Origin of the sequence: Streptomyces sp. NPDC058401 (assembly GCF_042722885.1) — a bacterium.
Classification (GTDB): Bacteria; Actinomycetota; Actinomycetes; order Streptomycetales; family Streptomycetaceae; genus Streptomyces.
In genome coordinates this window covers 79,082-136,752 of the sequence record NZ_JBHXKA010000002.1, presented here as the reverse complement: position 1 = coordinate 136,752, position 57,671 = coordinate 79,082, and the positions used below count along the sequence as shown (strand labels likewise).

Annotated in this window: 45 protein-coding genes and 1 pseudogene (2 of these 46 running past the window's edge); 26 read left to right on the top strand and 20 right to left on the bottom strand. The window is 70.6% G+C overall.

The features are described from left to right. The 8 genes from ACFWNV_RS01425 to ACFWNV_RS01390 form a co-directional block, all read right to left on the bottom strand. On the bottom strand, nt 1-804 hold the 5' portion of the coding sequence (locus tag ACFWNV_RS01425; protein WP_383938699.1) for a thioesterase domain-containing protein. The gene continues 309 nt to the left of window position 1, outside the view; 804 of the gene's 1,113 nt are visible here — the first part of the coding sequence; it begins with the start codon at nt 802-804; its stop codon lies beyond the left edge, outside the window. Continuing rightward, nucleotides 801-2,378 carry an amino acid adenylation domain-containing protein gene (locus ACFWNV_RS01420; protein ID WP_383938696.1) on the bottom strand — a complete coding sequence of 526 codons (1,578 nt, stop codon included), beginning with the start codon at nt 2,376-2,378 and terminating at the stop codon, nt 801-803. The genes ACFWNV_RS01425 and ACFWNV_RS01420 overlap by 4 nt, the downstream gene beginning before the upstream one ends. A gap of 14 nt (nt 2,379-2,392) precedes the next feature. Further along, on the bottom strand, nt 2,393-3,640 hold the full coding sequence (locus tag ACFWNV_RS01415; protein WP_383938693.1) for an MFS transporter: 1,248 nt from the start codon (nt 3,638-3,640) through the stop codon (nt 2,393-2,395). A 32-nt stretch (nt 3,641-3,672) separates the two neighbouring features. Continuing rightward, nucleotides 3,673-4,884, bottom strand: a complete 1,212-nt coding sequence (locus ACFWNV_RS01410) for an acetyl-CoA carboxylase biotin carboxylase subunit family protein (protein ID WP_383938690.1) — start codon at nt 4,882-4,884, stop codon at nt 3,673-3,675. 160 nt (nt 4,885-5,044) lie between these two features. Next, entirely contained in the window at nt 5,045-5,365 is a 321-nt protein-coding gene (locus ACFWNV_RS01405) for an NIPSNAP family protein (RefSeq protein WP_383938686.1), read from the bottom strand. 10 nt (nt 5,366-5,375) lie between these two features. Continuing rightward, nucleotides 5,376-6,638 (bottom strand): cation:proton antiporter, encoded by a 1,263-nt coding sequence (locus ACFWNV_RS01400; protein ID WP_383938684.1) that lies wholly within the window; start codon nt 6,636-6,638, stop codon nt 5,376-5,378. 27 nt (nt 6,639-6,665) lie between these two features. Further along, nucleotides 6,666-7,544, bottom strand: a complete 879-nt coding sequence (locus ACFWNV_RS01395) for a hypothetical protein (RefSeq protein ID WP_383938681.1) — start codon at nt 7,542-7,544, stop codon at nt 6,666-6,668. Next, a complete protein-coding gene (locus ACFWNV_RS01390; protein WP_383938679.1) occupies nt 7,541-8,248 on the bottom strand; it encodes a thymidylate kinase in 708 nt (235 codons plus the stop codon). The genes ACFWNV_RS01395 and ACFWNV_RS01390 overlap by 4 nt, the downstream gene beginning before the upstream one ends. A gap of 610 nt (nt 8,249-8,858) precedes the next feature. Here ACFWNV_RS01390 and ACFWNV_RS01385 point away from each other — a divergent pair. The 3 genes from ACFWNV_RS01385 (at nt 8,859) to ACFWNV_RS01375 (ending at nt 12,240) form a co-directional block, all read left to right on the top strand. Next, nucleotides 8,859-10,277, top strand: a complete 1,419-nt coding sequence (locus ACFWNV_RS01385; protein WP_383938676.1) for an NAD(P)/FAD-dependent oxidoreductase — start codon at nt 8,859-8,861, stop codon at nt 10,275-10,277. Continuing rightward, the gene (locus ACFWNV_RS01380) at nt 10,274-11,341 is read left to right on the top strand and encodes a nucleotidyltransferase family protein (protein ID WP_383938673.1); all 1,068 of its coding nucleotides are present in this window, start codon (nt 10,274-10,276) and stop codon (nt 11,339-11,341) included. Before ACFWNV_RS01385 ends, ACFWNV_RS01380 begins: the two co-directional genes overlap by 4 nt. An 86-nt stretch (nt 11,342-11,427) precedes the next feature. Further along, nucleotides 11,428-12,240: an MBL fold metallo-hydrolase gene (locus ACFWNV_RS01375; RefSeq protein WP_383938670.1), complete on the top strand. Its 813-nt coding sequence runs from the start codon at nt 11,428-11,430 to the stop codon at nt 12,238-12,240. Here the strand turns inward: ACFWNV_RS01375 and ACFWNV_RS01370 are convergent. Both ACFWNV_RS01370 and trxA read right to left on the bottom strand, forming a co-directional pair. Beyond that, complete coding sequence (locus ACFWNV_RS01370; protein WP_383938667.1) at nt 12,231-13,064, bottom strand: sulfite exporter TauE/SafE family protein; 834 nt, start codon at nt 13,062-13,064, stop codon at nt 12,231-12,233. The genes ACFWNV_RS01375 and ACFWNV_RS01370 overlap by 10 nt on opposite strands. A 545-nt stretch (nt 13,065-13,609) precedes the next feature. Beyond that, a complete protein-coding gene (trxA, locus tag ACFWNV_RS01365; protein ID WP_383938664.1) occupies nt 13,610-13,936 on the bottom strand; it encodes a thioredoxin in 327 nt (108 codons plus the stop codon). Nucleotides 13,937-14,066: 130 nt separating this feature from the next. On the opposite strand from trxA, the gene ACFWNV_RS01360 reads away from it, so the two are divergent. After that, nucleotides 14,067-14,606, top strand: coding sequence for a cupin domain-containing protein (locus ACFWNV_RS01360; RefSeq protein WP_383938661.1), 540 nt, complete (start codon nt 14,067-14,069; stop codon nt 14,604-14,606). Nucleotides 14,607-14,632: 26 nt separating this feature from the next. On the opposite strand, the pseudogene ACFWNV_RS01355 reads toward ACFWNV_RS01360, so the two are convergent. The 5 genes and pseudogenes from ACFWNV_RS01355 to ACFWNV_RS01335 form a co-directional block, all read right to left on the bottom strand. After that, nucleotides 14,633-14,854, bottom strand: a pseudogene (locus ACFWNV_RS01355) (isochorismatase family protein); the annotation flags it as partial. Nucleotides 14,855-14,881: 27 nt separating this feature from the next. Continuing rightward, nucleotides 14,882-16,093, bottom strand: a complete 1,212-nt coding sequence (locus tag ACFWNV_RS01350) for a helix-turn-helix domain-containing protein (protein ID WP_383938657.1) — start codon at nt 16,091-16,093, stop codon at nt 14,882-14,884. 214 nt (nt 16,094-16,307) lie between these two features. Then, complete coding sequence (locus tag ACFWNV_RS01345) at nt 16,308-17,252, bottom strand: hypothetical protein (RefSeq protein WP_383938654.1); 945 nt, start codon at nt 17,250-17,252, stop codon at nt 16,308-16,310. A 90-nt stretch (nt 17,253-17,342) separates the two neighbouring features. Beyond that, complete coding sequence (locus ACFWNV_RS01340; protein WP_383938651.1) at nt 17,343-18,986, bottom strand: DUF6801 domain-containing protein; 1,644 nt, start codon at nt 18,984-18,986, stop codon at nt 17,343-17,345. 146 nt (nt 18,987-19,132) lie between these two features. Continuing rightward, nucleotides 19,133-19,768, bottom strand: a complete 636-nt coding sequence (locus ACFWNV_RS01335; protein ID WP_383938648.1) for a hypothetical protein — start codon at nt 19,766-19,768, stop codon at nt 19,133-19,135. Nucleotides 19,769-20,411: 643 nt separating this feature from the next. Between ACFWNV_RS01335 and ACFWNV_RS01330 the strand changes: the two genes are divergently transcribed. The 13 genes from ACFWNV_RS01330 (at nt 20,412) to ACFWNV_RS01270 (ending at nt 32,598) form a co-directional block, all read left to right on the top strand. Continuing rightward, nucleotides 20,412-21,431 carry an ABC transporter ATP-binding protein gene (locus tag ACFWNV_RS01330; RefSeq protein WP_383938645.1) on the top strand — a complete coding sequence of 340 codons (1,020 nt, stop codon included), beginning with the start codon at nt 20,412-20,414 and terminating at the stop codon, nt 21,429-21,431. Beyond that, nucleotides 21,428-22,192: an MlaE family ABC transporter permease gene (locus ACFWNV_RS01325; RefSeq protein WP_383938642.1), complete on the top strand. Its 765-nt coding sequence runs from the start codon at nt 21,428-21,430 to the stop codon at nt 22,190-22,192. The genes ACFWNV_RS01330 and ACFWNV_RS01325 overlap by 4 nt, the downstream gene beginning before the upstream one ends. Nucleotides 22,193-22,197: 5 nt before the next feature. Then, the gene (locus ACFWNV_RS01320) at nt 22,198-23,004 is read left to right on the top strand and encodes an MlaE family ABC transporter permease (RefSeq protein ID WP_383938639.1); all 807 of its coding nucleotides are present in this window, start codon (nt 22,198-22,200) and stop codon (nt 23,002-23,004) included. Nucleotide 23,005: 1 nt separating this feature from the next. Beyond that, on the top strand, nt 23,006-24,259 hold the full coding sequence (locus ACFWNV_RS01315) for an MCE family protein (protein ID WP_383938636.1): 1,254 nt from the start codon (nt 23,006-23,008) through the stop codon (nt 24,257-24,259). Further along, nucleotides 24,256-25,311: an MCE family protein gene (locus tag ACFWNV_RS01310; RefSeq protein WP_383938634.1), complete on the top strand. Its 1,056-nt coding sequence runs from the start codon at nt 24,256-24,258 to the stop codon at nt 25,309-25,311. Before ACFWNV_RS01315 ends, ACFWNV_RS01310 begins: the two co-directional genes overlap by 4 nt. After that, entirely contained in the window at nt 25,308-26,360 is a 1,053-nt protein-coding gene (locus ACFWNV_RS01305) for an MCE family protein (protein ID WP_383938631.1), read from the top strand. The genes ACFWNV_RS01310 and ACFWNV_RS01305 overlap by 4 nt, the downstream gene beginning before the upstream one ends. Then, nucleotides 26,357-27,397 carry an MCE family protein gene (locus tag ACFWNV_RS01300; RefSeq protein ID WP_383938628.1) on the top strand — a complete coding sequence of 347 codons (1,041 nt, stop codon included), beginning with the start codon at nt 26,357-26,359 and terminating at the stop codon, nt 27,395-27,397. The genes ACFWNV_RS01305 and ACFWNV_RS01300 overlap by 4 nt, the downstream gene beginning before the upstream one ends. Beyond that, entirely contained in the window at nt 27,394-28,659 is a 1,266-nt protein-coding gene (locus ACFWNV_RS01295) for an MCE family protein (RefSeq protein WP_383938625.1), read from the top strand. Before ACFWNV_RS01300 ends, ACFWNV_RS01295 begins: the two co-directional genes overlap by 4 nt. Continuing rightward, nucleotides 28,656-29,951, top strand: coding sequence for an MCE family protein (locus ACFWNV_RS01290; RefSeq protein ID WP_383938622.1), 1,296 nt, complete (start codon nt 28,656-28,658; stop codon nt 29,949-29,951). Before ACFWNV_RS01295 ends, ACFWNV_RS01290 begins: the two co-directional genes overlap by 4 nt. Beyond that, nucleotides 29,948-30,490: a hypothetical protein gene (locus ACFWNV_RS01285; RefSeq protein ID WP_383938619.1), complete on the top strand. Its 543-nt coding sequence runs from the start codon at nt 29,948-29,950 to the stop codon at nt 30,488-30,490. The genes ACFWNV_RS01290 and ACFWNV_RS01285 overlap by 4 nt, the downstream gene beginning before the upstream one ends. A gap of 128 nt (nt 30,491-30,618) precedes the next feature. Then, the gene (locus tag ACFWNV_RS01280; protein ID WP_383938616.1) at nt 30,619-31,194 is read left to right on the top strand and encodes a hypothetical protein; all 576 of its coding nucleotides are present in this window, start codon (nt 30,619-30,621) and stop codon (nt 31,192-31,194) included. 27 nt (nt 31,195-31,221) lie between these two features. After that, the gene (locus tag ACFWNV_RS01275) at nt 31,222-31,764 is read left to right on the top strand and encodes a hypothetical protein (RefSeq protein ID WP_383938613.1); all 543 of its coding nucleotides are present in this window, start codon (nt 31,222-31,224) and stop codon (nt 31,762-31,764) included. 81 nt (nt 31,765-31,845) lie between these two features. Beyond that, on the top strand, nt 31,846-32,598 hold the full coding sequence (locus tag ACFWNV_RS01270) for a hypothetical protein (protein ID WP_383938610.1): 753 nt from the start codon (nt 31,846-31,848) through the stop codon (nt 32,596-32,598). An 89-nt stretch (nt 32,599-32,687) separates the two neighbouring features. On the opposite strand, the gene ACFWNV_RS01265 is transcribed toward ACFWNV_RS01270, so the two are convergent. After that, nucleotides 32,688-33,023 carry a VOC family protein gene (locus ACFWNV_RS01265; RefSeq protein ID WP_383938607.1) on the bottom strand — a complete coding sequence of 112 codons (336 nt, stop codon included), beginning with the start codon at nt 33,021-33,023 and terminating at the stop codon, nt 32,688-32,690. Nucleotides 33,024-33,231: 208 nt separating this feature from the next. Here ACFWNV_RS01265 and ACFWNV_RS01260 point away from each other — a divergent pair, with 208 nt between their 5' ends. The 9 genes from ACFWNV_RS01260 (at nt 33,232) to ACFWNV_RS01220 (ending at nt 54,448) form a co-directional block, all read left to right on the top strand. Further along, nucleotides 33,232-42,057: a SpvB/TcaC N-terminal domain-containing protein gene (locus ACFWNV_RS01260; protein ID WP_383938604.1), complete on the top strand. Its 8,826-nt coding sequence runs from the start codon at nt 33,232-33,234 to the stop codon at nt 42,055-42,057. A gap of 1,017 nt (nt 42,058-43,074) precedes the next feature. Further along, nucleotides 43,075-44,328 carry an ROK family protein gene (locus ACFWNV_RS01255; protein ID WP_383938601.1) on the top strand — a complete coding sequence of 418 codons (1,254 nt, stop codon included), beginning with the start codon at nt 43,075-43,077 and terminating at the stop codon, nt 44,326-44,328. A gap of 389 nt (nt 44,329-44,717) precedes the next feature. Further along, nucleotides 44,718-45,212 carry a flavin reductase family protein gene (locus ACFWNV_RS01250; protein WP_383938598.1) on the top strand — a complete coding sequence of 165 codons (495 nt, stop codon included), beginning with the start codon at nt 44,718-44,720 and terminating at the stop codon, nt 45,210-45,212. Nucleotides 45,213-45,256: 44 nt separating this feature from the next. Continuing rightward, the gene (locus tag ACFWNV_RS01245) at nt 45,257-46,321 is read left to right on the top strand and encodes an ABC transporter substrate-binding protein (protein ID WP_383938595.1); all 1,065 of its coding nucleotides are present in this window, start codon (nt 45,257-45,259) and stop codon (nt 46,319-46,321) included. Continuing rightward, nucleotides 46,318-47,310 carry an ABC transporter permease gene (locus ACFWNV_RS01240; RefSeq protein ID WP_383938592.1) on the top strand — a complete coding sequence of 331 codons (993 nt, stop codon included), beginning with the start codon at nt 46,318-46,320 and terminating at the stop codon, nt 47,308-47,310. The genes ACFWNV_RS01245 and ACFWNV_RS01240 overlap by 4 nt, the downstream gene beginning before the upstream one ends. After that, nucleotides 47,286-48,125 (top strand): ABC transporter ATP-binding protein, encoded by an 840-nt coding sequence (locus tag ACFWNV_RS01235; protein ID WP_383938590.1) that lies wholly within the window; start codon nt 47,286-47,288, stop codon nt 48,123-48,125. Before ACFWNV_RS01240 ends, ACFWNV_RS01235 begins: the two co-directional genes overlap by 25 nt. Beyond that, nucleotides 48,109-49,494 carry an LLM class flavin-dependent oxidoreductase gene (locus ACFWNV_RS01230; RefSeq protein WP_383938587.1) on the top strand — a complete coding sequence of 462 codons (1,386 nt, stop codon included), beginning with the start codon at nt 48,109-48,111 and terminating at the stop codon, nt 49,492-49,494. The genes ACFWNV_RS01235 and ACFWNV_RS01230 overlap by 17 nt, the downstream gene beginning before the upstream one ends. Continuing rightward, complete coding sequence (locus ACFWNV_RS01225; RefSeq protein ID WP_383938584.1) at nt 49,491-53,414, top strand: ABC transporter ATP-binding protein; 3,924 nt, start codon at nt 49,491-49,493, stop codon at nt 53,412-53,414. The genes ACFWNV_RS01230 and ACFWNV_RS01225 overlap by 4 nt, the downstream gene beginning before the upstream one ends. Then, nucleotides 53,411-54,448: an aldo/keto reductase gene (locus tag ACFWNV_RS01220; protein WP_383938582.1), complete on the top strand. Its 1,038-nt coding sequence runs from the start codon at nt 53,411-53,413 to the stop codon at nt 54,446-54,448. The genes ACFWNV_RS01225 and ACFWNV_RS01220 overlap by 4 nt, the downstream gene beginning before the upstream one ends. A gap of 59 nt (nt 54,449-54,507) precedes the next feature. Here the strand turns inward: ACFWNV_RS01220 and ACFWNV_RS01215 are convergent, their stop codons facing one another. The 4 genes from ACFWNV_RS01215 to ACFWNV_RS01200 form a co-directional block, all read right to left on the bottom strand. Beyond that, complete coding sequence (locus tag ACFWNV_RS01215) at nt 54,508-55,170, bottom strand: methionine ABC transporter permease (protein ID WP_383938579.1); 663 nt, start codon at nt 55,168-55,170, stop codon at nt 54,508-54,510. Beyond that, nucleotides 55,167-56,183 carry a methionine ABC transporter ATP-binding protein gene (locus ACFWNV_RS01210; RefSeq protein WP_383938576.1) on the bottom strand — a complete coding sequence of 339 codons (1,017 nt, stop codon included), beginning with the start codon at nt 56,181-56,183 and terminating at the stop codon, nt 55,167-55,169. Before ACFWNV_RS01210 ends, ACFWNV_RS01215 begins: the two co-directional genes overlap by 4 nt. After that, a complete protein-coding gene (locus tag ACFWNV_RS01205; RefSeq protein WP_383938573.1) occupies nt 56,180-57,058 on the bottom strand; it encodes a MetQ/NlpA family ABC transporter substrate-binding protein in 879 nt (292 codons plus the stop codon). The genes ACFWNV_RS01210 and ACFWNV_RS01205 overlap by 4 nt, the downstream gene beginning before the upstream one ends. A 183-nt stretch (nt 57,059-57,241) precedes the next feature. Next, nucleotides 57,242-57,671, bottom strand: the 3' portion of a protein-coding gene (locus ACFWNV_RS01200) for a hypothetical protein (protein WP_383938570.1). The gene runs 239 nt beyond the window's last position; the window shows 430 of its 669 coding nt (coding positions 240-669); the start codon falls outside the window, past its right edge; the stop codon is at nt 57,242-57,244.

Here is a 57,671-nt window from a genome sequence, read left to right as displayed (position 1 = left end):
CGCGGGACCGTCGATTCCCCATTCCGACTTGAGGGAGGCGAGCCGGAAGCGCAGTAGTTCGTCCAGTCCCCAGCCCGGGTTCACCAGGGAGACCTGGGACGGCGGGTTCACGAGGACGACCGCCCGGACCTCTTCGCCGGCCGCCCGGAGCCTGCGTGCCATCTCGAAGGCGACCAGGCCGCCCTGGCAGAGCCCGCCCAGGAAGTACGGTCCGTGAGGTTGCAGGGCCCGCAGCTCCACCAGGTAGCGCTCGGCCATGGCACTGATCGACGTCAGGGGCCGGACCTGGTCCCGGTAACCGGGGGCCTCGAATCCGTAGAAGGGCCGGCCGGCCCGCCAGGCATCGACCACCGACTCGACGATCCGTATGTTCCCGGTGCCCACGTGGACACAGAAGAAGGGCTCTCCCTCGCCATCGGGCGCCAAGGGCACCAGGCACCGGGACGCTTCGCCGTCCCAGGGGCTCGCCGCGGTGCGCCAGACCTCTTCCGTGGTCAGGACGCCTTGTCCGTCACCTGCCGGTGCCCCGGCACCGGCCTCGGGGGCAGGGGCTCCGGACAGCAGGGCCGAGGCAAGCGCCGCCACCGTCCGGTGCTCGAAGATGTCCTCGGCCCGCAAGGCCAGTCCGGCCTTGCGAGCGGCACCGACCACGTTGACGACCAGCAGGGAGTACCCGCCCAGGTCGAAGAAGTCGTCGTCCGGACCGACCTCCGTCTCCAGCAGATCCTCCCAGATCGCCTGGAGGGTCAGTTCGATCTCACGGACGGCTCCCGCCCGGTCCGCCTCGCTGTCGTATTGCGTCATGCCTTTCCTTTCGTCATGCCGGAGCGTGACTGGGCACCCGTGCCGAAAGCGACAAGGGCCTGCCGGTCGGTCTTGCCCGACGGGGTGAGGGGAAGCGCGTCCATGAGCCGGTAGCGGTCGGGCACCATGTGAGAGGGAAGTCCGGCGGAGGCGTGCCCGCGCAGGTCCGCCTGGATCGTGTCGCCGCTGCCGGGGGCCGGGACGACGCAGGCCAGCAGGAAGCTGCTGCCCGCCCGGGTGGTGGCCACCGTGACGGCCACGTCCGACAGCAGGCCGGAGCCGCGCAGCACGGCTTCGACCTCCCCCGGTTCGATCCGGAACCCGCGCAGCTTCAGCTGCTGGTCGGCACGTCCGGCGTACTCCAGCTCACCGTCCGGCAGTACGCGGGCCAGGTCCCCGGTGCGGTAGTGGGGGACCTGGCCGGAGGGCGACTCCATCACGACGAACCGCTCGCGGGTGAGTTCCGGCCGGTTGAGGTATCCGGACGACACGCCATCGCCCGACACCCACATCTCACCGATCGTGCCCGGTGGGACGGGCCGGCGGTCCTCGTCGAGCACCTTCACCGAGAGGTGCGGAAGCGGCCGCCCGATGGGGGACCGGACCTCCCCGGTGAGTACCTCGTCGTCCAACTGCTTGTAGGTGACGTGCACGGTCGTCTCCGTGATGCCGTACATGTTGACCACCGACGGCCGGGGCCCGGGGAGCTTGCCCAGGAAGTCGCGGAGCACGGAGAGCTCCACGCTCTCGCCGCCGAAGACGAGGTGGCGCAGCCGCAGCGGCGGGTAATCCGCCTCGCCGTGCGCGATGGCGGTGTACCGGAAGACGGAGGGGACCTGGTTCAGGACCGTGACTCCTTGCGAGACGAGGAGGGCGATCAGTTTCTCGGGTGAGCGCGCTGCCTCGGCGGGAACGACGACCACCGTCCCGCCCGTGGCGAACGCGCCCCACATCTCCCACACGGAGAAGTCGAAGCTGAGGGAGTGGAAGAGGGACCACCGATCGTGCGGTCCGAAGTCGAACAACGGCACGGCGGCACGCAGCAGGGCCAGCACGTTCCGGTGGGTGACCAGGCAGCCCTTCGGGTGCCCGGTGGACCCGGACGTGTAGATGACGTAGGCCGTGGCGTCGGCCGCGAGGGGCAGGTCCGGGCCGGCGGGGCCGGGCGGCGGAACAGCCGGCCCCGCCCCCGGATCCAGGACGGTCACGCCGGGACCGAGATCCACCTCACGGGCCGCGGGCCCCGTGACGAGCTCGATGCCCGCGTCCCGGACGATGTAGCGCAGTCGCTCCAACGGGTAGGCCGGATCGAGCGGCACGTAGGCGGCACCGGCCTTCAGCACGGCCAGGATCGCCACGACGGAGGCCGACGACCGGTCGACCAACACCCCGACGAGGTCGCCCGTGCGGACCCCGTGCGCGGTCAGCGAGCCGGCCAGCCGGTCGGAGCGTACGTCCAACTCCGCGTACGTCAGCTGCTCCGGGCCGTCCAGGACGGCGACCGCCCCGGGCGTACGCCGCGAGGCCTCCCGGAACAGTGCCGGCAACGATCCGGCCTGCATGGATGGTGACATGCGAATTCTCCTTGTCAGTCGGGCTGGGGTACCGGGTGCCGGGCGGGGTTCACGACGAGGAACCTCGAGGCCAGTCCTGCCGACAGGAACACCACGGCCAGCACCACCCAGCCCGTCACGCCGAGACCGACGACGAGGGAGGTGACGGCTGCCGGGCCGAGGAACTGCTGTACGCCGCGGCCGAGGGCGAAGACCCCCTGGTACTCGCCCATGCGCTCCTTCGGCGGCAGGCCGAACGAGATGCCCCAGCTCCCGGCTGCCTGGTACAGCTCGCCGAAGCAGAGCACGACGACGCCGGCGACGAGCGTCACAGCCGACACCGCTGTCGGTCCGTAGGCGCTCAGTGCGAACACCGGGCAGGCCAGGGCCAGGAGGTATCCCGCGCGTCTCTGTGCCGCCGCGGCACCGGGAAGCGTGTCGGAACCACGGCTGACCGCGACCTGGAAGAGGACGATCAGTACCGTGTTGGTCAGTGCGAGCACGGAGTTCAGAGCCGTTGGCACCGTGGTGTGGGTGACGATCCACAGCGGCAGCCCGATGGTCAGGAGCGGCTGGTACAGCTCCAGGACCCCGCTCGTGAAGGTCACGAGGACGAAGCGGCCGTCCCTGAGGGCGGAACGGGAGGCGGTCGCGCTGCCCCGGCGGGCCGGATCGGTGGCCGGCAGCCGGCTGCCGATGACCGCACAGCCGAGCTGTGCGCACGCGTTGACGAGTGCGACCACGATGAAGGCCCGCCGTCCTCCCACGGCAAGCGCGGGGGCGGCCGTGGCGGCCCCCAGGGCCAGGCCGAGGTTGAACAGTCCTCGGCTCTGCGCCCGAACCCGGGTGGCCTTCTCCCCGCCGAACAGTACGTAGGTGAGCGCGCCCCGCAGGGGGCTGCCCGCCGTCTCGCACACGGATATCAGGCAGGCGACCACGACGAACGACGCGTAGTCGTCCACGAAGCAGTACAGCACGAAGAACACCGACAGGAGGGTGTACGTCGCGAGCAGGGGCTTCTTGGGCCCGATCCGGTCGGCCAGCATGCCCGCGGGGACGGCGCTGAGGAACCCGCACAGTCCTGCCACCGACAGACCGATACCGACACCCGTCGGGCTGAATCCGAAGACGGTGGTGAAGAAGATCGCGCTCGATGTGAGGAAGAACCCGGTGCCCGCCGACTGTACGAGGGTCAGAACGGCGAGACGGCTCGCGTCCCCCTTCTCCGGGATCAGTTCGCCGAGCCATCGAAGGCGCTTCTTCTCGGTGTGACTTTGCGACACTTCTCCCCCTGTGGAATCGGCCGGTGTGCGGGTCAACGGCTCATGAGGCCGGCCGCGCTCAGCGAGAACCGTCGGCCGTCGGTCGTACTGAACTCGTAGGCGAGGGTCTTCTTCACCTCTTCGACCGTGGCCACCATGCCGGTGTGATCGGCGGCGTGGCCGCCCACGATGTCGAGGAACGAGGTGCTCACCCCACCCGGCAGTTCGGTGCCCCTCCGGACCAACGGGAGGTAACCGGTGATCCCGGGGATGCGGCGGAGTTCGGCGACTCCCCGGGGACGGTCGAGACGGCAGGGTTCCCGCGGTGCGGGTGTGCTGAACTGGAAGTAGACCCGATCGGGATTCACCGGGGTCGGGGTCACAGGCCGGCCGAGAGCGATGCGTCCGGCGACCTCGATCAGGTTCAGGCCTGTCGCGCGCAGGGTGAGATCCGCCAGCCCGCCCCCCAGCCGGCCGTTGACCTCGATGATCCGCGGCCCGTCGGCGGTGAGCTTGATCTCCGTGTGGGTGATTCCGGTGCTCACCCCGAGGGCACGAACCGCCGCCACGGCCATCTCCTCGACACCGGAGGCCTCGGATCCGCCGAGGTGAGAGGGCCAGAACTGACCCACCTCGCGGAACGGGGGCAGGAGCGGGAACTTGCCCGTCACGGCCAGCACCGTCACCTTGCCGAACAGGACGAGGCACTCCACCGAGACGTAGTCCCCGAGCGGCGCCTCGTCGCGGCCTTCGAGGAACTCCTCCAGGACCAAGGCGTTCTCCTCGCGGTCCCCGCCGAGGAGGGACTCGGCCAGTCTCCTCCCCGACTCCGGGTCGTCCACGCGGAAGACGTTCCGGCTGCCTTCGCCGCGTGCCGGTTTGAGCACCCCGGGCAGTCCCACCCGCGCGAGCGCCTCGTCCCAGTCCCCGGCGCGGCGGAGCAGGTGGCTGCGTACCGGCGCCATCCCCGAGGCGTGCAATCGCTCGCGCTGGGCGTACTTGTCGGTGAGCAGCCGAACGGTCCCGGGGAGGTGGTACGGCAAGTCCAGTTCGAGGGCGAGTCGTGCCGTGGGCTCCTGCATCCGCTCGCTGAAGGTGGTGATGCCCTGGGCATTCGCCGCGCGGAGGGCGGCGACCACGGAGCCGAATCCGTGGCGCAGGGGCAGAACGGGACCGAACTCCTCCAGGAGCGGGCGCATCGTCTCGGCGTGGCCGGAGTCGCCCAGAACCGTCAGGACCGGCACCCCGATGCGGCGCAGTGCCACGCCGATCTCCCCCGGAGACGCCGCACCGCGGTCATACACGACAACTACCGGACCGTTGACTTCCGTCACGCGTCCCCTCCCTCATCGCAGGCCGGCGTTCCGCCGTTCGTACGGCGCCGGCCGGTTGGCTCGGTGTACAGAAGTGCTGCCGGTCCGGCCGTCAGCGGAGGCCCGACGAGGGGGTCGGTACCGCCCGGGTGATCACGGAGTGCTCCCTGAGGAGCAGTTCTCCGACAGCCGGGTCGATCTCGTCGCGCCATCGGGTGCTTCCGTAGACGGCTTCGTACAGCTGTGCGCGGTGCGCTTCGTCCTCGAACCGCCGGATCCAGAGGTACCCGTCGGGGTCCTCCTCGTCGATGAAGGAGGCGATGACCTGCATGCCCTTGGATACCTGGAAGGGGAGGACAACCGTTTCCATGTACCGGACCCAGTCGTCCCGGCGGCCTGGGCGGGTCTGGTAGCGGCGGACTTCGTAGAACATGACATCTCCCTCACAACTCTTTGGACGGCCCCGCTGGGGCGGCGGCTCGTGCGGCGTCCTGCGTCCCTCCGGGCTCGGGTGCCGCGGGAGGCGACGACGGATCCTTCCGTGTCAGCAGCGCGAGGACGGGGCCGGTCATGTACGTGGTGACCAGGGCCATGACCACCATCAGCGAGAACAACTGGTTGTTCAGCAGGCCTAGTTGGAGGCCCACGGTGAGGACGACCAGCTCGGTGAGGCCGCGGGTGTTCATCAGGGTCGCCAGGATCCAGGTGTCGCGGCCGCGCAGACCGCCCAGCCGAGCCCCTCCCCACGCGCCGATCACCTTGCCCGTCACGGCCACGAGCAGGATCAGCGCAAGATCCGTGAGGGCTTCTCCGTCGAGCTCGGACAGATCGACCTTCAGACCGGCCATGACGAAGAAGACCGGGAGCAGGAACGGAGTACTGAACTGGCTCAGCTGCTGCACGGACCGTGCGGCCTTGTCGCTCAGGTCCCTCGGCATCACCGCTCCGAAGGCGAACGCCCCGAATATGAAGTGCAGGCCGATCCACTGGGCCGCACAGCACGAGAGGAGGAGGCCGACGACCACCGGTGTCGCCGTGGCCGGGCCGGCCCGCAGCAGAGCCTTGCGCAGCAGGGGCCGGACGGCCGACCACATCAGCAGGAGGTAGACCGGGATCAGAAGGGCGTGCCACTGTCCGGCGCCGATCACCGCGAGCACCATGGCGAGCGTGGACCAGGCGATCAGATCGGCGAGCATGGCCGCGCTGAGCGCGATCCCGCCGATCCGAGTTGTCAGAAGGCCGCGGTCGGAGAGGATGCGTGCCAGGACGGGGAAGGCGGTCACGGAAGTGGCCGCACCCAGGAAGAGGACGAATCCCACGGAGTGGTCGGTCGGGGTTCTCCTCAGGAGATAGAGGCCCAGCGCGCATCCCAGTATGAAAGGGAAGACGACGGAGACGGCGCCGGTGGTCATTGCCGCCCGGCCCTCGGAGCGTAGCAACGTGCGTTCGAGTTCGGCTCCCGTGGCGAACATGAAGATCGCGAGACCGATGGTGCCGAGTCCGCTTAGGTACGGTCGTACATCCATGGGAAGAAGTGCTTCGGCGATTTCCCCGTTCAGCAGGGTCGGGCCGATCAGGATTCCGGCGAGAATCTCGCCGAGTACGGCTGGCTGGCCAATCTTTCGAGCTGCAGTTCCCAGGACTCTGGCGAGGACGAGGACTGCAATGAAGGCGAGAAAGAAGGACGCCGTCACATGTTCGGGCATGACGCAACTCCAGTGGTCGGCCCACGGTCAGAGGGCGGACCCGAGCGGGGCCGGCTGAATGGGTCGACTGCGGGATATGAGAGTGTGCGGAACGTCCGTAGGCCACTTCGCCATCGGGCTGAAGAGATGGTGCAGGCTCGCGGCCTTCCGGTCCCCCTCGGCGATGACGCATTCCGCACCACGCCGGGCGTGCGAGATCAGCGCGTCCAGCTTTCCGTGCATCGCGCCGCTCGTATCCCATGACGCGCTCGGCCAGAGGAACTCGCGCATCGAAGCGGAGTCGTCGGGGTGCAGATACGGCAGCACGGGGCTGTCGTGCGTGGGGCCGGTGAGGATTCCCGGCACGTCGGTGAGCGTGACGACCCGGACGGGTGCCAGGCCGGGCTCCTGGACGAGGATGCCCGGTACGTGATCGCTGCCCAGGATTCTGAGGGAGCCGTCCGCGGAGAGGATGCAGTCTCCCGACAGGACGGGCAGCACGTGCCGGTTCAACAGGCCGGACACCACGGCGGTCTGGGCGTTCAGGCCCGTTCCGTCCTCGGTGCACATCGCCGCCACCTGAAGCGGCAGCGCCCGCAGGCCGGCCTGCTGGAAGGCCTGGGTCCAGGCCCACTTGACAGCGAAGGTGGCCCGGGTGAGCGGCAGCACCGCGTCCGGGTTCCCGGCCTGGGGGTCCCTCACCGCTCCGTGTCCCAGCGCCCCGCCTCCGGCCACGAAGACCACGCGGCCCGGGTAGGTCCGCGCCAGGTCCGTGACGAGCGCCGCGTAGTCCCGGACGGCCGCCTCGTCGAGGTCGCTGTCGGACCGCTTGTCCGAGACCAGACTCCCGCCGATCTTCACCACGACGGTCCGCGGCTCGTCCGGCGCGGGCCCCGACTTCGAGGCGGCCCCGATCGGCTCGCTCATCGGGCCGCCGCTGTGGGGGTGCCGCCGAAGGCATCGGCCACGGCCTTCGCCACGTGGAGCCCGACGCGGGAAGCGAGTTCGTCGAGCGGTTGTGAGGCGTCGACCTCCAGCCAGCCGAATCGTGCCGACCATTCGTCGAGCAGGTCCAGGATGCCTTGCTGGTGGGCCAGGAAGCGCTCGCGCGAGCAGGAGGGATCCATGCCGCACTCGTAGGGCAGCAGGTCCTTCCCGGCCTTGCGCTCCCAGGCCTGCTCGGGGCTGAGCCGGAGATAGGTCACGGATTGGGAGGGAGGGAGCCCGGACACGACCGATTCCACCCACGGCCGGTCGAGGCCGTACACGATCTCTCCGGCCGCGTGCTTCATCCAATAGCCGTCGAGCAGGGTCACGGTGCCCGGTCCGGCCGGAGCCGGCACGCGTCCCTCCAGGGCCATGCCCATCGACCACATCAGGAAGAGGAAGCGGGACGTGTTCGGCATCTCGGCAACGCAGAGCCTGGCGTCCTGGGTGTCGGGCCGCATGAAGCGGGTTGCGGGATACGCCGGGTTGTCGACGATGTCCCATCGTTCCACCCGGTCCACCATCAGGCCCTGGGCGGTGAGGCGTTCCGCGGCGAGACGGGAGACGGTGGACTTGCCGGCTCCGTCGCCCCCGACGAGGGAGACGATCACCAGGTGCCCCCTGCGCGGGTGCCCGGGGGACATGGGGGGCCGGCTTTCCGCTCCGGCCCCCTGATATCCAGGTGCGGACACGGAAAAGCATAGTCAGGGATTCCGGTTATTGGTCTGCCGAATCGCGGGCAATGGGACCTGGACGTTAAGTGGTTCCTCGATGACATGAATCCCCCGTCACTCCATCGTCTGTTGGCGTGCCGTCAGCAACCGTAGTCCAGGGGTCGATTGGGCTCAAGTACGAATTTCGGCGGTGATGAGACTGCTGGTCGAGATGGATCATCCCGGTACACGCCCCTATGCCCGTTTTCCCGGTTGTTCATATTCTGGACCGCTCCGGATAGGTGTTTTGCGGTGCGGCGGAGTTCATGTAGCGTTCCGGGGGTCTGAGGGCCTAAGGGCTCTCACCTTGCGACGAACAGCCCAGTTGGCTGTAGCTCCCGATGATGCGTCTCGAATGAATGGCGCATTCCGGTTGAGAGTACGGCTCGGTACATAGTCTCTGCAGATCAGGTCCGCCGGGTTCCCGGTGGACAGGCCCCCCGAGGTCGATGGGGTTGGTGTGATCTGATCGAGGTCCGCTCACAACTCTGATTTACGGCGACACATCTCATGTCCGGTTGATCGAGGAAGGTTGGCAGTCATGACCAGGAGCGATGCGGGAGAAATCAAGGATTGCCAGGTACTCGTCATCGGAGGGGGGCCGGCGGGTTCGACGGTCTCCACCCTCTTGAGCAAGCGTGGGTTCAAGGTCACGCTGCTGGAGCGAGAGCACTTTCCGCGCTACCACATCGGGGAATCCCTTTCCATATCCTGCTTTCGGGCCATGGAGGTGCTGGGGGTCAAGGACAAGGTCGAGAGCCACGGGTTCCAGCGTAAGAACGGTTCCTACTACGCCTGGGGCGAGGAGGAGTGGGACCTTCCCTTCAGCCATCTGCCGGGCGAGGACAACCACAGCTGGCAGGTCATCCGCTCCGAGTTCGACGAGATCCTCCTCAACCACGCCCGCTCCGAGGGCGTCGAGGTACACGAAGGCGTCAGCGTCAAGGAGGTCCACTTCGAGGACGGCCGCGCCGCTGCGGCGTCCTGGGTGAGGGGCGGGGACGATCCCGCCTCAGGTGTCGTCCGCTTCGACATCGTCGTGGACGCGTCCGGCCGTAACGGTGTGCTCGCCGCGCGCCAGCTGAACACGCGGCGCTTCCATGACGTCTTCAGGAACCTTGCCGTCTGGGGCTACTGGGAAGACACCCCCGATCTCGATCTGGGCCCCGAGGGCGCGATCGCCGTCTTCAGCCGGGAGGCCGGCTGGCTCTGGGCGATTCCGCTTCACGACGGCACCGTCAGCATCGGCCTGGTCACCGGCAAGGAGGAGTACCGGGCGGCGTACGACCGGCTCGGCAGCCGGGAGGCGGTCTACCACGAGGCCATCGAAGCCTGCCCGCAGCTCGCGGCCCTGACCAAGCCGGGCCGGCTCACCTCCCAGGTCAAGAGCGAGACCGACTACTCCTACGTCTCCGATGCCTTCACGGGACCCGGATACTTCCTCATCGGTGACGCGGCGGCGTTCCTCGACCCCCTGCTCTCCACCGGGGTTCACCTGGCGACGTTCAGCGGGATGCTGGCGGCGGCGACGATCTCCTCGATCCTGCGCGGGGACATCCCGGAGGACGAATGCCGGGCCTTCTTCCAGACGTCCTACCGCCAGGCGTACGAACGTCTGCTGCTCCTGGTGTCCGTCTTCTACGAGAGCTCCCGCGGCAGTGCCAGCCACTTCTACCAGGCACAGTTGCTGACCCGGAAGGAACGCCAGGGGCTGCGGCTGCACGACGCGTTCCTCAACATCGTCGCCGGGACGGAGGACTTGGTCGACGTGACCACGGAGGGCGCCTACCAGGCCCTCTCCGCCAAGATCCGCGGCGAGGACGGTGGATCGCCGGCACCGATCTCGAACCACAACACCCACAAGGAAAGGCTGCCCGAGTCACCCGAACTGGCCATCGACGGTCTCTACCTGACGCTGGAGCCGGAACTCGGCCTGCGGCGCGCCGCCCCCGGCCGGTGAGCGGCCGGGACACGGTTCCCCCTCACGCCAGTCTCCTTCTGGCGCTGGCCCGCCCGACGCTGGACCCCGACCGGCTGCTCGCCATCCGTGCGCTCGCGGCGCGCGAGGACTTGGACTGGGGCGCCTTCCTCCACGCCGCGGCCCGGCACAAGGTGTTGCCCCTGATCGGGCGACACGTGGACCGGTACCGGCTGGACCGCGGACCAGGGGAGGAGAAGGGTTTCCCGCACCCCTGGGCCTTCACGAGCTCGTACCTGGGAAACCGGAGCCGGAATCAGGCTCTGTCCGACGAATTCGGCCGTCTGCTCACTGAGTTGACGTCAGCCGGGGTCCGGCACGCGGTCCGCAAGGGATTCCACATCGCCGAGACCGTGTACCACGACATCGGTGTACGCCGGATCGGTGATCTGGACCTGCTCGTCGACCCGGCCGGCGCGCCCGAGGCGCACCAGGTCTTCCTGAGGCTCGGCTACGTCCGGGGCCGGCTGGCGTTCGACGGAGAGCGCATCGTGCCCGCGCTCGATGGGGAGGAGAGCGACCAGCTGCCGTATCTGAAGGCGGGCAACCGTCCCGATGTGCCGGAGTTCCATGTGGATGTGTGCCAGGGCATCCAGCTGAAGGCCGGTTGCACCGTCACCGCTTCCGAGCTCCTCGAACGGAGCGTACCGGTGCACGTGTGCGGAACCGGAACCCGGGCAGCCGACCCGGCCGACCGGCTTCTCGACCTCGCCTCCCTCATCCACGCGGAGACGATCGGCCTCCGCTCCATCGACGACCGCGTCGACCTCCAGGTGAGCAAGTTCATGGACCTGGCCCTGGTGGCGGCCCAGTTCGAAGAGGCCGACTGGCAGGACCTCGGCGCACGGGTTCGCGAGTACGACGTCGCAGCCACCGCCTACTACGCGCTGCACTTCACCGACGTGCTCCACCCAGGAGTGATCCCCGGTGGCGTGCTCGACCTGCTCCGCCCCCGGGACACCGGCTACCTGGAGGAGTACGGGTCGCTCGACGGGCGGACGGCCCGCTGGACGATCCCGTTCCCGCAGCGCTTGTTCGTCGCCTGAGGGCCGAGGATGCCGGATGGAGAGGCCGCGCGCCGGGGTGTTCCCCAAGGAAACCCGGGCGCGCGGCGTCATAGGAAGGGAGACGCATGGAACCGGAGAGCGCCGCGCTGTCGTTGACCGTTCTCGGCTCGGGGGCGCCCTATCCGCAGCCTGGCCGGGCCTGTTCCGGCTATCTGGTGCGCGGCGGGCCGGGCCGGGTCTGGGTGGACGCCGGCCCAGGCACCCTGGCGTCGCTGCAGAACTTCACCCGTCTCGAAACCTTGTCGGGGGTGTGGCTCTCGCATCTGCACGCCGACCATGCCGCCGACCTACTGGGCACCTATTACGCGCTGGCACTGTGCGGAGTGACCCGACCGGCTCCCCTTCCGGTCTATGCCCCCCGGGGATGCGCGGAGCGCCTCGCGGGCTACTTCGCCGAACCGGCAACGGGGTTCCTGGGGAAGGCGTTCGCCTTCCATGATCTCCACGACGGCCATGTGGCGGAGGTCGACGGGCTCCGGCTGGTGAGCCGGGCCGTCGACCACGACGTCGAGGCCTTTGGTCTGCGTGTCGAGTACGCGGGAGCCTCCCTGGCCTATTCGGGCGACAGCGCGCCGTGCGGCGCGCTGGAGGAACTCGCGGCGGATGCCGACCTGCTGCTCTGCGAGGCCGGGGACGACCGTGACCGGCCGGGAGCGGCCAAGCGGCACCACACCCCGGAAGAGGCAGGTGAGCTCGCGCGGCGGGCGCATGTCCGTGAGGTGGTCATCACGCACATCGCACCTGCTCTGACCGAGGAGGAGGCGGTGCTGCGGGCGGCGCGCACGTTCCCCGGACGGATCCGCGCGGCCAGGGAAGGCGCTACGTTCCCGATCACCGCTGCCGCCCGCCCCGGGGAGGCTCGGCGGAGTCAGGTGTGACGGGCGAGCTTGACCGACGAGACGAGCAGGATCGCGGCCAGCGCGGGGATGAGGATCACGTCGGGGAACGCCCCGAGCAGCAGCCCGCCCAGAACCGCGCCGGCGATCGAGCCGGCGGCCATGAGCATCACGAAGTGGCGGTTCGCACCGAGCACGGCGAAGCTTCCGTCGCGGCTGTAGCGGGCGAACGCCACCAGCATCGTGGGCAGGGACACCAGCAGGGAGAGGCTTCCGGCGGTCTTGATGTCTTCGCCGAACAGCAGCACGATCGTCGGGATCAGCAGCTCGCCGCCGGCCACGCCCATGATCGCCGCGACCACACCGATGCCGAACCCGGCCATGACTCCGGCCGGCACCTGCGCCCACAGCGGCAGGTCGAGCGTGCCCAAGGCGGTGGTGTGCGTGACCACCAGGGCGGCCGCCATGAGCACCATCAGGACGGCCAGCACCTTGTAGAGGGTCGAGGAGCGCATCCGCACCGCCCACGACGCTCCGGCCCAGGCACCCAGAAGGCTGCCGGCCAGCAGGTTGGCCGCGACGGGCCAGCGTGCGGCCACTTCGGCGGCCGGCACCGCCGCCAGCCGGGCGGGCAGTGCGACCAGAACCACGACCAGGCTCATCGCCTTGTTCAGGATGACGGCCGAGAGCGCCGCGAATCCGAAGAGGCCGATCAGCAGCGGCAGGCGGAACTCCGCACCGCCCAGCCCGATCATCCCGCCCAGAACACCGATGGCCGCTCCCGCACCGAACACCAGGGGTGCCGTGCGCGCCGATCGGAGGGAGATGGTCGAACGGAAGGAGATGGAGGAGTGGCCCGTACGCATGATGTGAATCTTGGCTGGTCACGGGCTCGCCTTCCATGGCTCGACCCCACCTTCAGGGAAAGCCACCGGATAACGGCCCCGGACTTGTCAGGACCTCCGAGCGCCGGATTCGACCCGCCCTCGCTCTCGCCGGCAGGCCTTGAGGCCCGCCCAGATCTCGGTGCCGTCGGCGTTTGCGCGGCGCGTCATTTCTTCGTCGTAGTCCTCGAAGAGGTCAACGGCCCGCATCCGCACCTCTTCCCGGCGCTTGCGCTGCTCGGTGGTCAGCCCGCCCCATCCGGATACCGCATGTCTCCGGGTAGAAGGTGCCCATGTCGTGGGCGCACGCAAGGACTGGAGGGAAGGTTCCCGGGTACGGCGAAGTGAAGGGCTACGAGGGTCCTCCGATCCCTGGGGCGCAGCTCCCGATCCCGAAGGCTCGCTTCGGGTGGTCGGTGTGGCCCGGGTGGGACCAGCTGGGGTCGGCTTTTGCCCGGGCCCGTGCCGAAGCGGCCCCCGTGCTCATGGTTCTGCAGTTCGCGATGGCTGACGGGCCAGGAGCCGGGTCAGCGGGAGATGAACTCGCGCAGCTCGCGCTGGAGGGCTGCCTTGGGCTTGGCGCCGACGATGGTCTTGGCGACCCGGCCGCCGACGAAGACGTTCATCGTCGGGATGGACATGACCCCGTAGGCGGCGGCCGTCTCCGGGTTCTCGTCGATGTTCAGCTTCACGATCTTGATTTTGCCGCCGTGCTCGGCGGCGATGGCTTCCAGCGACGGGGCGAGCTTGCGGCAGGGGCCGCACCAAGGGGCCCAGAAGTCGACGAGCACCGGCTTGTCGCTCTGCAGGACGTCCTTGAGGAAGGACTTGTCGGTGACGTTCCTGAGGGCCACGGTGCGGCCTCCTCCCGTGTGAGCAGCCGGTGCCGGCCGCGGTGAGGGCCTGGCGGTAAGTATGGTCCATGACTTCGCCCGCGGCTGACCGGCGAGCGGGTCGGCGGGGGCCCGGGCCGGGGCCGCCACCGTGGACGATGACTTCATCGCCGCCGGTGGCCATCCCCGGCACGTCCACGTTTTCCATCAGTTCCTCTACGTGCCGGTGGGGCGGATCGTGGTGACCATCGAAGGGGTCGACCACCGGCTCGACCCCTCCGTCGCCCTGTGGATACCGGCCGGGGTGTGGCACGGTGCCCGCTTCGACCCCGACTCGCTGGTCGTCGCCGAGTCCTTCGACGCCGGAGCGCACCACCTGCCCCACCCCGGTCCGGCGGTCATCAACGTCACCGGCCCCCAGCGCACCCTGCTGCTCGCCCGGATGCGCTGCTCGGACCCCGCGCAGGAGGCCCCGGCCGTCTTCGCGGTGCTCAGTGGCGGCCACCCGGACTCGCTGCCGTTGCCCCGGCCCGTCAGCAGGGCCGCCGCGGCCGTGGCGGGTGAACTGACCCGCCGCCCCCACGACACACGCACCGCGACCGAATGGGCCCAGGGCTTCTACACCGGCTCGACCAGCCTGCGCCGCTACTTCGGGGAGACGCCGGGCTCCTACACCCGGCAGTCCTCCTGACGCGCGAGCCGGTCGCTCCGCGCGGCTCACCAGGCGGCGGCCACCGCGTCGGCCTTGGTGACGGACGCGCAGCGGCCGGCGGCCCACTCCAGCGCCATCCGGTGCTCCCGCGCGGAGAAGTCGGCGACGGCGTCGGCGACCGCGAACGCCTGGACGTCGCTCATCCACGCGTCGCAGGCCGTCATCATGACGCCGATGTGCGCGTACACCCCGGTGATCACCAGCTGGTCCCGGCCGAGGGAGCGCATCGGCCGGGGGCGGCCCGCGGCGCCGGGCTATTCCGCGTAGTCGTTGCCCTGGAGGTGGAGTGAGCGCAGGGCCGCCTCCAGGGTGAAGCGGTGGTCCGGGTCCGTGATGCGGTCGCCCAGGTGGGCGTCCAGGTTGCGCAGGCGGTAGCGGACGGTCTGCGCGTGGACGCCGAGCACCTCGCCGACCTGGTCGGCGGGGGCGCGCGTGGAGATGTGGACGCGCAGCGTCTCGACCAGGCGCCCGCGCCGGGAGCCGGTGAGCCCGCTGAGCGGGGCCAGTTCGCGGGCGGCGATGTGGGTGACGAGCGCGGGGTCGGACAGGAGCCACAACGTTGTCAGATGGTCCTCGCAGCGCACGACCGGCCGGTTGGGCACGATCCCGTCGTCGATGAGCTGCAGCACCCTCCTGGCCCACCGGATGGAGTCGGCGGCCTGCGGCGGCGGCACGGTCAGGCCGATGACGGCCGAGGCGCCCTCCAGGGCGGATTCGAGCATCGCCATGCGTTCGGGGGTGAGGGGGCCGGGGATCAGCAGGTGCGGCTGCGGGATGCCGAGGTCGGCGAGGACGTCGCGGTCGAGGCAGGTCCGTATGTGGTCGGGGGCCGGAGCCCGTAAGGCCACCAGGGTGCACTGCTCGGGGAGTTCCCACGCCGCCTGCTCGCACAGCTCGGCGATGGTCGCCTGCGGGAGGGGCGAGCCGACGAGGATGAGGTGGAGCAGTTGCCTGCGTAACGCGGACACCTCGGAGGCCGCACGCGCCCGTACCTCCGCGTACCCCTCGCGCGCGAGGGCCTCCAGTTCGTCGACGTACGCGAAGAGCGCGTCCGCGAAGGCGAGGATGAGGGAGGGGGACAGTTTGTACCGGCGGCCGAGGGTCTTGGCCCGGCGGAGCGCGATGCGCGCGCCGAGCCGGTAGGCCCCCTGGAGGGTGTCGAGGTCGCGGCCCTCGTAGGCCTCCACCCGGCCGAACTTGCGCAGGAGTTCGTCGCGCAGGACCGAGCTCGCGCCGGGGTCGGCGACGCGGTCCACGAACGTGCCCAGCGCCTGTTCCACGCCCTGGCGGATGGCGTCCGCGTTGGGGCCGTTGAGGAGCCGGGTGTACACCGGGTAGGCGCGCTGGACTTCGACTCTGATCTCCTTGATGAGGCCCGGGACCTCGGGCCTCATCAGGGCTGCGAACTCTTTGGGGAGCGGATCGAGCGGTTCACCGATGTCCGGCGTCTGTGCGATTGAGGGCATGACCGGTCCCTTGCTCTCCTGCGCGCCCGATGGGGAGCGGCGTGGCAGCACCCGGACCGACTGGAGGGCATGGGCGCGGCCTGTCAGGTCCATACCTGTTTGTGGTGCTGACGCTAAATCAACTTGGCTGAGCTGTACACCACATGAACACGAGCGGCGCCGCAGGAAGAGGCGGGGTCGGCCAGATCGGCCGGGAATCAGCCCTCGATGGCGGTTACTTGACCGCGGAGTGCCAGTTGCGGGAGAGCTGCTTGCCCGCGTCGGGGGCCACCGTGCCCGGGGCGTAGAGCCCGCCCAGGTAGGTCTGGGTGTTGTTCAGGGTCAGGCTGTTCTTGCCGGCCGCCGACGGCAGACCGGTCTTGAGGTTGACCGCCGCGTCGATCAGGCCGAAGATCCCCAGGCCGCAGCCGCTCGCGCCGGGGACCGCGAAGGACGTGTCGTACTGGGTGGAGCCGAGGAGGTTGAGGCGGCTCATCTCGCCCTCCTCGTTCGCGCTGCCGTCACCGTTGAACCGGTCCACCCCGAATTCCGGGTAGTTGAGGTTCTTCGGCTGCAGGACGATCGGGTTGGCCTTGGTGCCGATGTAGCAGTTGCTGCCCAGGAACGGGTTCTCCAGGTGGATGCGGACGGGGATGTTGACGATCGTCTGGTCGGTGACGACGCCCGCTATCTGGTCGAAGTTCGAGGGGGTGCCCACCGACTCCAGGGTCGCGGTGATCTTGTTGAGCTTGCCGTCCGCGAGCTGCTGGCAGATGGCCGTGATGCCCGGGATGTTGCTCGGACACATCAGCCCCAGGAGGCCGCCGGGCACCGTCGCGGAGTCGGCGATGATCGACCCGGAAGCGGGCGCGACGACGATGCTGGTGCCGTCGGCGTTCTGGATGACGCCCATCTGGAGGTTGCTGTTGCCGGTGAGGACCGTCGTCTTGCCGAGTTTGATGGACCCGCTGGTGGAGTACGAGACGACGCACTGGGGGGCCTTGTCCAGACCGTCCGCCCCGAGCATCGTCGGCGAGTCGACGGGGCAGCGGGTGAACGGACCCCATCCCCCGTTGAGCGCCGGCGTGGCGGCGGTCGCCGTACCGAGGGAGGCGAACGCGCCGAACGCGGTCAGCGCCGAGAGGGTGGCGAGCCGGGTGCGTGCGGAGGCGAGTGGCATGGAGGTGCCTTTCGGTGACGGGGAACGGTCAGGTCAGGTGCGGAATTCGGGGGTACGGGGGTACGGGGGTACGGGGTACGGGGGTTCGGGTCAGCGCTCCGGTACGGGGACCACGAACGGCTGGTGGTCCTCGGTGCACTGGCCCTCGGTCGGGAGCTCGACGGCCACCGCACACGTCTGGCCCTGGATCTGCTTGACGTAGTTGCCGGGGCCCGAGATGGACGCGGTCAGCAGCCGGTCCAGATCCTCGCCACCCGCGCCGCAACCCGTGAAGGCGGGGATGGTCACCTCGCCGGTCAGCGGGCCGCCGGAGGTCAGGAGGTATCCGGTGGCGTCCGAGCCGTTGATGAGCTGGCCCTTCCCGAGCATCACCAGGTGCGGGCCCGGGTACGTGGCCGGATCGGGCTCGGGGGAGCTGAGCGGGGTCTGCGTGCGACAGGACGGACCGACGTCCAGGCGCGTGCCGTTGACCTCGACGTCCAGGACGCGCAGGACCAGCGGGGCGCGTACGTACGTCTCCGCGATGTTGTCGGGGAGGACGAGCAGCACATCCGAGGCGACGGTCATGGGCCCGGCCTGCTCCAGGACCATGGTTGCCGTCGTCGGGGTGAAACCGAAGGTCAGGAAGGTGGACTTGAAGGGCGGGGTCTGCTTGCGTCCCTGGTAATCGAGGTAGGCCTCGGACTTCTGGAGCATGTGGATGTTGCCGTCGGGCGGGAAGGCGATCTGCGGGTCGCCCTGCTCGATCTGCACGCACGACACCGGGATCAGGGAGGCGCCGCCCAGTTTGCGGACGTTCGAGTAGCCCGTGATGTACGCGGTGAGCGATTTGCTGGTCGGGTTCTGCTTGAGGCAGGTGGGCGCCGGCGGCCTGGCGGCCGATGAGCCGGTGCGGGACTCGCCGACCTTCGGCGCCTTGTCCTTGTCCTTGCCTCCGCCCGCCTCCTGCGCGGGAGCCCCCGGCCTCGTCGGCCCCTTCGGGGTGCCGGGTCCCGCCGGGGACACGGAGTCCGTCGGGGACGCGGGGGCCGTCGGCCGCCCGGACGCCGGGGCCGTGGGGCCCGACGGGGAGGGCGAGCGGCCCGGGGCCGGGGTGGAGGTGGCCGGGCCGACCGGCACGGTGGCCAGCAGGCCGTGGCCGGCCGCGTCCTTCGCGAGGGTGCAGTCCAGGGAGAGGGAAGCGGGAGCGGTGGGTGCGCCGCCGGCCGCGGCGAGGGCGAGGTCGATGCCGAGGTCCGTGGCCGTGACGGTGAGGTCCCCGTCGGCGGCGGCCGTCAGGGTCGGGGCGTCGCCGGTGGTGGTGAGGGTCAACGGGCCCTTGGCGGGTACGGCGACGGGCGGGGCGGCGCCGGTGCCCCGCCAGAGGGCCTGAGCCTTCGCCCCGTGCTGGGCGACGTCGAGGGACAGCCTGGTCTCGGGCACCACCGTGGTGGCCTTGAGGGCCGCGAGGTCGGCGACGGCCGGGGCCGGGAGCTCGACCGTCGTGGAGACCGCGGTGGGGCGGATCGCCTCACCGGTGGTGGCCCGGCCGGGGAAGGTGGCCTGGACCCGTACCGCGACGCGTTGCTGCCCCGAGGGCAGCGCGCAGTCGTAGGGCAGCTTCGCGCTGACCACCTGCGTCCCCACCGCGGCGGCAGCCGAGGAGATCAGGGGGGCGAGCGCCACGAAGGCGGCGATCGCCGCACCGCGTGCGCGCACGCGGGGCGTCCGCAGGGCGGGACGGTGGCCTCTCATCACTTGCTCCGCTCGGGGATCGTCCGGGGCACGACGGCCGGCGGGGCCGGTCGGCGTGCCTGGTCGGCGTGGGTCGGCGAACGCCCGGCCGGTCCTGCCGGTCGGGCGTACGGACCCGCAGGAGTGCCGGGGCACTCCCGCACGCCTTACGGGTTGGTGCCGACGATGGTGGGGATGACCGCGGTGCCGGTCTTCTTGACCAGGTAGGCGCCCTTGAAGATCGGCTTGGCGCCGACCGGCACGGCGCTGCCGCAGTTGGTCGAGGAGACGACGTTGAGTTCGCCGGTGGTGCTGGCGACCGCGAGCTTGCCCGTCGAGTTGGTGTACGTGCCGGACGCCTTGCCCGTCACGCGGAAGACGCAGGCACCGACGGTGACCTTGGCGTCGACGTTGCCGATGTAGCCCTTGGTGACGCCGGTCGCGGCGGTGTAGTCCTGTGCCACCACGGTCCACGGGGTGGTGGCGACGGTGGTCACGTTGCCCAGGACGCTGGTGCAGGGCGAGCCGGTGGCGCCGAAGGTGATGGCGCTGATCGAGGCGACGGTGGCCGGGTTGCCGGTCGCGCTGGCCATGGTGCCGGACCCGCCGGAGGTCGTACAGGTCATGGCGATGCCGTTGACGCTGAGGACGATGTTCCCGCTGTTCGTCGCCGTGAAGGCCGCGGGGGACGGGTTGACGGTCCAGGTGGTGGACGGCACGGCCGATGCCGGGCCCGCGGTCAGGGCGAGTGCGGCGGCAGCGGCGCCGGTGACGACGGCGAGGTTTCTGATGGTCTTCTTCATGGCTGTGGGACTCCTTGGGGATTGACCGGCAGAGGTGGGCCGCCGCTGTGCGGTGGGGGAGACAGAGACGGCCCGCGGCTCGGTGTTCCTCGGCCGCGACGCTGACGTTACTTGCGGGAAACTTGGCTGAACAATGGCGTAGTTCAAGATTCTTTGAAGAGCCCGCATTAACTGTTCACGGGGTGAGCGGTCCTCGGCAGCGCATTAGCCGCCGGGTGCGCAAAATCGATAATTCCGGTCGTCCGGACGCTGCTCCGGCCCGTTTTTCCCCCGTGCCGGGCGTATGCATCTCGACGGGAAGCGCGGAGTGCTCTCCGTGGTGACAAGCGGCGGCGCGCATGTGTAATCCGCGTGACAAGGAGCGCGGGGCGCGGGGCGTCCCGCGAAAAACTCGTCACCCGCTTATTGCCGTCGGATGTTACTCGACCGTAGCGTTCCGAGTGCGACGCCCGATCCCTGGTCCGGTGGCCCCTGACCACGGGACTCCTGACGGGGGAGACAAGTGGCGCACCCGAATTTGTCCACGCGGTGACAAGTTCATCGGCGCCGGGCCGAATTGGTGTCACACCTATTGTCCGGTGATCGCGAACGACCTAACGTGCGGCCCGCGACGCACACGTGGCACGCGACTGCTGGAGGTGAAGTGGGAATCGAAGTGGCTGTTGAAGGCCTGACCATGTCCTTCGGCAAGCAGAACATCTGGCAGGACGTGACCCTGACGTTGCCCGCAGGGGAAGTGAGCGTCATGCTCGGCCCTTCCGGAACGGGGAAGACCGTCTTCCTCAAATCGCTCATCGGCCTGCTGAAACCGGAACGGGGACGCGTCCTCGTGGCCGGCGTCGATATGGTGAACAGTCCCGAGCGCGATATCTACGAGGCCCGCAAACTCTTCGGTCTCATGTTCCAGGACGGCGCCCTCTTCGGGTCCATGTCCCTCTTCGACAACATCGCCTTCCCCCTGCGCGAGCACACGCGGAAGAAGGAGTCGGAGATCCGCCGGATCGTCATGGAGCGCATCGACGTCGTCGGGCTCCTCGGCTCGGAGGGCAAGCTCCCCGGCGAGATCAGCGGCGGCATGCGCAAGCGGGCGGGACTGGCCCGCGCACTCGTGCTCGATCCGCAGATCGTGCTGTGCGACGAGCCGGACTCCGGGCTCGACCCCGTCCGCACCGCCAACCTCTCGCAGCTGCTGATCGACCTCAACGCGCAGATCGACGCGACGATGCTCATCGTCACCCACAACCTCGACATCGCCGCGACCGTCCCCGACAACATGGGGATGCTCTTCCGGCGCAACCTCGTCACCTTCGGCCCCCGCGAACTGCTGCTCACCAGCGAAGAGCCGGTCGTTGCGCAGTTCCTCGCGGGGCGGCGCGAAGGACCCATCGGGATGTCCGAGGAGAAGGACGAGGCCACCCTCGCCGCGGAGGCCAACCTCGCCGCCGTGCCCGGCGCCGTACCCGCCGCACCCCGGGTCATCGTCCCGCAACTGGAGCCCTCGCCCGGACTCCCGCCGCGCCAGGCCGTCCTCAGGCGCCGCGAGCGCGTCCTCGCCATGCTCGACACGCTGCCGCCCGCCGCCCGCGCCGCCATCGAGGACACCTACGCCCGCGGGGCGCAGGCGCCGACCCTGCGGCTTCCGGCCACCGGGAGCGGCTCGTGATCACCGGTGCGCTGCGGCAGACCGGACGGCTCTTCGCCCTCGCGGCGGAGGTGGGCCGTTCCATCTTCCGACGGCCCTTCCAGTTCCGGGAGTTCGTCGAACAGTTCTGGTTCATCGCCAGCATCACGATCCTGCCGGCCGCGCTCGTCTCCATCCCGTTCGGCGCGGTGATCGCCCTCCAGGTCGGCTCGCTCACCCAGCAGTTGGGCGCCCAGTCGTTCACCGGAGGCGCCAGCGTCCTCGCCGTCATCCAGCAGGCGAGCCCGCTCATCGTCGCCCTGCTCATCGCCGGCGCGGGCGGCTCCGCGATCTGCGCCGACCTCGGCTCCCGCAAGATCCGCGAGGAGCTCGACGCGATGGAGGTCATGGGAGTCTCCCCGGTCCAACGCCTGGTCGTGCCGCGGGTGCTGGCGACGATGGGCGTGGCCGTGCTCCTCAACGGCCTGGTCTCCGTGGTCGGAACGCTCGGCGGCTACTTCTTCAACGTCATCCTCCAGGGCGGCACCCCGGGCGCCTACCTGTCCAGCTTCTCCGCGCTCGCCCAGCTGCCCGACCTGTACATCAGTGAACTCAAGGCCCTGATCTTCGGGTTCATCGCGGGCATCGTCGCCGCCTACCGCGGCCTCAACCCGCGCGGCGGCCCCAAGGGGGTCGGCGACGCCGTCAACCAGTCCGTCGTCATCACCTTCATGCTGCTGTTCTTCGTGAACATGGTGCTGACGGGCATCTACCTGCAAATCGTCCCGCCGAAGGGAGGCTGAGGCCGATGGCCTCCCCGTTCGTCTGGCTCGACCGGTCCGGTGACCAGCTCCTGTTCTACGTCAAGGCGCTGGCCTGGATCCCGCGCACCCTGCGCCGCTACCTCAAGGAGGTCCAACGGCTGCTCGCCGAGGTGGCCTTCGGCTCCGGCGGGCTCGGAGTCATCGGCGGCACCATCGGTGTGATGATCGCGATGACCCTGTTCACCGGCACCGTCGTCGGGCTCCAGGGGTACGCGGCCCTCGACCAGATCGGCACCGCCGCGTTCACCGGGTTCGTCTCCGCGTACTTCAACACCCGCGAGATCGCTCCCCTGGTCGCCGGGCTCGCCCTCTCCGCGACCGTCGGCGCGGGCTTCACCGCCCAGCTCGGCGCGATGCGGATCAACGAGGAGGTCGACGCCCTCGAAGGCATGGGCATCCGCTCCATCCCGTACCTGGTCACCACCCGCATCATCGCGGGCGTCGCGGCGATCATCCCGCTCTACGCGATCGGCCTCCTCTCCTCGTACCTCGCCTCCCGTTACGTGACCGTCCTGTTCAACGGCCAGTCCCAGGGAACGTACGACCACTACTTCAACCTGTTCCTCTCCCCGACGGACGTCCTGCTGTCGGTCCTCAAGGTGCTGATCTTCAGCGTCATGGTGATCCTCGCCCACTGCTACTACGGGTTCCGGGCCTCCGGCGGCCCCGCCGGGGTCGGCGTCGCGGTGGGCCGGTCCGTGCGCAACGCGATCGTGCTCATCAGCGTCACGGACTTCTTCCTGTCGCTGGCCCTGTGGGGCGCCACCACGACCGTGAAGGTGGCGGGGTGAGATGAGCAGCCCACGCGCCACGACCCTGCGCCTGCGGTCCGCCGGCCTCGTCTTCCTGCTCGTCCCCGCCCTCCTGGTCTGGCTGGCGATCGCCGTCTACGACAAGCAGTTCACCGACAGCGCCCCGATCACCATCGAGACGAGCAGCGTCGGCAACGAGATGCACCCGGGCGCCGAGGTGAAGATGCGCGGCGTCGTCATCGGCGAGGTCCGCTCCATCGCCGCCACCGACACGGGAGCCCGGCTCACCCTCGCCATGGATCCCGACACCCTCCACCGCGTCCCCGCCGACGTACGCGCCCAGATGCTGCCGACGACCCTGTTCGGCGAACGGTTCGTGGCCCTCGTACCGCCGGCGTCGCCCTCGCCGGAGCCGATCGGCGCCGGCGCCGTCATCCCCGAGGACCGCTCCAGCAACGCCGTGGAACTCCAGCAGGTCCTGGACAACGTGCTCCCCATGCTCTCCGCCGTCCAGCCGCAAAAGCTCTCCGCCACCCTGTCCGCCGTCTCCCGGGCGCTCGAAGGACGCGGCGACAAGCTCGGCGACACCCTCACCCAACTGGACGCGCACCTGGCGAAGTTCAACCCCGAACTGCCCGCGCTCAACCGGGACCTCCGGGAACTCGTGAAGGTCAGCAACGTGTACGCGGACGCGGCCCCGGACATCGTCACGGCCCTCACCGACTTCACCACCACCAGCGGCACCCTCGCCGAGAAGGAGAGCGAGCTGGCCGGCACCTTCGGGGCCACCACCCGCACCGCCCAGGACATCACCAGCTTCCTGCGCCAGAACAAGGACAACATCATCCGGCTCGCCGCCACCGGAAGGCCGACCCTGGAGCTGCTCTCCGAGTACTCCTCGTCGTTCCCCTGCACCCTGCGCACCCTCGCCGAGTTCGTGCCGGCCATGGACAAGGCCCTCGGCAAGGGCACCGACCAGCCCGGACTGCACGTCAACGTGGTCACCGTGCCCTCGCGCGGGGCCTACGCACCCGGCCGCGACACCCCCGCGTACACCTCGGGCGGCGGTCCGCACTGCTACCCCGTGCCCTACCTCGGTGTCCCGGTGGCACCCGCCGCGCGGGCCACGGCGGCGGCCGAGCAGAACCTCGGGCCCGCCAACTCCGCGCAGGAGAACGACCTCCTGAACGAACTCCTCGCGCCCGCCGCAGGCAAGGCGCCCGGCGACCTGCCCGACTGGAGCGGCCTGCTGGCCGGACCCGCGTACCGCGGAGCGGAGGTGGTCCTCAAGTGAGGGACGATCTCGCCCACACCCGACGACGCCCCCTGACCGGCCCGCTGGTCAAGTCCCTGATCTTCGTCCTGGTCACCGCCCTCGCCACGACCGTGCTCGCGCTCAGCATCGCCAACACCGGCGTGGACTCGGGTACCCGCTCGTACAAGGCGCTGTTCACCGACGTCACCGGGCTCATCGACGGCGACAGCGTACGGATCTCCGGAGTGAAGGTCGGGGAGGTGACGGACGTCCGCGTCGTCGACCGGCGCACCGCCCAGGTCACCTTCCGCATCCGCGACGACCGCACCCTCCCCGTCTCGGTGACCGCCGCGGTGAAGTACCTCAACATGGTCGGGCAGCGCTACGTCGCCCTCGACCGCGGCAGCGGCGACGTGGGCTCCGCGCTGCCGCCCGGCTCCACCATCCCGCTGGACCGCACGAAGCCCGCGCTCGACATGACGCTCCTGTTCAACGGGTTCAAGCCGCTCTTCGAGGGCCTGTCGCCGAGTGACGTCAACGACCTCGCCGGGTCGCTCGTCCAGGTCCTCCAGGGCGAGGGCGGCACCGTCGACAGCCTCCTGCGGCACATCGGCTCGCTCACACACACCGTGGCCGCCAAGGACCAGGTGATCGGCCAGGTCGTCACCAACCTCAACACCGTCCTGGACACGCTCAACACCCGCGAGGCCGCCTTCGGCGACCTCGTCGTCACCCTCCAGAAGCTCGTCACGGGCTTCAACGACGACCGCAAACCGCTCGGCGAAGCCGTCCAGGCGATGGGCGACCTCACCACCGTGACCGCGGGACTCCTCCAGGACGGGCGGGCCCCCCTCAAGCAGAGCATCGGCGAACTGGGCCGCCTCTCGAACACCCTTGGCGACCACACGCCGCAGATCGAGGACTTCCTCAACCGGACCCCGGCCAAGATGGCCGCCCTGGCCCGGCTTTCCTCGTACGGGTCCTGGTTCAACCTCTACCTCTGCGAGGCCCGCGTGAGCGGTGTGAGCACCTCCGACGGCTCCAAGCCGCCGACCGGCATCATCGTCACCGAATCGAGGTGCCGCGGATGAGCCGCCCGCCCAGGTTCACCCCCGCCAAGGACCGCAACCCCGTCGCGGTGGCCGTCGTCGGACTCGTCGTGCTCGCCGTCATGGCCGTCCTCGCCTACAACGTGGACCGCCTGCCGTTCTCCGGCGCGGGCACGACCTACAGCGCCGACTTCACCGAGGCCGCCGGACTCGCCACCGGCGACGAGGTGCGCATCGCCGGCGTGAAGGTCGGCTCGGTCACCGGCGTCGCCCTCGACGGGCCCAAGGTGAAGGTGACCTTCGGGGTCGGCGACGCCTGGGTCGGCGACCGCTCCACCGCCGCCATCGCCATCAAGACCCTGCTCGGCGAGAAGTACCTGGCCCTCGACCCGCTGGGCGCCGGACGTCAGGACCCCGGCAGCCGCATCCCGTTGGCGCGCACCACGTCCCCGTACGACGTGACCCAGGCGTTCCAGGACCTGAGCGGCACCGTCGACGCCATCGACACGAAGAAGCTCGCCGAAAGCTTCGAGACGATCTCCGAGACCTTCAAGGACTCGCCGCCGGACGTGCGCAGCGCGGCCACCGGCCTGTCCGAACTCTCCAAGTCCGTCTCCAGCCGTGACGCCCAGCTGTCCCAACTGCTCCAGGGCAGCCGGACGTTCACCAAGACCCTGGAAGGCAAGAAGTCCAGCTTCGAGACCCTCATCGAGGACGGCGGTTCCCTGCTCGGCGAGTTGAAGGACCGGCGCGACGCCATTCGAGCCCTGCTCAAGGGCAGCCGGGAGCTGGGCACGCAGCTCAGCGGCATCGTCACCGACAACGACCGCCAGCTCGGCCCCACCCTCAAGGCCCTCAGCCGCGTCACTGAGGTCCTGGAGAAGAACAGCGGCCAGCTCGACAAGACCCTCGCCCTCGTCGGCCCGTACTACCGGCTCGTCGGCAACACCCTGGGCAGCGGCCACTGGTTCGACAGCTACCTGTGCGGGGTCGTCCCCCGCAACTACCTGCCCGAGGCGTCACAGCCCAAGACCGGATGCCAGCCGCCGCAGCAGACGCCGGCGGCGGCGAAGGAAAGCGGTGCCCGATGACCGAACTCAGAAAGCCCCTCGTCATCGGGCTCGCCATGGTGGTGCTCGCGGCCTGCGGCCTCGTCGCCGTACGCGCCCTCGGCTCCGACGGCACCCGCGTCACCGCCTATTTCGACCGCGCCGTCGGCATCTACGCCGGCTCGGACCTGCGGATCCTCGGAGTGCGCGTCGGCGAGGTCGAATCCGTGGAGCCCGAAGGCACCCGGGTACGGGTCCGGCTCCACATCGACGACGGCGTACGCGTCGCGGCCGACGCCCGGGCCGTCATCGTCGCCCCCAGCATCGTCGCGGACCGGTACGTCCAGCTCACGCCGGCCTACGCCTCGGGCCCCGCCCTTGCGAGCGGAGCGCGGCTCGCCGCCTCCCGCAACCGGACCCCCGTCGAGATCGACCAGCTGTACGCCTCGATCACCGACCTCGCACAGGCCCTCGGCCCCGACGGCGCCAACGCGGGCGGAGCCCTGTCCGGGCTGATCGACACCGGCGCGAAGAACCTGGGCGGCAACGGTGACGCGATCGGCACGTCCATCCAGGAGTTCGGCAAGGCGGCCAAGACCCTCGACGGCAGCAGCGACGACCTGTTCGCCACGCTCGGCCAGCTCCAGACGTTCACGACCATGCTCAAGAACAAGGACGGCGACGTCCGCACCGCCCAGGAACGCCTCGACGACGTGGTGACCTTCTTCGCCGACAACAAGGACGACCTCGCGGGCGCCCTCACCGAACTCGGCAAGGCCCTCGCCCAGGTCAAGACCTTCATCCAGAACAACCGGGGCGAGCTGAAGCAGAACGTCGACCGGCTGGTCCCCCTCACCCAGGCCCTCGTCGACCAGCGGGCCTCCCTCGCCGAAGCCCTCGACGTGGCCCCGCTCGCGGCGGCCAACGTGGTGGGCGCGTACAACAAGGACACCCGCACCCTCGACGGCCGGGCCAACCTCAACGAGATCAGCATGGGTGGACCGCTGCTCCCGCTGCCCGTGACCGGCGGCGCCTCGGCCGGCGGCTCCTCGACCGCCAGTGGGAAGGGGGACCGGTGAAGCGCCGCGGACCCCTCACCGGCAAGGCCGCCGGGGCGGGCATCGCCGGGATCGTCGCCCTGGGCGCGGCCGTGGTCCTCACCGTGACCATGCTCCCCGCGGACCTGCCCCGCTTCGACGGCATCGAGGACCTGCCGCTGCCCGGCGGGGCCGATCTCGGCTCCCACCCGTACACGGTCACCGCCGAACTCGCCGACGTCCTCAGCCTCGTCCCGCAGTCCGCCGTGAAGGTCAACGACGTGGCCGTCGGCCGCGTCACCGAGATCCGCCTCGGGACCGGAGACTGGACGGCGCGCGTCACCATGAAGATCAACGGAGACATCCGGCTGCCCGCCGACGCGGGCGCCCGCCTCCAGCAGTCCAGCCTGCTCGGTGAGAAGTTCATCGAGCTCACCGCCCCCGCCAAGGACACGGGCGGTGCACGCCTCGCCAACGGCAGCACGATCCCGCTCGCCCGCACCAGCCGCAACACCGAGGTCGAGGAAGTCTTCGGCGCCCTGTCCCTGCTGCTCAACGGCGGCGGGGTCAACCAGCTGAAGACCATCACCAAGGAGCTGAACGCCGCCCTGGGCGGACGCGAGCCCGAGGTCCGCTCCATGCTGGAGCGGGTCAACACCCTGGTCACCGACCTCGACGCGCACCGGGACGACATCACCCAGGCCCTCGACGGGGTCAACCGGCTCTCCGCCACCCTGGCCGGGCGCAAGGAGGACGTGGGGAAGGTCATCACCGGCCTCTCACCCGGCCTCAAGACCCTGGAGAACCAACGGGGTTCGCTCCTGACCATGCTGCGCGCCCTCGACACCCTGTCCGGCGTCGCCGTCTCCACCATCAACGCCGGCAAGGACGACATGGTCGCCGATCTCAAGGCCCTGGCGCCGACCCTGAAGGCACTCGCCGACGCCGGCGCCGACCTGCCCGACTCGCTCCAGGCGCTGCTGACGTACCCCTTCACCGACGAGGTGATGCGGGGCATCAAGGGCGACTACCTCAACACCTACCTGTACATCGCCGCCGAACCGGGCACGCAGGTCATCCCGCAGCTCGTCCCCCAGGCCACGCCCGACCCGACGCCCACGCCCACCCCTCCCACCGACCCGGGCGCCGCCGCCCGCGGAGGCGCGTCCGGCCGCGGATCCGCGAACCCGCCCTCACCGCTGCCGCTGCCGCCCGTCCAGAGCTTCGAACCGCCGGGAGCGTCCTCGCCCCCGAGCGGGCGGAGCGCCACCGACGGAGCACAGGACGGAGGGAAGACCCGGTGATCACCCTCGCCGTACGGCTGAAGAACCTCGCGTTCCTCGTCATCTCCGTCCTCGTCCTCGGTCTCCTCGGCATCCGCTACGCCGACCTCGGCCGCTACATCGGCGTCGCCGACTACTACACCGTCGACGTCCACCTCTCCCGGACCGGCGGCCTGTTCCCCCACTCGGACGTCACCTACCGGGGCGTCTCCGTAGGACGCGTAGGCGCCATCGACCTCACCGCCGACGGGGTCGTGGCCCGGCTGCACATCAAGAAGGCGGCCGCCCGCGTCCCCGCCGACGCCAAGGCCGTCGTCGCCGGACTGTCCGCCGTCGGCGAGCAGTACATCGACCTGCGGCCCCGCAGCGACCAGGGCCCGTACCTCAGGGAGGGGACCCGCATCGACCAGGCCGACACCGAGGTCCCCGCACCCGTCACCGACCTCCTGACGAGCATGAACGACCTCACCCGGTCCGTTCCGCTCGACTCGCTGCGCACGGTCGTCGACGAGCTGGGCAAGGCCTTCGAGGGCCACGGAGACGACCTCCAGGCCCTGCTCGACAGCGGCAGCGCGTTCGTGCAGGCCGCCGACCGCTCCCTGCCCGAGACCACCCGCCTCATCAACGACGGCGAGGTCGTCCTGCGCACCCAGGCCGAGGAAGCCCAGGCCATCAGCGACTTCGCCACCGGCGCACGCGAACTCGCCGTCACCCTCAAGGGCTCCGACAGCGATGTCCGCCGCCTGCTCGCCGTCACCCCGGACGCGGCCACCCAGATCAGCGGCCTCCTGCGCGACCTCGACCCCAGCCTCGGCGTGGTCCTCGCCAACCTGCTCACCACCTCGGAGATCGCCGTCACCCGGCAGCACGGCCTGGAGGAACTGCTCGTGAAGTTCCCCGTGGCCGTCTCCGCGGGCGCCACCACCGTCGACGGAGGACGGATGAACCTCGGCATGGCCGTCACCTTCTTCAAGCCCCTGCCCTGCACCTCCGGATACGGCGGCACGCGCTACCGCAACGGCCTGGACCTCGGCACCGCACCCGCCCTCAACACCGGCGCCTCCTGCACCAGCCCGGCCTCGTCCGGAAAGAACGTGCGCGGCTCCGCGAACGCCCCCAAGGGCGGCCCCGTCCCCACCCCGGCCCGACCCGGCTCCCTCCCCTCGGGCAGCGCCGGACCCGCCACCGCACCGGCCGTACAGCCCCTGCCGGGCGTCCTCGCCCTTCCCGGCGCACTCGCCCTGCCGGGCCAGCCCGGCGGCCCCACCGACCTGGCCGGGCTGCTCGGCCTCGGCGCCGGGAGCGGCCGATGAGGCGGGCACGCGTCCTCGCGGGCGCGGCCCTGGCCGTGGCGCTCGCCTTCTGCGGAACCGGTGCCTGGACCTACGCACAGGCCCGCACCGACGACGCCCTCGCCTTCGGCCGGGAGCGGGACGAGGTCCTCGCCCAGGGCCGCGATCACCTCACGGTGCTCAACACCCTGGACGCGTCCACGCGCGAGCACGCGCAGGCCGGCATCGAGGCGTGGCGCGACGCCTCCACCGGGCCCCTGCACACCGAACTGGGCGCCACCGCGCCCGTGGTGGGAGCCTCGGCCCACGCCACCGTCACCGAGGCGGCGGTGACCGCGCTGGACGCCCGGGCGGGCACCGCGAAGCTCATCGCGACGGTCCGCGTCGACGTCACGCCCCAGGGCGCCTCGAAGGCGACGAGCGACCGCAAACGCCTCGAAGCCGTCCTGGAGCGTACGGGCGACGACACCTGGAAGGTCAAGGCACTGAGCGCCGTACCGGTGGCGGGCGCGGGCGCCACGGCTTCCGCCACGGCCGGCGCGGGAAGCGAGGCGGAGTGACGACGCTGCTGCGGCGCAAGGGGAGGAAGGGGCCCGCGGAGACGGAGGGGCCGGCGGAGACGGAGGGGCTGGCGGAGACGGAAGGGGCTGCTCAGACGGAGGGGGCTGCCCAGACGGAGGGCCCGGCCGTGCGGGACACGACGGCCGACGGTCACTCCGGTGCCGAAGGCGAACCGGACGCCCGGGGGGCCCGCTCCCGCTTCGCCGGCCGGTGGCGCACCCCGGCCGTGGCGGCGGCCGTCGCCCTCCTGCTGCTGGGTGGGAGCGCCTTCTTCTACGGCGCACACCGACTGCGCGCCACCCCGTCCGCCCAGAACCGCGCCCTCACCGACACCGCTGCCACCGAACGGGTGAGCGGCGAGGTCAGCGACGGCCTTGCCCGGATCTTCTCGTACACCCCCACCGGCGCCGACGCCACCGAGCGATCGGCGCGGACGGTGCTCGGCGGGAAGGCGGCCCGGCAGTACGGGGACCTGTTCGCCCAGCTCCGCGCCAACCTGGAGACGCAGAAGATCACCCTCAATACGCGGGCCGTCCGCTCCGGGGTGATCGAACTCGACGGGGACACCGCGCGCCTCCTGGTCCTCCTCGACCAGACCTCACGGCGGGACGAGGGCGCCACGACCTCGGCCGCGGCCCAGCTGACCGTCACTGCCCGGTTCCAGGAGAACCGTTGGCAGATCGTCGACATCAAGACCCGCTGAGAGATGAGCGGGAGACGGGAACACCCCATGACACTCGCGGTCCGGGCCCTCGCGGGCACCCGGCAGATCCTGGCCGTCGCCCTCGCGCTCACCCTGGTAGCGGGCGGCTTCGCCGCGTGGGCGGCCCAGGACTGGTACGGGGCGAGCCACGACGAGTCCGCCGCGTACGCCGTCCAGCGCGACCGGGCGCTCGCGGCTGCGGAACAGGCCGTGCAGAACCTCAACACCCTCGACCACACCAAGGTGGACCAGGGCCTGGACCTGTGGGAGTCGTCCACGACCGGCGACCTGCACGACCAACTCGTGCAAGGACGCACTGAGTTCGCCCAACAGGTCAAGGCCGCGAAGACGGTGACCACCGCCCGGGTGCTGTCCGGCGCCGTCACCGAACTGGACGACCGCACGGGGCGGGCCAAGGTGCTGGTCGCCCTGCGGATCACCGTGAAGGCCGCGGACGACAAGAGCAGCGAGAAGGACAGCCGCATGCTCGGTGAACTGAGCCGCACCGGGACCCACTGGAAGCTCAGCGCGCTGGGTCAGGCCCCCGTGGGCGGCACGGCGACCGGCTGACCGGCCGCCGTACCGCGAGAGCCAGGCGCATCCGAGCCGGCCGCATCCGAGAGCCGCACGCACCAGAGAAGGACAGGCACGATGTCGACGACCCGCCACCTCATCAACCGCCAGCGCCGCCGCCAGGCCGTCGGCAGCCAGACCGTACCGGCCGAAGCGAAGCGGCAAGGGGCGCCCGAGCAGGCCGAAGCGAAGCGGCACAAGGCACCCGTACCGGCCGAAGCGAAGCGGCAAAAGGCGCCCGTACCGGCCGAAGGGGCCGGGACGGCCGGCCGCGAGGTCAGTCGGGGAAAGAAGCACCTCGCCCCCCTCCTGGTCCTCTGCGCCCTCACCGTCCTCCTCGGCTCCGGCGCCGGATACGCCCAGAGCCGGGCCGCGGCGCTGCGGGACGATCCCGTACGGGCGAACACGGCGCTCACCGACCTCGCCCGTACCAGCGAGATCAAGGGCCAGACCGCCAAGGCCGTCGCCTCCCTCTTCTCCTACGACCACGCGCAACCCGCCGCCTTCGAGAGCGCGTCGAAGACCCTGCTCACCGGCAAGGCCGTCACCCAGCACCGGGCGCTCTTCAACGAGGTCCTGGCCCAGGCGGAGAAGCAGAAGACGGTGATCACCACGACGGTCACGGACAGTGCGGTCGAGCGGATCGACGGCGACCGGGCCCGCGTCCTGGTCTATGCCGACCAGAGCAGCGTCAGTACGGCGAGTACGGCGGGAACCGAGAAACAGGGCGCCCAGGACCAGGGCGTCTACGCGGGAGCGATGTTCGCCGTCGATCTGGTGGATCGTGACGGGCACTGGCTCGTGGAGGGGATCGACACCTTCGGCCGCTGACCGGGCCCGATGGGCAGGGTGATCCCCCTGACGAGTCCGCCGCCGCCGCGGCCCTCGCCGGACCCGGCCACCGCAAGCGTGCGGACGGGTCAGCCGGAGACGCAGAACTCGTTGCCGGCGGGGTCCTGCAAGGTGGTCCACTCGAAGCCCGGGGCGGTGTGCTCGCCGACGACCTTCGCTCCCAGCTTCACGAGCCGGTCGACCTCGCCCCTGCGGTCCGGGGATTCGAAGTCGACGTGGACACGGTTCTTGCCCGCTTTCCCCTCGGGCACGCGCTGGAAGCCCAGGACGAGCGGGCGGGCCGCGAGGATGACGAACTCGCCGAAGTCCTCGGCGACTTCGACTCCCAGGGCCTGCGCCCACCAGTCGGCGAGCTCCCGGGGTTCCGCACAGTCAATGGTGATCATCTTCGCCGACAGCGCCATGGGCTTCACCGTAGGGCAGGAGGGATGTCCCACGTGCCCGACACCGGCGGGGCGGCTCCCGTTGCGGGATCGTTACCACGCCGACGGGCCTTGGCCAGAAAGGCTGTTCGAACCATCGGGCTCACGAACTACCGTTTGGTAGCACAGGGGGCGGAGGTCGTCGGACGACTCGTGCTCCGGAGACGTCCGGCGGTACGGGGGCTCTTTGATGACTGTCCAGCGCACGGTCCGCAGCCGGCCGGGAGTGACCGTCATCCTGGCCGTGGTGCTCACCCTGTCCGGGCTCACCTCGCCCGAGCTGCTGCGCAGCGCCGCCGCGACGGTGCCGGACGCCGGGTCGGCGGTCACCGGGCCGGAGGGGCCGGAGGGCACGTCGTTCAACCCGAACCAGATCAAGGACATCAAGGCGGCCGACCCCGGCTCCGGGGTGAACCTGATCGAGGCGCCCTCGGCGAACAACAGCGGTGACGCGCGGCTCTCGTACCCGCTGGAGGTTCCGAAGGGCCGCGCCGGCCTGGAGCCGAAGCTGGCCGTCGCCTACAACTCCTCGGGGACGAACGGGTGGCTCGGCGCCGGGTGGGACCTCGCCACCCCGATGGTCACGGTGGACACGCGCTGGGGCGTGCCGCGCTACGACGCCGGACTGGAGACCGAGACCTACCTGCTGGGCGGTGAGCAGCTGACCCCGGTGGCGCACCGCGGCGCGTTGCAGGCGCGCACCGCGGAGAAGGTGTTCCACACCCGGGTGGAGGGCTCCTTCGACCGGATCGTGCGCCACGGCGACAGCCCCGCGAACTACTGGTGGGAGGTCACCGACAAGCAGGGCGTCCGCACGCTCTTCGGCGGCACGGCCGACAGCACGCTCGCCGACGGCAAGGGGCGCCTCGCCACCTGGGCGGCGCGGGAGGTCCGCGACGGCAGCGACAACGTCCTGCGCTACCGGTACGCCAAGGTGGCGGACGGCGGCACGGCGGGCTCCACGGTGCCGGGCAGCGACCTGTACCCGCAGAAGATCACCTACACCGGCCGGGGCGACACCGACGGCAGGTACTCGGTGACGTTCATCCGGGACCGTGAGCGCGGCGAGCCCCGCCGGGCGGACGTGCGGATCGACGCCAAGTACGGGTTCAAGAAGGTCACCGCCGACCTGCTGCGGCGCGTCGAGGTCAAGCTGGACGACCAGCTGATCCGCGCCTACGAGCTGAACTACCGGACCGGCGCGTTCGCGAAGACGCTGCTCACCTCGGTCTCGCAGTTCAGCGAGACCAACCAGCTGTTCAACACCCACGCGTTCGACTACTTCGACGACGTGCGCGACCCGTCGGGGAACTACAACGCCTTTGCCGACGCGGCACGTTGGTCGGTACCGGATGACGACCTCGGGGTGAACATCCGCGAGGGCGAGGCCAGCGCGATCTCGGCGAACACCTCGGTCGGCTTCGGCGCGCACCTGTTCGCCGGCTACAACGTGCAGGGGCTGCCCGCCAAGGAGGGTTCCGTCGGGTTGAAGGTCGGGTTCAGCGCGGGCCAGTCCGACGGCCTGTCGACGCTGACCGATGTGAACGGCGACAACCTGCCGGACAAGGTGTTCCGCAAGAACAACGAGGTGTTCTACCGGCCAAATCTGGCCGCACCAGGCGGTGAAGCGAAGTTCGGCGACACTCCGATCAAGCTCACCAACCTCCCCGGAATCTCGACCGAGCGCACCCTGTCCGGCACCATCGGCGTCGAGTCGTACGTCCTCACCACCTCGGCCCAGCTGGACTTCGTGGGCACCACGACCACCTCGGACCGGTTCTTCAGCGACGTCAACGGCGACGGCATAGCCGACCTGGTGAACAACGGCGGCGTGCTGTTCGGCTACCTGGACGACAAGGGGCAGCCCGCCTACAGCGCGGACTCCGCCCACACCCCGGCGCCGATCGGGGGCGGCACGGTGACCGGCGAGATCGTCGGCGATCAGACCGCGCAGTTCAACCAGCAGGTGGACAACTCGCCGCTGCTGGACTCGGTGCGCCGCTGGGTCGCGCCGTTCGACGGCACCGTCCGCGTGGACGGCCGCGTGCAGCTGACCCAGGACCCCTCCCCGGCGCGGGCGGCCTACACCAAGGCCGACGGCGTGCGGGTCACCGTCCAGCACAAGGACGCCGAACTCTGGGTGCAGCGGATCGGCCCCGACGACCACAGCGAGTTCGCCCCGGGCAACGTGGCGGCGGTTCCGGTGAAGAAGGGCGACGCGCTCTACTTCCGCACGCAGTCCGTGCTGGACGGCAAGTACGACACCGTGGCCTGGGACCCGGCGATCACCTACACCAACCTGCCGGCCGGCACGGACGCGAACGGGCTGGCGAACACCGTGTTCCGTGCGTCGGCCGACTTCACCTTCGGCGGCAGGCCGTCCCTGGTGACCGTACCGGTGAACGGCACGCTGCGGCTGACCGGTGACGTGGTCAAGTCCAAGGCGACCTCGGACGACGTGACCGTGGTGATCGAGAAGGGCAACGGAGTCCACCCCGGCGCGGAGGTGTTCCGCAAGGTCCTGCCCGCCGCGTCGACCGGTACCACCGGGATCGACGTGAGCATTCCGGTCAGCACGTTCGAGAAGATGTCGTGGAAGCTGAAGACCGACTCCCCGATCGACGCCTCGGCGGTGAGCTGGGCGCCGAAGGCGCACTACACGGCCGCGCAGGGGGTCGAATCGGTCGTCGACGCCGCGGGCGAGCCCACGATGGTGATCACCCCGCCGTACGACATGGACATGTACCCGGCGGACACCCTCGCCGCGCCGCAGCAGTCCTACAAGGCGACCAAGACCGGTCAGTTGAAGGTGCGGCCGAAGCTGTCCTTCAACTTCAACCTCCTCGGTGAGGCCAAGATCGCGTTCACGGTGAAGAAGCGCGGCGGGCAGCTGGTCGGCAAGCGGGTCTTCCAGGCCAAGGACGCCTCCCCCTTCGGTGGCCCGAACTTGGACCTGACCGTGCCGGTCACCGCCGGCGACGAGCTCTACATCGACTACTCCACGACGGAGACCGGGCTGCGCGGACTGCTCGTCGAGCAGTCCGCGTCGGTCACCTATGACGTGACCTCCAGCTGGCCCACCTTCACCCCGGCGCCCAGCGCCCTGCACAGTTCCGTCGGCCAGGGCGCCTTCGCCCAGCCCTACCGCGGCTGGGGTGTGATCGGCTACCAGGGCAACCGCGACCGCGCCACCCAACCGCTCAAGCAGGCCGAACTCGCCCTGGACCAGAGCTTCAAGGACGCGCTTCCCAAGGAGCCCAAGGAAGCCGACGTCCCGGGATTCACCGCGAACCCCCGGCTCGCCATGCCGCGGCTCGCGGTGTTCGCCCCCGTTCCCGCCAAGGGCGGCTGGGCCGCACAGGACGAGTCCTCCTGGATCACCGGCGCCATGGCTACCAGCTCCCGCCTCGGCGCGGACACCATCGACATCGTCACCGACGCCGACGTGGCGGGCGACCGGGCGGTGATGCGCCGCGGTGTCACCGGCCAGGTCTCGGCCACCCTCGCGGCGGGCCCGTTCGGCGGCACCGTGGTCGGCGGGATCACCGCGGGCTCGGTCGACTACCTCGACCTCAACGGCGACGGCTACCCCGACGTCGTGGGCGCCAAGGAGATCCAGTTCTCCGACATGACGGGCGCGCTCGGCGCCACGCGCGGCACCCTCGGCGGCAACGTCCGCGAGGCGGACAACGTCTCCGGCAACGTGTCGTACTCCGCGGGCAGCGAGTCCGCCACCATCGCCAGCGCCCTGGGCATGGCCGCGCCCGACGCGGGCACCAGCGCCAACACCGCCACCACCGGCGCGGTCCAGCCCTCGCTCGGCATCGGCGGCAGCCTCGGCGGCGGCGAGTCCGACGTCCGCGTCGACCTGATCGACATCAACGGGGACGGGCTGCCGGACAAGGTGTTCGCCAACGGCGACGCCCAGCTGAACCTCGGCTACTCCTTCGCCGCCCGCGAACCCTGGTCGGCCGGACCGATCAACGACGCGTCCACCCGCAACGTCGGCGTCAACCTCGGCTTCAACGTCGACCGCTACGGCTTCGCGGGCGGTGTCTCCGCCGAACTGGGCACCTCGTTCACCAACGCGAGCATGACGGACGTCAACGGCGACGGCCTCACCGACCGGGTGTTCACCGACGGCGCCAACCCCATCAAGGTCGCGGTCAACACCGGCACCGGCTTCACCGCGCCCGCCCCCTTCCGCGGCAGCTTCCCCGAGATCGCCGTGGACAAGAACGCCAGTCTCGGCGGGGGCGTCTACTTCACCGTCGGCCTGCCCACCCCCGTAGGCATCTTCGTCTTCAACCCCGGCGTCAACGCGTCCACCGGCATCAGCCGCGCCGAGACCAGCCTGCGCGACGTCAACGGCGACGGCCTCGCCGACCACGTCAAGTCCACCCGGGACGACGAACTCCTCGTCGCGGTCAACAAGACCGGCCGCACCAACCTGCTGCGCTCCGTCAGCCGCCCGATGGGCGCCCGCATCGACCTGGACTACACCCGCACGGGCAACACCGCCGCCCAGCAGGAGAGCCGCTGGGTACTCTCCCGCACCTCGGTGTTCGACGGCCTCGCGGGCGACGGCGCCGACACACGTCTGACCACCTTCCGCTACGAGCAGGGCCGCCACGACCGGATGGAACGCGAGTTCCTCGGCTTCGGCCGGGTGGTGGCCGAGAGCCGCGACACCGGTGCGGACGATGCCGTTCGCCGCACGGTGACCGACGAGTACCGCACCGACGGATACGTGGGCCGCGGGCTGCTCACCCGTACGGTGACCGCGGACGGCGCCGGCCACCCGTACGGCGAGACGCTCAACACCTACCGGCTGCTCGACACCTCCACGGGCCAGGACGCCGACCCGAAGAGCGGGACCGCCACCGTCTTCCCGCAGCTCACCCGCGTCGAGGAGAAGCATTACGAAGGCGCGGCCGCCGCACGGAAGTCCACCTTCACCGACCTCTCCTACGACGAGTACGGCAACGTCACCCGCACCTTCGCCACGGGCGACGAGGGAGCCGCGGACGACCTGGAGACCCTCTTCGGCTACAGCGGCTCCGACCCGCAGTGCCGGGACCGCCACCTCGTCGGCACCGCCAACGCGATACGGCAGAAGGCCGCGGCCACCGGCACCCTCCTGCGGCACCGCGAACTCACCCTCGACTGCGCGACCGGCGTCACGCGCCAGGTGCGCGAGTACCTCGACGAGGACACCGCGGCCGTCTCCGACCTGACGTACCACCCGGACGGGAACCTGAAATCGGTGACCGGTCCGGCCAACGCGAAGGGGCAGCGCTACAAGCTGGAGTACGGCTACGACACCACCGTCGGCGTACACGTCGAATCCGTCGAGGACAGCTTCGGCTACCGCTCGACCACGGCGTACAACCTCAAATACGGGCAGCCGGAGCGGAACACCGACCACAACGGCCAGCCGCTGCGGATGTCGTACGACGGTGTGGGCCGGCTCGACAAGGTGACCGGGCCCTACGAGAAGGACGGCGACCGGGCCACGATCACCTTCGGCTACCACCCCGAGGCAACCGTCCCGTACGCCACGACCAAGCACCTCGACCGGGCCGCCTCCGAGGTACGCGACGACACCATCGACACCGTCACCTTCAGCGACGGCCTGGGCCGGGTCCTGCAGACCAAGAAGGACGCCTCGGTCTCCGCCTCGCCCGGGACCACGCCCACCCGGGTGATGACGGTCTCAGGCCGGCTGAAGTTCGACCACCTCGGCCGCGCCGTGGAGAAGTACTACCCGGTGACCGAGGACAAGGGAGCCGCGAACACCACGTTCAACGCCTCCTTCGACTCCGTGGCACCCACCAAGGAGACCTTCGACGTCCTGGACCGCTCCGTCAGGACCGTGCAACCGGACGGCGTCACCACCAGCACCGGATACGGCTTCGGCGGGGACCGGGCGGGCGCGACCCGCTTCGAGCGGACGGTGACCGACGGCAACGGCAAGGAGCGCCGCACCTACACCGACCTCCGGGGTGCCACCACCTCGGTGAAGGAGTTCAACGGCTCCTCGGAGATCTGGACCAGCTACGCGTACGACCCCACGGGTCAGGTCACGACGGTCACCGACGACAAGAACAACGTCACGCGCGCCGGCTACGACGCCCTGGGCCGCCGCATCTCGTTCGACAGCCCGGACGCCGGGCGCTCCGAGACCCGCTACGACCTCGCCGGGAACGTCACGTCGAAGACCACCGCGAACCTGCGGGCAGCGGACAAGGCCGTCGAGTACGACTACGAGTACTCGCGGCTGAAGGCCGTCCGCTACCCGACGTTCCCGGCGAACGACGTCTCCTACGCGTACGGAGCCCCCGGCGCACCGGACAACACGGCCTCGCGCGTCACCGAGGTCCACGACGCGGCGGGAACGGTGAAGCGCGCCTACGGGGCGCTGGGTGAGGTGATCAAGGAGACCCGCACGATCACCGCGGTCCGCGACGCCCCGCGCACCTACACCACCGCCTGGCGCTACGACGCCTTCAACCGCGTGCTGCAGATGACCTACCCCGACGGCGAGGTCCTGACCTACGACTACGACTCGGGCGGCCAGGTCGCCCGGGCCACCGGATCCAAGAACGGCACCGGCTACACGTACCTGGACCGGGTCGACTACGACAAGTTCGGGCAGAAGATCCTCCAGCAGACCGGCAACGGGGTCCGCACCACCTACACCTACGACGCCGAGGACCGCCGGCTCGGAGCACTGAAGTCCGAGACGCCCGGCGGAACCGCGTTCCAGAACCTGGGCTACACGTACGACAAGATCGGCAACATCACCTCGCTGGCGAACAACGCGCCGCAGGGCGGGGACATCGGCGGTCCGAGCAGCCAGACCTACGGATACGACGACCAGTACCGGCTCACCTCCGCGTCCGGCCGGTACACGGACAAGAACAACGCGCTCAACACGTACACGCTGAGCCTGGGCTACGACTCGATCCACAACACCACGAGCAAGACGCAGACCCACCAGGTCACCGGCGGCACTCCCGCCTTCCCGGTCGGCGGCGGCGCAGCCGGGCCGATCGAACCGGTCGAGGACCCGTCCAACCCGACCGACGTCCAGGACCGGACGAGCTACGCCTACGCGTACGCCTACGACGGTGCCCGACCGCACGCCCCGACCAAGGTCGGTCCGGTCACCCATGCCTACGACGCCAACGGCAACCTGACGAGCACGGTCAACACGGCTGCCGACGACAAGCGCCGCCAGTACGTGTGGGACGAGGAGAACCGCCTCGTCTGCAACCAGGACACGGCGACCGGCACCCTCACACAGGACCCGGGCGGCTGCGCCGGCGCCACCGTCTCCTACGTCTACGACGACAAGGGCGACCGCGTCGTCAAACGGAGCGAGGACGGGCTCTCGCTGTACCCGAACCGGTACTACAGCGAACGCGACACCACCGGCTACAAGCACGTCTTCGTCGGCGACAGCCGCGTGACGACCAAGACCGTCGCCACCACCGGTCCCGAGGACGCCCAGCAGTTCTTCCACGCCGACCACATCGGCTCCTCCGGCTACGTCACCGACAAACAGGGCAAGGTCACCGAACACCTGGAGTACTTCCCGTACGGGGAGACCTGGGTGGAGGAACGGACCGGACAGGCGGACACGCCCTACCAGTTCACCGGCAAGGAACTCGACGAGGAGACCGGGCTCTACTACTACGGAGCCCGCTACTACAACCCGCGCACCCAGCTCTGGGCGAGCACCGACCCGGCGCTCCCCGACTACCTCGACGGGAGCATGGCGGGCGGCATCGCCGAGCCGCGCAACCTCGCCGCCTACACCTACGCCCACAACAACCCGGTCAAACTCACCGACCCGACCGGCAAGTGGCCGAAGATGCCGTCCTGGAAGACGATCGGGCACACCACCCTCGACGTCGTCGGCATGGTCCCGGTCGTCGGCGAGGTCGGCGACCTGGCCAACGCGGGCTGGTACGCCGCGGAAGGCGACTACGTCAACGCCGGCCTCTCCGCCGCCTCCGCCATCCCGGGCGCGGGCTACGCCGCGAACGCCGCCAAGTACGGCAACAAGGCGCTCGACGCCGCCCAGGCCGCCAAGACCGCCAACAACGCCGCCGACGCGGCAGCGACGGCGAAAGCGGCCGACACCGCCCCCGTCCCGAAGGCGGCAGACAGCCCTCCCGCACCCAAACCGGCCGACAGCGGATCCACGAAGGCCGCCGACAGCTGCGCCACCGGCAACAGCTTCACCCCGGACACCATGGTCGTGATGGCCGACGGCACCCCCAAGGCCATAGGCCAGGTCCGCAGCGGCGACGAGGTCACCGCCACCGACCCGGCGACCGGCGAAACCGGCCCGCGCACGGTCACCGCGCTCATCACCGGCGAGGGCGAGAAGAACCTGGTCGAAATCACCGTCACCACCCCCGGCGGCCAACCGGGCAAGGTCGTCGCGACGGACAACCACCCCTTCTGGACGCCCGAACTGGGCAAGTGGCTCTACGCCAAGGAACTCGCCCCCGGAATGCTCCTGCAGACCGGCACCGGCACATACACCCAGGTCACCGCCGTCCGCACGTGGCTCCAACACCAGCGAGTCAACAACCTCACGGTCGAAGACCTGCACACGTACTACGTGCTGGCGGGTAGCGCTCCGGTCCTGGTTCACAACTGTGAGTCCGTCGATCTCTATCGCGTTTCACCCAAAGAGCGTGGCACGAGTGAGCTCGACAACGGAGTCAACCCCGAGAACCATCCGCTTGATTTGGACGAGGGGCTCGATGGGTCTGCATACTTCGGCAACAAGCAGCGAGTCGAGGATTATGCATCTCAACATCCCGACACGCACGGTCAAGGATTCCAGGTGACTGCCCCGTCCCGATGGCTGAGGGAGAACGACATCGAGCCGATGGAAGATTTCCTCAACGAAGGGGCGGTCGAATACGCCATCCCGACGCACCTGTTCGACGAGTTCAACTCGTTCCCACGTGTTCCATGGAACCCTGGAGGCTGATGATGGACAGTTTGAGCGTGCGAGACTATTCGCTCATCGACTGTCGGGTGGCGAATCATCAGCACTACGGCCTGGTGGTTCGCACGATTGTGGGCGACATTCCGGGCTACGTCGATAGGTTTGCTCTGTCGGACGAGGACGTCACCCAGCAAGGTGACTGGCCCCCTCGAGGCGAGCGGCTGACTTGTGTGGTGCTGGGGCAGGCCAGGGGTGGCAGGCTTCGCCTGAGCTCCCGTCCCCGTGACATTGAACTCGCACGGTCGGTCGCTGATGTGCCGAACGCGCTCACCGCGTGGCGACTGGCGCGAGACGATGAGGATGGTGCGGACGGTCTGGCGGAGTTCTGGCGGTCGCCCGACGTCGTAGCTGTCTTGCGGTGGGCGTTGTGCCGCCCTGCGCACTCGGTAGATCATGCGCGAGCAACGGAAATTGTCGCCTCGGCTCCGGCAACAGTAAGGGATTCACTGCGGGAGGCGGGTCAACTTTCCCCCCATCCAAGACGCAAGGAACCCGGTGCGGATCGCCAGAGCTCGGATTGACCTCGGCATTGCGAGGGGAACATGTACAGCTCATGCCGATGTCGTGTCGGCCGGAGCCGGGTGATGCCGCAGTGGGCGGGTGGCGGGGTGGGGTGTCACCCGGTGTTCGCCGGGGATTTGTGGGGGCGGGGTTGTGGGCGGGGGCCCGTGGGGGGTTGTCCGCGGGGCGGGCGGGCGATTGACCGGGTTGCGCCGCCCCGGATATGTTGCGCGCCATGTACCGATCCGCGCTGCTGACGACACGAGGTCACGTCGACCTGAAGCGTGTCTGCTCCGCCGCGTGTCAGTGGTCCTGACCGTACGGCGACCGCGCGGATCCCTCGTCTTCGTCCTGCCCGCCGGCGGGCCCGGAGCCTGAACTCCCGCACCGTCCCCGTGTTCTGGTGAACAGCGCTCCCTCCGTGGAGCTTCCCGCACACGCCCCTGCCCGGAGCCGTCCGGCCGTCGTGTGCCACCGCACAGGACCTGGAAGGCCCCCGTGGACAGATCGAAGACCTCAGCTTCCCGCCTCGCCCCGCTGCGCCGGGCCGACATCCCGCCGGCCGGTGCGAACCCGCTGCGCAGGGCCTCCGGTACCGGAGCGGTGCTGGGCGCCGTCCTCGACCACGGTCCCGTCGCCCGGAGTACCATCGCCCGGCTCACCGGGCTCTCGCCCGCGTCGGTCAGCGGGCACTGCGGGGCGCTGCTGGACAGAGGGCTGGTCAGGGAGGGCCCGGAGACCGCGGGTCCCCGGGGGCTGGGCCGCCCGTTCATCCCCGTGGAGATCGACACCAGCCGGTTCCTCGTGGCCGGGGCGCACATCGCGGTACCCCACGTGACGCTCTCCCTGATGGACCTGACCGGGCGGATCGTCGCGGAGGAGCGCCGGCCCCACGAGGGCACCGAACCGGGGCGGGTGCTCGCCCGGGTGGCGGCCGGCCTGCCCCGGCTGCTGGCCGCGCACGGGTCGGGGAGGACGGCACTGGCCCTGGGCGTCGCCACCGGGCACTGGGTGGATCCCGAGGCCGGCACCGTGGTGCACCACCCCCAACTGGGCTGGCGGGGCGTGCCCGTACGGGACGAACTCGCCCGGGCGACCGGCGTGCCCGTGCACCTCGACAGTCATTCGCGGGCCCTCGCGCGAGCCGAGCAGCTCTTTGGTGACGCGGGCACCCGCGGCAGCGCCGTCGTGCTGTTCGTCGGCAACGTGGTCGACGCGGCGTTCGTCACCGCGGGCGCCGTGCACCAGGGACCGCGCTTCGGCGCGGGCAACGTGGCGCACCTGCCCGTGGGCACCGCCTCCGCCCGTGCCTGCTGTACCTGCGGTACGGCCGGCTGCCTCGAGTCGGAGGTCTCGGAGCCGGCCATGGTGCGCCGGGCCTCCGAACGCGGCCTGCCCGTCACCAGGTTCGCCGAGCTGCTGGACCTCGCCGTCGGCGGCGACCCCGTCGCGACCGAGCTGTTCCGGCAGCGGGCCAGGCTCACGGGCCGGGCGGCCGCGGTCCTGCTGGACATGTTCGACCCCGAGGTGCTGGTCGTGGTCGAACCGGGAACGGGCCGACTGCCCGCGTGCATGGACGAGTTGCGGGCCGAGGTGGAGGCGCGGTCCCTGGTGTGCGACGACGCCGCCCGGTCCGTCGTACCGAGCAGCTTCACGGGCTCGGTGCTCGCCACGGCGGGCGCGGCCGTCGCCCTGGGCGCCCTGCACGACGATCCGCTCGGTCCGTGGCCCGCACTGCCCGCCGTCTCCTGAAAGCGACTTAATTCAGAAAGTTGCATTGTTGACCCGGTCGTCTCCCGAAAGGGAGACTGGATTCATGAACAGTCCGCAGAGGAACCGACGGTACGCGCACCGCTCCTGTTGTTGTTGACACGAGAGCCGGCGGCGCTTCCACTGCCGTCATGACGCGCTGAGCCTTTCCTTTCGCGTACGTCTTCGCGTGGCATTCCCGAGCGCGACCGGTACGTCACCGGTAGATCACTGGTAGATCACCGGTACGTCGCCGGTCCGTGCTCTGCCGCGCCCATTTCCGCCGTGACCCCGTTCCTGCCGCCCTTTTCCGCACCGCCGTTTCCGGCGCGTGCCGCGCAACGGCAGCGACGCACGGCACCATTCACCTTGGGGGAACATTGAGCATTTCCTTGTCCTCGCACCCGGCGGCGGACCTGGTCGAGCCGGCCCGCTTCAAGCAGGTCTTCCGCGCCTACCCGGGCGGAGTCGTGGTGGTCACGGCCGACTCCGGGGCGGGCCCGGTCGGCTTCACGGCCACGTCCCTGGCCTCGGTATCGCTCGACCCGCCCCTCGTCTCCTTCGGCATCGCGAAGAGCTCCTCTTCGTGGCCGCACCTGGAGCGGGCCGAGTCGGTCGTCGTCAACTTCCTCGACTCCGCCCAGGAGGACCTGGCCAGGCGCTTCGCGACCAGCGGCATCGACCGCTTCGCCGCCCCGACCCGATGGCACCGGCTGCCCGGGGGCGAGCCGGCCCTCGACGGGGTCACGGGCCGGCTCCGCCTCGCGGTCGAACAGCTCGTGCCCGCAGGAGACGCGCACATCGTCGTGGCCCGCGTCGTCGAGGCCTGGCAGGCCGAGGACGGCCGGCCCCTGCTCTTCCACAACGGCTCCTACCAGTCCCTGTGAACCCCGGCGACCGGCGCATCCCCGTCATGAGAACAGGAACGTCCATGCCCTCCCGCACTTCCCCGCCCCCGTTGGCGCGCAGAGGATTCCTCACGCTCGCCGGCAGCGCTCTCCTGGCCGCCGCCGGATGCGCCCCCCAGACCACGAACGCCGCCCATTCCGGACCCGTGGGCGAGCTGCCCACCGGACCGCCGCCCGCCGGCACCTCCCTGGCCGTGGCCGTGCGGACCTCACAGATCCAACTGGCCACGTCCGGACTCGACAAGAACCTTCCCTTCAAAGTCTCCTCGTGGGTCAACCTCAACGCGGGCCCCGACATCATCCAGGGATTCCGGGCCCGCTCGATCGATATCGCGAGCAATGCGGGAATCCCGCCGATCCAGGCCGAGGCCATCGGTGTGAAGGCCCGGATCGTCGCCGTGCAGGAACGCCCCAAGCCCACCTACACGTTCGCCACCGCGCCCGGCTCGTCCATCAAGGCCGCGGAGGAGTTCAAGGGCAAGAAGATCGCCTTCTCCCAGGGGCAGGCCCAGGGCGTGGTCGTCCTGCGGGCCCTGAAGAAGGCCGGGCTCGCCCACTCAGACGTCCAGCTCGTGGCGCTGCCGAGCACGCAGTTCCTCACCGCGCTCCAGTCGAAGCAGGTCGACGTCGCACCCCTGGGCGAGCCGACCCTGACCAAGTACCTGACCCAGTACGGGAAGGACGGCGCCCGCGGCATACCGACCGAGGTCGTCGACCTGCTCACCGTCCTGTGGGCGCCGCTGGAGGTCCTGAACGACCCGGCGAAGGCGGCCGCCGTACGCGGCTACGTCACGCTCTGGGCGCAGGGCGTGGCCTGGGCGTGGGACAACTCCGACCAGTGGATCGACGCGTACTACGTCAAGGACCAGGGCGTCAGCGCGGCCGACGGGCGGCGCATCGTCGACTCCCTGGCGAAGCCCCGCTTTCCGGCGAACTGGGACAACGCCATCGCGTGGGAGCAGGAGACCGCGGACCTGATGGCGGAAGGCGGCTTCGTGCCGAAGATCGACGCCAAGTCCCTGTTCGACCGGCGCTTCGAGGGCCTCGCGGCGGCGGCCGTCCCGGCCGGATTCCGGGAGGGGGCATGAGCGAGGCACTGACGGACCTGCGCGTGCAGACGGCGGCCCCAGGGGCCCTGGCGGACCGCCCCGGGCCGGTGATCGGAGAGACCGGCACCAGCACCGACACCGTCACCGACACCAACACCAACACCAACACCAGCACCAGCACCGGCAAGACCGGTCCCGTAGCGGAGCCCCCGTCCCGGCGCCCCGGACGCCGGCGCCCCGTCGGCCGCAAGGCCCGGCGGCTGGGACCCGGCCGCGGCGTCCCCTTCGGCCGGCTGCTGGGGCCCGCGCTGCTCATCGCCGTCTGGTGGGCGGCGTCCGCCGCCGGCTTCCTCGACCCCCGCATCCTCTCCGGCCCCGGCACGGTGATCGCCACCGCGGGCGATCTCGTGGCGAACGGCCGGCTGCAGGGCAACCTGCTCATCTCGCTCCAACGCGCGGCCCTCGGACTGCTGTTCGGAGTCCTGACGGGTGTCGCGGCCGCCGTGATCGCCGGACTCAGCCGCACCGGCGAGTACCTCGTCGACGGGCCGCTCCAGATCAAGCGCGCCATCCCCTCGCTGGCGATGCTGCCCCTGCTCATCCTCTGGCTCGGCATCGGCGAGCAGATGAAGGTCACCGTCATCGCCCTCGGCGTCGCGGTGAACATGTACATCAACACCTACGCCTCGCTCACCAGCATCGACAACCGTCACGTCGAACTCGCCGAGGTGCTGGGGCTGAGCCGGTGGCGGTTCCTGCGCAAGGTGGTCCTCCCGGGCTCCCTGCCCGGATTCTTCGTCGGACTGCGGCTCGGCGTCACCTCGGCCTGGCTGGGCCTGATCGTCGTCGAGCAGATCAACGCCACCAGCGGCATCGGCTACATGATGTTCCAAGCCCAGCAGTACGCGCAGTCCGACGTGATCATCGTCGGTCTGGTGGCCTACGGGATCTTCGGCTTCTCCTCCGACGCACTGGTGCGCGCCATCGAACGGAGGGCCCTGTCATGGCGGCGCACGCTGGCGGGCTGACCGCCGGGCCCGGTACCCGGGTACGGGACCTCGCCCCCGCCGCGGTACGCACCCGCGGGCTGGTCCGCCGCTTCGGTGACCGGATCATCCTCAAGGAACTCGATCTCACCCTCGGCGCGGGTGAGTTCACGGCGCTCCTGGGCCGCAGTGGCTCCGGCAAGTCCACCCTGCTGCGCGCCGTGGCCGGCCTCGACCACGACGTCGAGGGAGCGGGCGAGCTGACCGTCCCCGACCGGGTCTCCCTCTCCTTCCAGGACTCCCGCCTGCTGCCCTGGCTGCGGGTCCTGGACAACGTCACCCTCGGACTGCGCGGACCGGGCGTCCGCGAACGCGGAGTCCGGGCCCTGGCGGAGGTCGGGCTCGCGGGCCGGGAGCGGGCCTGGTCCCACGAGCTGTCCGGCGGCGAACAGCAGCGTGCCGCCCTGGCCCGCGCCCTGGTCAGCGACCCCGAACTGCTGCTGGCCGACGAGCCGTTCGGCGCGCTCGACGCCCTGACCCGGATCCGCATGCACGGACTGCTGCGCGAACTCTACGAACGCCACCGTCCCGCCGTGCTCCTCGTCACCCACGACGTGGACGAGGCGGTGGAGCTCGCCGACCGCGTGCTCGTCCTGGACGAGGGCCGCATCTCCCTCGACCTCGCCGTAGACCTGCCCACCCCCCGGAGCCGGCGCCACCCCGGCTTCCAGGAGCACCGGGACACCCTGCTGGCCGCCCTCGGCGTATCGGAGCACCCGACGCCCACGCCCACGCCCACGCCCACCGCGGCCACCGACCACCACCAGAAGGACCACCCCGATGTCACGAACACCTGAGCGCAAGCCCCTCCACCTCAACGCCTTCCTGATGTCGGTGGGCCACCACGAGGCCTCGTGGCGGCTCCCCGAGAGCCCCGCCGACGGCGGCACCGGCATCGCGCACTACCAGAGCCTCGCCCGCATCGCCGAACGCGGCCTGCTCGACTCGGTGTTCCTCGCCGACAGCCCCGTCCTGCAGGGCGACCCCGGGCGCCGGCCCTCCAGCAAGCTGGAGCCGACCATCCTGCTGACCGCGCTGGCCGCGGTCACCAGCCGGATCGGGCTCATCGCCACCGCCTCCACCAGCTACAACGAACCCTTCAACCTGGCCCGGCGGTTCGCCTCCCTCGACCACGTCTCGAACGGCCGCGCCGGGTGGAACATCGTCACCACCGCCGGAGCCGAGGCCGCACGCAACTTCGGCCTCGACGACACCCCGCTGCACCACGAGCGCTACCGGCGCGCCGCCGAGTTCGTCGACGTCGCCACGAAGCTCTGGGACAGCTGGTCCGACGACGCCATCGTCGCGGACAAGGAGGCCGGCGTCCACACCCTGGCCGACCGGGTCCGCCCCATCGGGCACCGCGGCGAGTTCTTCCGCGTCGACGGCCCGCTCAACGTGGAGCGCTCCCCACAGGGGCACCCCCTCCTCGTCCAGGCCGGCTCCAGTGAGGACGGCAAGGACTTCGCGGCACGCTACGCGGAGGCGGTGTTCACCGCGCAGCAGACCCTCGAAGAGGCGACGGCCTTCTACAAGGACGTCAAACGGCGCGCCCTGGCCCTCGGCCGGGACCCGGACGGCATCAAGATCCTTCCGGGCATCGTCCCCGTCATCGCGGACACCGAGGCCGAGGCCCGCGAACTGGACGCCGAACTGGACCGGCTCATCGTCCCCGAGTACGCCAAGCGGCAGCTGGCCCTGCGCATCGGCATCGCCCCGGAGGCCCTCGACCTGGACTCGGAACTGCCCGGGGACATCCCCACCGAAGACGAGATCGAGGGGGCCAAGAGCCGCTACACCCTCGTCGTGGAACTGGCCCGCCGCGAACGGCTGACCGTACGGCAGCTGATCGGACGCCTCGGCGGAGGCCGCGGGCACCGCACCTTCGCGGGCACCGCCGAACAGGTCGCCGACACCATCGAGCACTGGTACGACAGCGGCGCCGCCGACGGCTTCAACATCATGCCGGCGATCCTGCCCTCCGGGCTGGAGCGCTTCGTCGACCAGGTGGTGCCGATCCTCCAGGAACGCGGCCTGTTCCGCACCGAGTACACCGGCACGACCCTGCGCGAGCACTACGGCCTCCCGCGCCCCGCCGGACACCCCTCCGACGGCCCCGCCGTGCCCGCCGGCCACCCCGGCACCGGCCTGGTGGAGGCCCGGTGACGGGCTGTCCCACCACCACGACGCAGCCGGCCGCCGCGCACGACGCGGCGGCCGGCCCCGCGGGCGGAGCACCGGCCGACGACTGGGCCCGGCGCCTCGTCGGCTACTGCCTGCGCCACCGCACCGACGTCCTGCTGGCCTTCGGAGCCGCGGCGGTGGCAGCGGTCGCCGCCGCCTGCCTGCCCCTCGTCCTGCGCCACGTGGTCGACGAGGTCGCCGCCGCGGACGGCGGCGCCCTGGCACCCTGGATCGTGCTCCTCGGCTCCCTCGGCGCGGTCCGCTTCGGGGCCTCCTTCGTACGCCGCTACCGCTCGGGGCGGCTCTCCCTCGCAGTCCAGTACGACCTGCGCAACGACGCCTTCGCCTCCCTGCTGCGGTTCGGCGGGCCCCAGCAGGACGGCCTGCGCACCGGAGAGGTCGTGAGCAGGTCCATCTCGGACATCACCCTCATCCAGACCCTGCTCCAGTTCCTGCCCAACCTCACGGGCAACGCGATGATGTTCTGCGTCTCCCTGGGCTTCATGGCCTGGCTCTCGCCGCTCCTCACCGTGGTCGCCCTGATCGTCGGGCCCGCCCTGTGGACGATCGCCCTGCACAGCCGCCGCACCCTCTTCCCGGCCAACTGGCACGCCCAGCAGGAGGCCGCCGAGGTGGCGTCCACCGTCGAGGCCACCGTCACCGGGGTGCGCGTCGTCAAGGGATTCGGCCAGGAACACCGCGAACTGCGCGGGCTGGAGGAACGGGTCCGCGCGCTCTTCGCCTCCCGGCTCCGCGTGGTCGCCTTCACCAGCCGCTACAACCCCGCGCTGCAAGCCGTACCGGCCCTGGGACAAGTGGCGGTGCTCGCCCTCGGCGGCTGGCTCGCCATCGACGGCCGGCTGTCCCTGGGCACCTTCCTCGCCTTCACCGCCTACCTCGGATCCCTCGTCACACCGGTGCGCCAGGTCGCCACCCTCCTCACCGTCTGGCAGCAGGCCCGGGCGGGCGCCGAACGCGTCCTGGAGATCATCGACGAAGCACCCGCGATCGACGACGCGCCCGGCGCACACCACCTCGGACCCGCCGCCCCGGCCCTGTCCTGGCACGGGGTGACCTTCGGCTACGGCGAGGCCGCGCCGCTGCTGTCCGGCTTCAGCCTGGACGTACGGCCGGGGGAGACGCTCGCCCTCGTCGGCCCGGCCGGCTGCGGCAAGTCGACGGTCGCAGCGCTCCTGCCCCGGTTCTACGACACCCGGTCGGGCACCGTGTCCGTCGGCGGCCACGACGTACGCGACCTCGCCCTGGCCTCCCTGCGGTCCCGGATCGGCTTCGTCTTCGAGGAGAGCCTCCTCCTGTCGGACTCGATCCGCTCCAACATCGCGTACGGGAGCCCGGACGCGACCGACGCGCAGATCCGCGAGGCGGCCCGGCTCGCCCGGGCCGACGAGTTCATCGACCGGCTCCCCGACGGATACGACACCGCCGTCGGCGAACAGGGACTGACGCTCTCCGGCGGCCAGCGCCAGCGGGTCGCCCTCGCCCGCGCCCTGCTCATCGACCCCGCCGTACTCGTCCTGGACGACGCCACCTCGGCCCTGGACGCCCGGGTCGAAGCGGAGATCCACACCGCCCTGGCGGAGGCCGGCCGGCGGCGCACCACGCTCATCGTGGCCCACCGGGAGTCGACCCTGGAACTCGCCGACCGCGTCGCGCTGATGGACGGCGGCCGGATCACCGACATCGGCACGCCGGACGAGCTGCGCGCCCGCTCGGCCCTCTTCCGGTCCCTGCTGTCCACCTCGCTCCGTCCCGACGACGCCGATGCCCCCGACGCGGGCGACGGAACCGCGCCCCCACTCGGCGTGCCGGTCGGCGGCGTCACCGCGGAGCTGTGGCGACGGCCGGACGGGGAAGGCCCCGTCCGCCACGAGGGCACCGCGGTACGCGCCGCGAACGCCCTCGCCGCAGCCGCGGCCTCCGGCCCCGGCCGGGGCGGACCCGGCAGCGGAGTACTCGGCTCCGCCCCGCCGTCCCCCGAACTCCTGGCCGCCCTGGAGAAGACCCCGATGCCCGCTGCCGAGCCCGGCGTCCCGCTCGCCCAGGCCGTGGCCGGAGACCCCGGCTTCCGCCTCGGCTCCCTGCTGCGCCCCTTCCGGATCCCGCTGCTCGGCGGGCTCCTGCTGGTCGCCGTGGACGCGCTCGCGCAGATCGCCGTACCCGTACTCGTCCGGCACGGCGTGGACAGCGGGGTCACCGGGCAGGCGAGGGGGGTCCTGCTGACGGCCGCCGCGGCCGCGGCGGCGGTCGTCGTCGCCAACTGGCTCCTCGGCATCGCCCAGGTCCTCACCACCGGGCGGACCGGCGAGCGGCTCCTCTACACCCTGCGGGTCAAGACGTACGCCCAGCTGCAGCGACTCGGCCTCGACTACTACGAGCGGGAACCGGCGGGCCGGATCATGACCCGGATGACCACCGACGTGGACGCCGTGTCGAACTTCCTCCAGACGGGCCTCATCACGGCCGTCGTCAGCCTGCTGACGGTCCTCGGCGTCCTGGTGTCCCTGCTGGTCATCGACGCGCAGCTCGCGCTGGTCCTGCTGGCCGCGCTGCCCCCGCTGATCCTCGCCACCGCCCTCTTCCGGCACTACTCGGTCCCCGCCTACCTGGAGGCCCGCGAGCAGATCAGCGCGGTCAACGCCTACCTCCAGGAGAACGTCGGAGCCGTGCGCATCACCCAGGCCTTCCGCCGGGAACGGCGCAACGCCGAGGACTTCGCGGCCCTCGCCCGGGCGTTCAGCACGTCCCGGCTGCGGGCGCAGCGGTACATGGGCACCTTCTTCCCCTTCGTGGAGTTCCTCGGCACGCTGTCCACGGCCGCCGTCCTCGCCGTCGGAGCCGGCCAGGTCGTCTCCGGCGGGCTGACCGCCGGCACCCTGATCGCGTTCCTGCTCTGCGTCGAGCTGTTCTTCGCCCCGATCCAGCAGCTGTCCCCGGTCTTCGACGGGTACCAGCAGGCGGTCATCGGCATGAACCGGCTGCGCAGCCTGATGCGCATGCCCGCCGGGACCCCGCCGGCCACCGCCCCGCTGCCCGTGAAGGCACTGCGCGGCGAGATCGAGTTCGACGAGGTGTCCTTCCACTACGCGGGCGGGTCCGACCGGAACGTGCTGCACGGCATCGGGCTGCGCATCGCCCCGGGCGAGACCGTCGCCCTCGTCGGGACCACGGGCGCGGGCAAGTCGACGGTGGTCAAACTGCTGGCCCGCTTCTACGATCCGGCCGCCGGGGCCGTCCGCGTCGACGGCCACGACCTGCGCGAACTCGATCTGACGGACTACCGGCGCCGGCTGGGCATCGTCCCGCAGGAGCCGCACCTCTTCGGCGGCACCGTCCGCGACGCCATCGCCTACGGACGCCCGGAGGCGACCGATGCGGAGGTGGAGGCCGCGGCCCGGGCCGTCGGAGCCCACGAGATGGTGGCCACGCTCGCGCACGGCTACCTCACGCAGATCGGGGAACGCGGCCGGGGCCTGTCCTCGGGCCAGCGCCAGCTGCTCGCCCTCGCCAGGGCCGAACTGGTCGACCCCGACATCCTGTTGCTCGACGAGGCCACCGCCTCGCTCGACCTCGCCACCGAACGGCGGGTCACCGCCGCCGTCGAGGCCCTCACCCGGCGCCGCACCACCGTGGTCGTGGCGCACCGCCTCACCACGGCCGCCCGCGCGGACCGGGTGGTGGTGCTCGACGCCGGGACCGTCGTGGAGACGGGCACTCACACCCAACTCCTGGCCGCGCAGGGCCCGTACCGGCGCCTGTGGGACGCCTACCGGCCGGGCGGGACGGACGTCCGTCAGCCGATTCCGGCTCCGGTCCCGGCCGGCACCCCTACCGACCACACCGACACCCATACCGATCAACTCGTCAACGGGAGCGCACGATGACCGAATACCGCCTGCTGGGACGCACCGGCGTCAAGGTGAGCCCGCTCGCCCTGGGCGCCATGATGTTCGGGGCTCGTGGCAACACCGACCACGACGACAGCGTCCGCATCATCCACCGGGCCCTCGACTCGGGCATCAACTTCGTCGACACGGCCGACGTGTACTCGGCGGGGGAGTCGGAGACCATCGTGGGCAAGGCGCTCGCCGGAGGCCGGCGGGACAACGTGGTGCTGGCCACCAAGTTCCACGGCAGCCTCGGCTCCGACCCCAACGAGCAGGGAAACAGCCGCCGTTGGATCATCCGTGAGGTGGAGAACAGCCTGCGCCGGCTCGGCACCGACTGGATCGACCTCTACCAGGTGCACCGGCCCGAGCCCGAGACCGACTTCGACGAGACGCTCGGCGCGCTCAGCGACCTCGTCCACCAGGGCAAGATCCGCTACATCGGCACGTCCACCTTCGAGCCCTCCGCGATCGTCGAGGGCCAGTGGCTCGCCGAGCGCCGCGGCCGCGAACGGGTGGTGACCGAGCAGCCCCCGTACTCGCTGCTCGCGCGCGGCATCGAGCGCGAGGTCCTGCCCGTCGCCCAGCAGTACGGGCTGGGCGTGCTCAGCTGGAGCCCGCTCGCAGGCGGCTGGCTGTCCGGCCGCTACCGCAAGGGTGCCGACCAGCCCACCTCCAGCCGGATCGACCGGCAGGCCGAGCGCTTCGACATCGCCGACCCCGGGAACGCGGCCAAGCTGGACGCTGCCGAGGCCCTGGCCCAGCTGGCGCAGGAGGCGGGACTGACCCTGGTGCAGCTCGCCCTGGCCTTCGTCCTGGAACACCCCGCCGTCACCTCGGCCATCATCGGACCGCGCACCTTCGAGCAGCTGGAGAGCCAGCTCGGCGCCGACGGGGTGCGGCTGAGCGCGGACGTGCTCGACCGCATCGACAAGATCGTGCCGCCCGGCACGAACCTGTCCGCCCGGGACGCCGGATACGTGGCTCCGGCGCTGTCCGACCCCCTCCTGCGCCGCCGCCCGCGCGGCTGACCGGACGGGCCGCCGGCCCCTCCCCCGAGGAGGACGGCGGCCCGCCGCGGTGCGCGGCGTCAGCGGCGGAGCACCTTGCGGGACAGCACGTTGCCGAGGAGCTGCGCCGACTGCACGAGGGCGATCAGCACGAGCACCGTCACCACCATCACCGAGGTGTCGAAGCGCAGGTAGCCGTAGGTCATCGCCAGGTTGCCGACGCCTCCGCCGCCGACCGTCCCCGCCACCGCCGAGAAGTCGATCAGCGCGACGAGCATGAAGGTCATGCCGAGGACCAGGGGGCCGAGCGCCTCCGGGACGAGGACCGTGAGCAGGATCCGCAGCGGGCTCGCGCCCATGGAGCGGGCCGCCTCGATCACGCCGGGTTCGACGGAGAGCAGGTTGGACTCCACGATGCGGGCGACCCCGAACGTCGCGACGACCGTCATCGGGAAGATCGCGGCGTTCGTGCCGATCATCGTGCCGACCACCCCGCGCGTGACCGGGGCGAGCGCGACGATCGCGATGATGAAGGGCACGGGCCGGATGATGTTGATGAACAGGCCCAGGACCGTGTGGACGATCCGGTTCGGCAGCACGCCGCCCTTGCGCGTGGCGTAGAGGGTGAGCCCCACCGCCAGTCCGCTGACGGTCGACAGGGCCAGGGTGATCAGCACCATGTAGACGGTCTCGCCGGTGGCGTCGAGGACCTTGGGCCAGAACGTGCTCCAGTCCGCCTTCACCGGACACCCGCTTCCGCACGGTCGGGGACGCGCAGCCCGGCGACGACGGCCCCGACCGCGGCGGCCTCGCCGCGCAGTTCCAGCGTCACACTGCCCAGGGGGCGTCCGCGCACCTCGGCGACGCCTCCGTGCACGAAGGTGAAGTCGACGCCGTGGACGCGCAGCAGCTCCGAGAGGCCGTCCAGGGCGGGGCTGGCGTCGACGACGGGCAGCGTGACCAGGCGGCCGGGGTGGCGGGCACGCAGCCGTTCCAGGAGTCCGGCGTCCGGCTCGGCGTGCTGTGCGGAGCGCACGAAGGCGGCGGTGGTCGCGTGGCGGGGCCGCGCGAAGACCTCGTACACCTCGCCGCTCTCGACCACCTTGCCGTCCTCCATGACCGCGACGCGGTCGCACAGGGTCCGTACGACCTCCATCTCGTGGGTGATGAGGAGGATCGTGACGCCCAGCTCGCGGTTGACCCGGCGCAGCAGGGCCAGTACCTCGCCGGTGGTCTGCGGATCGAGGGCGGAGGTCGCCTCGTCGCAGAGCAGGACCTTGGGGCGGGTGGCGAGCGCGCGGGCGATGCCGACGCGCTGGCGCTGGCCGCCCGAGAGCTGCTCGGGGTAGCGCTTGCCGTGGCCGGCGAGACCGACGAACTCCAGCGTCTCCTCGGCCCGGGCCCGGGCCGAGGAGCGGTCCATCCCGGCGAGGCGCAGCGGGTAGAGCACGTTGCCGAGGACGGTGCGCGAGCGGAAGAGGTTGAACTGCTGGAAGATCATGCCGATGTCGCGCCTGATGGGTCGCAGCCGGCGCTCGCCAAGGGAGGAGAGGTCCTGGCCGTTCAGCAGCACGCTGCCCGAGGTCGGCTCCTCCAGGCCGTTGACCAGGCGCAGCAGGGTGGACTTGCCCGCACCGCTGTGCCCGACGACGCCGAAGACGCTGCCCTCCTCGACGCCGAGGCTGACTCCGTCGACGGCGCGCGCTCCACCCGGGAACTCCTTCGCGACGTCGCGCAGTTCCACGGCGGCGGTCATCGCTTCAGCTGCTTCTGGATGCGGGCCACCTCGGCCTGCAGCTCGGCGGCGGGCAGCTCGACGTGGTGGGCGGTGCCGTTGCTGGTGCGGCGGACCTCGTCCTGCACCACCTCGGACGCGTAGAGCTTGACGATCTTCTGGTAGTCCGCGTTGTCCTTCTGGTCCGCGCGGGCGGCGATGACGTTGAGGTACGGGACGGACTGCGGTCCGGCGGGGTCGTCCTTGAAGAGCGCGGTGTCGGCCTTGATGCCGGCGAGCTCGGCGACGCCGTCGTTGATGATCGCGGCGTCCGTGTCCTTGAGGGTCCGGGGGGTCTGCTGGGCGTTGACCGCGGTGAGCTTGACGTGCTTGGGGTTGGCGGTGATGTCGTCGGGAGTGGCGAAGAGCCCGGCGTCCTCGCGCAGTTCGATGAGCTTGGCCTGTTCCAGTACGCGCAGCCCGCGCCCCTGGTTGGCGGGGTCGTTGGGCAGGGCTATCTCGGCCCGGTCGGGGAGGTCCGCGAGCTGCTTGTGCTTGCTGGAGTAGAGCCCGAGGGGGACCACCGTGGTCGCGGCGATGGGGGCGATGTCGGCCTTGTTCTCGGTGTTCGACTGGGCGAGGAAGACCAGGTGCTGGAAGGCGTTGAGCTCGATGTCACCCGCGCTGAGGGCCTTGTTGGGCAGCGAGTAGTCGTCGAACACCACCGTCTCCACGGTGAGGCCCTCCTTCTTCGCCTCCTTGGCGAGGACGTCCCACTCGGGGGAGTCGCCGGAGACGCCGACCCGGATGCGGTGGTCGTCCGGGCCTCCGGCGCCGCAGCCGGACAGGAGGAGCGTGAGGACGGCGGCGCTGGATGCGGCGAACAGGGTACGTCGACGCGGCAGTGCAGAAATCATTGTGTGATCCATGTGCAGAGAAAAGCCAAACGAAGGGATAGCTGGATCGTAGATCGAACTTGCCTCGTGACCTTCGAATGCGAGGTTCAATTCATGAATCTGCAATGAATGAATGGGTCGGGGTGGATGCGGCACCACGAACGCATGCCGCCGAGCGCGCGGCGCCGCATCCCGCGGGCACGGTCAGCCCACGAACTCCTCGTCCCCGTAGCGCACTTCCGCGGTGTTCCAGTCGACCCCGAGATCGGCCGCGAGCTTCCGGGCGAGGGGGAGGTCCGCCAGCGGGGCGATGAGGATCAGCCGCCCGCCGACGGTGACGGAGCCCCCGCCGAGCCGCTCGCGGGCCTCGGGGTCGGCGACGAGGGCGTCGTGCAGGCGGGTCGCGCTCACCCCCGGGGCCTGGATCTCCACGGCGTCGGTGTCCGGCGCGTTCCGGGGCAGGCAGCGGAACGTCAGCACCGACTCCTGGTGGTACTCCTTGCGGATGACGTCGGCGATGTGGCGCAGCCCCTCGGGGCCGACCCGGTTGACGTCGAACTCGCGCGAGCGCTCGTACGTGGTCTGCTTCAGCTCGTCGGACCAGAAGACCCCGTCCAGCAGGGTCGAGGAGCCG

What these genes read in the sequence shown, in the direction of transcription:
- ACFWNV_RS01240 (WP_383938592.1), top strand. Translation starts at nt 46,318, where the DNA reads ATGAGCGAGGCACTGACGGACCTGCGCGTGCAGACGGCGGCCCCAGGG.
- ACFWNV_RS01335 (WP_383938648.1), bottom strand. Translation starts at nt 19,768, where the DNA reads ATGAAGAAGACCATCAGAAACCTCGCCGTCGTCACCGGCGCCGCTGCC.
- ACFWNV_RS01235 (WP_383938590.1), top strand. Translation starts at nt 47,286, where the DNA reads ATGGCGGCGCACGCTGGCGGGCTGACCGCCGGGCCCGGTACCCGGGTA.
- ACFWNV_RS01305 (WP_383938631.1), top strand. Translation starts at nt 25,308, where the DNA reads ATGAGCCGCCCGCCCAGGTTCACCCCCGCCAAGGACCGCAACCCCGTC.
- ACFWNV_RS01340 (WP_383938651.1), bottom strand. Translation starts at nt 18,986, where the DNA reads ATGAGAGGCCACCGTCCCGCCCTGCGGACGCCCCGCGTGCGCGCACGC.
- ACFWNV_RS01390 (WP_383938679.1), bottom strand. Translation starts at nt 8,248, where the DNA reads ATGTCCCCCGGGCACCCGCGCAGGGGGCACCTGGTGATCGTCTCCCTC.
- ACFWNV_RS01260 (WP_383938604.1), top strand. Translation starts at nt 33,232, where the DNA reads ATGACTGTCCAGCGCACGGTCCGCAGCCGGCCGGGAGTGACCGTCATC.
- ACFWNV_RS01320 (WP_383938639.1), top strand. Translation starts at nt 22,198, where the DNA reads ATGGCCTCCCCGTTCGTCTGGCTCGACCGGTCCGGTGACCAGCTCCTG.
- ACFWNV_RS01420 (WP_383938696.1), bottom strand. Translation starts at nt 2,378, where the DNA reads ATGTCACCATCCATGCAGGCCGGATCGTTGCCGGCACTGTTCCGGGAG.
- ACFWNV_RS01245 (WP_383938595.1), top strand. Translation starts at nt 45,257, where the DNA reads ATGCCCTCCCGCACTTCCCCGCCCCCGTTGGCGCGCAGAGGATTCCTC.
- ACFWNV_RS01370 (WP_383938667.1), bottom strand. Translation starts at nt 13,064, where the DNA reads ATGCGTACGGGCCACTCCTCCATCTCCTTCCGTTCGACCATCTCCCTC.
- ACFWNV_RS01275 (WP_383938613.1), top strand. Translation starts at nt 31,222, where the DNA reads ATGACACTCGCGGTCCGGGCCCTCGCGGGCACCCGGCAGATCCTGGCC.
- ACFWNV_RS01315 (WP_383938636.1), top strand. Translation starts at nt 23,006, where the DNA reads ATGAGCAGCCCACGCGCCACGACCCTGCGCCTGCGGTCCGCCGGCCTC.
- ACFWNV_RS01350 (WP_383938657.1), bottom strand. Translation starts at nt 16,093, where the DNA reads ATGCCCTCAATCGCACAGACGCCGGACATCGGTGAACCGCTCGATCCG.
- ACFWNV_RS01300 (WP_383938628.1), top strand. Translation starts at nt 26,357, where the DNA reads ATGACCGAACTCAGAAAGCCCCTCGTCATCGGGCTCGCCATGGTGGTG.
- ACFWNV_RS01385 (WP_383938676.1), top strand. Translation starts at nt 8,859, where the DNA reads ATGACCAGGAGCGATGCGGGAGAAATCAAGGATTGCCAGGTACTCGTC.
- ACFWNV_RS01210 (WP_383938576.1), bottom strand. Translation starts at nt 56,183, where the DNA reads ATGACCGCCGCCGTGGAACTGCGCGACGTCGCGAAGGAGTTCCCGGGT.
- ACFWNV_RS01270 (WP_383938610.1), top strand. Translation starts at nt 31,846, where the DNA reads ATGTCGACGACCCGCCACCTCATCAACCGCCAGCGCCGCCGCCAGGCC.
- ACFWNV_RS01395 (WP_383938681.1), bottom strand. Translation starts at nt 7,544, where the DNA reads ATGAGCGAGCCGATCGGGGCCGCCTCGAAGTCGGGGCCCGCGCCGGAC.
- ACFWNV_RS01405 (WP_383938686.1), bottom strand. Translation starts at nt 5,365, where the DNA reads ATGTTCTACGAAGTCCGCCGCTACCAGACCCGCCCAGGCCGCCGGGAC.
- ACFWNV_RS01345 (WP_383938654.1), bottom strand. Translation starts at nt 17,252, where the DNA reads ATGCCACTCGCCTCCGCACGCACCCGGCTCGCCACCCTCTCGGCGCTG.
- ACFWNV_RS01400 (WP_383938684.1), bottom strand. Translation starts at nt 6,638, where the DNA reads ATGCCCGAACATGTGACGGCGTCCTTCTTTCTCGCCTTCATTGCAGTC.
- ACFWNV_RS01230 (WP_383938587.1), top strand. Translation starts at nt 48,109, where the DNA reads ATGTCACGAACACCTGAGCGCAAGCCCCTCCACCTCAACGCCTTCCTG.
- ACFWNV_RS01285 (WP_383938619.1), top strand. Translation starts at nt 29,948, where the DNA reads ATGAGGCGGGCACGCGTCCTCGCGGGCGCGGCCCTGGCCGTGGCGCTC.
- ACFWNV_RS01205 (WP_383938573.1), bottom strand. Translation starts at nt 57,058, where the DNA reads ATGATTTCTGCACTGCCGCGTCGACGTACCCTGTTCGCCGCATCCAGC.
- ACFWNV_RS01265 (WP_383938607.1), bottom strand. Translation starts at nt 33,023, where the DNA reads ATGGCGCTGTCGGCGAAGATGATCACCATTGACTGTGCGGAACCCCGG.
- ACFWNV_RS01220 (WP_383938582.1), top strand. Translation starts at nt 53,411, where the DNA reads ATGACCGAATACCGCCTGCTGGGACGCACCGGCGTCAAGGTGAGCCCG.
- ACFWNV_RS01375 (WP_383938670.1), top strand. Translation starts at nt 11,428, where the DNA reads ATGGAACCGGAGAGCGCCGCGCTGTCGTTGACCGTTCTCGGCTCGGGG.